General features: G+C 69.3%; 44 protein-coding genes and 2 pseudogenes (1 of these 46 running past the window's edge). 24 read left to right on the forward strand and 22 right to left on the reverse strand.

Annotated features, from left to right (window positions below):
- The first annotated feature begins 375 nt into the window (after nt 1-375).
- Nucleotides 376-1,482 (forward strand): AI-2E family transporter, encoded by a 1,107-nt coding sequence (locus ACFY3V_RS37545; RefSeq protein ID WP_389780050.1) that lies wholly within the window; start codon nt 376-378, stop codon nt 1,480-1,482.
- A gap of 4 nt (nt 1,483-1,486) precedes the next feature.
- Nucleotides 1,487-2,209, forward strand: a complete 723-nt coding sequence (locus ACFY3V_RS37550) for a DUF6597 domain-containing transcriptional factor (protein ID WP_389780052.1) — start codon at nt 1,487-1,489, stop codon at nt 2,207-2,209.
- A 54-nt stretch (nt 2,210-2,263) separates the two neighbouring features.
- Here the strand turns inward: ACFY3V_RS37550 and ACFY3V_RS37555 are convergent, their stop codons facing one another.
- The 6 genes from ACFY3V_RS37555 to ACFY3V_RS37580 form a co-directional block, all read right to left on the reverse strand.
- Entirely contained in the window at nt 2,264-3,115 is an 852-nt protein-coding gene (locus ACFY3V_RS37555; protein ID WP_389780054.1) for a PhzF family phenazine biosynthesis protein, read from the reverse strand.
- 96 nt (nt 3,116-3,211) lie between these two features.
- The gene (locus ACFY3V_RS37560; protein WP_389780056.1) at nt 3,212-4,603 is read right to left on the reverse strand and encodes a hypothetical protein; all 1,392 of its coding nucleotides are present in this window, start codon (nt 4,601-4,603) and stop codon (nt 3,212-3,214) included.
- Between the two features lie 202 nt (nt 4,604-4,805).
- Nucleotides 4,806-6,581 carry a chitinase gene (locus tag ACFY3V_RS37565; protein WP_389780058.1) on the reverse strand — a complete coding sequence of 592 codons (1,776 nt, stop codon included), beginning with the start codon at nt 6,579-6,581 and terminating at the stop codon, nt 4,806-4,808.
- 270 nt (nt 6,582-6,851) lie between these two features.
- The gene (locus ACFY3V_RS37570) at nt 6,852-8,411 is read right to left on the reverse strand and encodes a cellulose binding domain-containing protein (protein ID WP_389780060.1); all 1,560 of its coding nucleotides are present in this window, start codon (nt 8,409-8,411) and stop codon (nt 6,852-6,854) included.
- Between the two features lie 118 nt (nt 8,412-8,529).
- Nucleotides 8,530-10,368: a cellulose binding domain-containing protein gene (locus tag ACFY3V_RS37575; RefSeq protein WP_389780062.1), complete on the reverse strand. Its 1,839-nt coding sequence runs from the start codon at nt 10,366-10,368 to the stop codon at nt 8,530-8,532.
- 771 nt (nt 10,369-11,139) lie between these two features.
- Nucleotides 11,140-11,487 carry a luciferase family protein gene (locus ACFY3V_RS37580; RefSeq protein ID WP_389780064.1) on the reverse strand — a complete coding sequence of 116 codons (348 nt, stop codon included), beginning with the start codon at nt 11,485-11,487 and terminating at the stop codon, nt 11,140-11,142.
- Nucleotides 11,488-11,779: 292 nt separating this feature from the next.
- Here ACFY3V_RS37580 and ACFY3V_RS37585 point away from each other — a divergent pair, with 292 nt between their 5' ends.
- The gene (locus tag ACFY3V_RS37585) at nt 11,780-12,439 is read left to right on the forward strand and encodes a VC0807 family protein (RefSeq protein ID WP_389780066.1); all 660 of its coding nucleotides are present in this window, start codon (nt 11,780-11,782) and stop codon (nt 12,437-12,439) included.
- Nucleotides 12,440-12,520: 81 nt separating this feature from the next.
- Here ACFY3V_RS37585 and ACFY3V_RS37590 read toward each other — a convergent pair whose 3' ends face one another.
- Both ACFY3V_RS37590 and ACFY3V_RS37595 read right to left on the reverse strand, forming a co-directional pair.
- Nucleotides 12,521-14,914 carry an FtsX-like permease family protein gene (locus ACFY3V_RS37590; protein ID WP_389780068.1) on the reverse strand — a complete coding sequence of 798 codons (2,394 nt, stop codon included), beginning with the start codon at nt 14,912-14,914 and terminating at the stop codon, nt 12,521-12,523.
- Entirely contained in the window at nt 14,908-15,660 is a 753-nt protein-coding gene (locus ACFY3V_RS37595; RefSeq protein ID WP_389780070.1) for an ABC transporter ATP-binding protein, read from the reverse strand. Before ACFY3V_RS37595 ends, ACFY3V_RS37590 begins: the two co-directional genes overlap by 7 nt.
- Before the next feature lie 111 nt (nt 15,661-15,771).
- Between ACFY3V_RS37595 and ACFY3V_RS37600 the strand changes: the two genes are divergently transcribed.
- The 8 genes from ACFY3V_RS37600 (at nt 15,772) to ACFY3V_RS37635 (ending at nt 23,510) form a co-directional block, all read left to right on the forward strand.
- Nucleotides 15,772-16,980, forward strand: a complete 1,209-nt coding sequence (locus tag ACFY3V_RS37600; RefSeq protein WP_389780072.1) for a sensor histidine kinase — start codon at nt 15,772-15,774, stop codon at nt 16,978-16,980.
- A complete protein-coding gene (locus ACFY3V_RS37605; protein WP_362905509.1) occupies nt 16,962-17,660 on the forward strand; it encodes a response regulator transcription factor in 699 nt (232 codons plus the stop codon). Before ACFY3V_RS37600 ends, ACFY3V_RS37605 begins: the two co-directional genes overlap by 19 nt.
- Nucleotides 17,661-17,857: 197 nt before the next feature.
- Complete coding sequence (locus ACFY3V_RS37610; protein ID WP_350948620.1) at nt 17,858-18,331, forward strand: TspO/MBR family protein; 474 nt, start codon at nt 17,858-17,860, stop codon at nt 18,329-18,331.
- 185 nt (nt 18,332-18,516) lie between these two features.
- A complete protein-coding gene (locus ACFY3V_RS37615; RefSeq protein WP_362905514.1) occupies nt 18,517-19,236 on the forward strand; it encodes a DedA family protein in 720 nt (239 codons plus the stop codon).
- 316 nt (nt 19,237-19,552) lie between these two features.
- The gene (locus ACFY3V_RS37620; protein WP_389780075.1) at nt 19,553-20,371 is read left to right on the forward strand and encodes a DMT family transporter; all 819 of its coding nucleotides are present in this window, start codon (nt 19,553-19,555) and stop codon (nt 20,369-20,371) included.
- A 22-nt stretch (nt 20,372-20,393) separates the two neighbouring features.
- Nucleotides 20,394-21,614 (forward strand): glycosyltransferase, encoded by a 1,221-nt coding sequence (locus ACFY3V_RS37625; RefSeq protein ID WP_389780077.1) that lies wholly within the window; start codon nt 20,394-20,396, stop codon nt 21,612-21,614.
- Nucleotides 21,615-21,732: 118 nt separating this feature from the next.
- A complete protein-coding gene (locus ACFY3V_RS37630; RefSeq protein WP_389780079.1) occupies nt 21,733-22,455 on the forward strand; it encodes a DUF998 domain-containing protein in 723 nt (240 codons plus the stop codon).
- 122 nt (nt 22,456-22,577) lie between these two features.
- Entirely contained in the window at nt 22,578-23,510 is a 933-nt protein-coding gene (locus ACFY3V_RS37635) for an acyl-ACP desaturase (RefSeq protein WP_362905522.1), read from the forward strand.
- Nucleotides 23,511-24,034: 524 nt separating this feature from the next.
- Here the strand turns inward: ACFY3V_RS37635 and ACFY3V_RS37640 are convergent.
- On the reverse strand, nt 24,035-25,252 hold the full coding sequence (locus ACFY3V_RS37640) for an MFS transporter (protein WP_389780081.1): 1,218 nt from the start codon (nt 25,250-25,252) through the stop codon (nt 24,035-24,037).
- 201 nt (nt 25,253-25,453) lie between these two features.
- On the reverse strand, nt 25,454-26,299 hold the full coding sequence (locus tag ACFY3V_RS37645; protein ID WP_362905526.1) for a helix-turn-helix transcriptional regulator: 846 nt from the start codon (nt 26,297-26,299) through the stop codon (nt 25,454-25,456).
- A 190-nt stretch (nt 26,300-26,489) separates the two neighbouring features.
- On the opposite strand from ACFY3V_RS37645, the gene ACFY3V_RS37650 reads away from it, so the two are divergent.
- Nucleotides 26,490-26,756, forward strand: coding sequence for an Atu4866 domain-containing protein (locus tag ACFY3V_RS37650; protein WP_350948629.1), 267 nt, complete (start codon nt 26,490-26,492; stop codon nt 26,754-26,756).
- Entirely contained in the window at nt 26,753-27,487 is a 735-nt protein-coding gene (locus ACFY3V_RS37655) for an SDR family oxidoreductase (RefSeq protein WP_362905528.1), read from the forward strand. The genes ACFY3V_RS37650 and ACFY3V_RS37655 overlap by 4 nt, the downstream gene beginning before the upstream one ends.
- 311 nt (nt 27,488-27,798) lie before the next feature.
- On the opposite strand, the gene ACFY3V_RS37660 is transcribed toward ACFY3V_RS37655, so the two are convergent.
- Nucleotides 27,799-29,169, reverse strand: coding sequence for an MFS transporter (locus ACFY3V_RS37660; RefSeq protein WP_389780084.1), 1,371 nt, complete (start codon nt 29,167-29,169; stop codon nt 27,799-27,801).
- A 54-nt stretch (nt 29,170-29,223) separates the two neighbouring features.
- On the opposite strand from ACFY3V_RS37660, the gene ACFY3V_RS37665 reads away from it, so the two are divergent.
- The 4 genes and pseudogenes from ACFY3V_RS37665 (at nt 29,224) to ACFY3V_RS37680 (ending at nt 33,091) form a co-directional block, all read left to right on the forward strand.
- The gene (locus ACFY3V_RS37665) at nt 29,224-30,435 is read left to right on the forward strand and encodes a LacI family DNA-binding transcriptional regulator (RefSeq protein ID WP_389780086.1); all 1,212 of its coding nucleotides are present in this window, start codon (nt 29,224-29,226) and stop codon (nt 30,433-30,435) included.
- A gap of 260 nt (nt 30,436-30,695) precedes the next feature.
- Nucleotides 30,696-30,959 (forward strand): annotated as a pseudogene (locus tag ACFY3V_RS37670) (transposase domain-containing protein); the annotation flags it as partial.
- Nucleotides 30,960-31,028: 69 nt separating this feature from the next.
- Nucleotides 31,029-31,697, forward strand: a pseudogene (locus tag ACFY3V_RS37675) (integrase core domain-containing protein); the annotation flags it as partial.
- A 404-nt stretch (nt 31,698-32,101) separates the two neighbouring features.
- Nucleotides 32,102-33,091, forward strand: a complete 990-nt coding sequence (locus ACFY3V_RS37680; RefSeq protein ID WP_389780088.1) for an AraC family transcriptional regulator — start codon at nt 32,102-32,104, stop codon at nt 33,089-33,091.
- Nucleotides 33,092-33,160: 69 nt separating this feature from the next.
- On the opposite strand, the gene ACFY3V_RS37685 is transcribed toward ACFY3V_RS37680, so the two are convergent.
- From ACFY3V_RS37685 to ACFY3V_RS37715, 7 genes are all read right to left on the reverse strand, one after another.
- The gene (locus tag ACFY3V_RS37685; protein WP_389780090.1) at nt 33,161-35,356 is read right to left on the reverse strand and encodes a BTAD domain-containing putative transcriptional regulator; all 2,196 of its coding nucleotides are present in this window, start codon (nt 35,354-35,356) and stop codon (nt 33,161-33,163) included.
- Between the two features lie 821 nt (nt 35,357-36,177).
- A complete protein-coding gene (locus tag ACFY3V_RS37690; RefSeq protein ID WP_362905538.1) occupies nt 36,178-37,332 on the reverse strand; it encodes an acyl-CoA dehydrogenase family protein in 1,155 nt (384 codons plus the stop codon).
- A gap of 191 nt (nt 37,333-37,523) precedes the next feature.
- Nucleotides 37,524-38,624, reverse strand: a complete 1,101-nt coding sequence (locus ACFY3V_RS37695) for a lantibiotic dehydratase C-terminal domain-containing protein (protein ID WP_389780092.1) — start codon at nt 38,622-38,624, stop codon at nt 37,524-37,526.
- 19 nt (nt 38,625-38,643) lie between these two features.
- Entirely contained in the window at nt 38,644-41,400 is a 2,757-nt protein-coding gene (locus tag ACFY3V_RS37700) for a lantibiotic dehydratase (RefSeq protein WP_389780094.1), read from the reverse strand.
- A gap of 27 nt (nt 41,401-41,427) precedes the next feature.
- Nucleotides 41,428-43,047 carry a SagB/ThcOx family dehydrogenase gene (locus ACFY3V_RS37705; RefSeq protein WP_389780097.1) on the reverse strand — a complete coding sequence of 540 codons (1,620 nt, stop codon included), beginning with the start codon at nt 43,045-43,047 and terminating at the stop codon, nt 41,428-41,430.
- A gap of 39 nt (nt 43,048-43,086) precedes the next feature.
- Complete coding sequence (locus ACFY3V_RS37710) at nt 43,087-45,030, reverse strand: TOMM precursor leader peptide-binding protein (protein ID WP_389780099.1); 1,944 nt, start codon at nt 45,028-45,030, stop codon at nt 43,087-43,089.
- Entirely contained in the window at nt 45,023-47,206 is a 2,184-nt protein-coding gene (locus ACFY3V_RS37715; protein ID WP_362905549.1) for a TOMM precursor leader peptide-binding protein, read from the reverse strand. The genes ACFY3V_RS37710 and ACFY3V_RS37715 overlap by 8 nt, the downstream gene beginning before the upstream one ends.
- 267 nt (nt 47,207-47,473) lie before the next feature.
- On the opposite strand from ACFY3V_RS37715, the gene ACFY3V_RS37720 reads away from it, so the two are divergent.
- The 3 genes from ACFY3V_RS37720 to ACFY3V_RS37730 all read left to right on the forward strand — a co-directional run bounded on the left by ACFY3V_RS37720 (nt 47,474) and on the right by ACFY3V_RS37730 (nt 49,943).
- The gene (locus tag ACFY3V_RS37720; protein WP_350948642.1) at nt 47,474-47,671 is read left to right on the forward strand and encodes a thiazolylpeptide-type bacteriocin; all 198 of its coding nucleotides are present in this window, start codon (nt 47,474-47,476) and stop codon (nt 47,669-47,671) included.
- A gap of 191 nt (nt 47,672-47,862) precedes the next feature.
- Complete coding sequence (locus ACFY3V_RS37725) at nt 47,863-49,785, forward strand: TOMM precursor leader peptide-binding protein (protein ID WP_362905552.1); 1,923 nt, start codon at nt 47,863-47,865, stop codon at nt 49,783-49,785.
- Nucleotides 49,786-49,805: 20 nt separating this feature from the next.
- Nucleotides 49,806-49,943, forward strand: a complete 138-nt coding sequence (locus ACFY3V_RS37730) for a hypothetical protein (protein ID WP_362905554.1) — start codon at nt 49,806-49,808, stop codon at nt 49,941-49,943.
- 42 nt (nt 49,944-49,985) lie between these two features.
- Here ACFY3V_RS37730 and ACFY3V_RS37735 read toward each other — a convergent pair whose 3' ends face one another.
- A complete protein-coding gene (locus ACFY3V_RS37735) occupies nt 49,986-50,753 on the reverse strand; it encodes an antibiotic biosynthesis monooxygenase (RefSeq protein ID WP_362905556.1) in 768 nt (255 codons plus the stop codon).
- Nucleotides 50,754-50,936: 183 nt separating this feature from the next.
- Here ACFY3V_RS37735 and ACFY3V_RS37740 point away from each other — a divergent pair, with 183 nt between their 5' ends.
- Both ACFY3V_RS37740 and ACFY3V_RS37745 read left to right on the forward strand, forming a co-directional pair.
- Entirely contained in the window at nt 50,937-51,842 is a 906-nt protein-coding gene (locus tag ACFY3V_RS37740; RefSeq protein WP_389780103.1) for a hypothetical protein, read from the forward strand.
- Nucleotides 51,843-51,916: 74 nt separating this feature from the next.
- A complete protein-coding gene (locus tag ACFY3V_RS37745) occupies nt 51,917-52,615 on the forward strand; it encodes an alpha/beta hydrolase (RefSeq protein WP_362905578.1) in 699 nt (232 codons plus the stop codon).
- Nucleotides 52,616-52,624: 9 nt separating this feature from the next.
- Here ACFY3V_RS37745 and ACFY3V_RS37750 read toward each other — a convergent pair whose 3' ends face one another.
- Together ACFY3V_RS37750 and ACFY3V_RS37755 are read right to left on the reverse strand one after the other, a co-directional pair.
- Nucleotides 52,625-53,884 (reverse strand): hypothetical protein, encoded by a 1,260-nt coding sequence (locus ACFY3V_RS37750; RefSeq protein WP_389780105.1) that lies wholly within the window; start codon nt 53,882-53,884, stop codon nt 52,625-52,627.
- A 172-nt stretch (nt 53,885-54,056) separates the two neighbouring features.
- A complete protein-coding gene (locus ACFY3V_RS37755) occupies nt 54,057-55,133 on the reverse strand; it encodes a hypothetical protein (protein ID WP_362905582.1) in 1,077 nt (358 codons plus the stop codon).
- A gap of 146 nt (nt 55,134-55,279) precedes the next feature.
- Here ACFY3V_RS37755 and ACFY3V_RS37760 point away from each other — a divergent pair, with 146 nt between their 5' ends.
- Nucleotides 55,280-55,912: a hypothetical protein gene (locus ACFY3V_RS37760; RefSeq protein ID WP_362905584.1), complete on the forward strand. Its 633-nt coding sequence runs from the start codon at nt 55,280-55,282 to the stop codon at nt 55,910-55,912.
- A 162-nt stretch (nt 55,913-56,074) separates the two neighbouring features.
- Here ACFY3V_RS37760 and ACFY3V_RS37765 read toward each other — a convergent pair whose 3' ends face one another.
- Entirely contained in the window at nt 56,075-56,776 is a 702-nt protein-coding gene (locus ACFY3V_RS37765) for an ATP-binding protein (protein WP_389780108.1), read from the reverse strand.
- Nucleotides 56,777-57,101: 325 nt separating this feature from the next.
- Between ACFY3V_RS37765 and ACFY3V_RS37770 the strand changes: the two genes are divergently transcribed.
- Nucleotides 57,102-57,671: the beginning of a hypothetical protein gene (locus ACFY3V_RS37770; RefSeq protein WP_362905588.1), read on the forward strand. 1,041 nt of this gene lie beyond the right edge of the window; only the first 570 of its 1,611 coding nucleotides appear in the window; it begins with the start codon at nt 57,102-57,104; its stop codon lies off the right edge, out of view.

A 57,671-nucleotide genomic window follows, 5' to 3' on the forward strand; every position in this document is an offset into this window, starting at 1 on the left:
GACCAACCGGTCCGGCAGAACTCCGGGGCGTTCCATTTCGTATCACTATCTTATCGGGAGTGTCGGTTTCGTGTCAAACTGTCGGATTTTCCGACTCTCGACTCGAACCCGCCGAACCCGCTAGGATTGCGACCACCCCGTTTCCAGGGCAACCCCTCTAACTTACTCCAACATCCGGTCGTTGTCCAACCGGATCTCGGCGTGACGCACGCGCCCCGACGAAGGGAGATGATCAGAAGGAGGGTCCCGAGGCTCTGGCGATCTCCACCAACCCCCTCGGGCCTGTGAACTCTATGTACGTCGCCGGACTCCGTCAAATCGAAGTGCGCGCCCTGCCCAGGACGTGTTTCCCGGCTGCTGGGTAGGGGATCCGTTATGACGGACCAAAGAGTGTTGCCCAGGGCGCTCGTCGTACTCCTCTGCACCGCGGGTGCCGTGGTCACCCTGGCGGGCATCAAGGAGATCGGGTCGATCGTCGGACCGGTACTGCTCGCCCTGGTCCTGGTCCTCGCGGTCTCCCCGGTCAGGACCTGGCTTCGCGAGCGCGGAGCTCCCGGGTGGACGCTGGTGGCGATCCCCCTGGTGATCGTGCTGCTCGTGCTCCTGGGCATGGTGGCGATCCTGACCGTGGCGATAGCGCAGATGGCGGCACTCGCCCCCACCTACGACGCGCAGTTCAAACAGCTCGTCGCGGAGGCGCAGGAGCAGGTGGCCAGGCTCGGCTTCGGCACCCAGCAGATGAACGAGGCGATCAATTCCTTCGACCCCGGAAAGATCTTCGAGCTCGCGCAGGGATTCATCTCGGGACTGCTGGGCGTCTTCTCCGGCCTGGTTCTCGTCATCGTCCTGCTCCTGGCCATGTGCCTGGACGCTCAGGCCTTCTCCAGGATCCTCGCCATGGGGGCGGAGCGCAGGCCCCTCCTCATCGGGGCACTCAACAACTTCGCCCACAAGACCCGCCGTTACCTCCTGGTCTCGACGGGGTTCGGGCTGATCTGCTCCGCGCTGGACGTGGCCGCGCTCTGGATTCTCGGTGTGCCACTCCCCCTCCTCTGGGGCGTGCTGGCGCTGATCACGAACTACATCCCCAACATCGGCTTCGTCCTGGGGTTGATCCCGCCCGCTCTGCTCGGCCTCCTGGAGGGCGGGCCCAAAACCATGATCCTCGTGATCGTCTCCTACATACTGATCAACTTCGTGGTGCAGTCGCTGATCCAGCCGAAGTTCCTCGGTGACGCCGTCGGCCTGTCCACCACCGTCACCTTCCTCTCGCTCATCCTGTGGACATTCGTCCTCGGCCCGCTGGGCGCACTGCTCGCCATCCCGCTCAGCCTGCTGACCCGCGCGCTGCTGCTCGACAGCGACCCCGACGGCAAGTGGGCCGTCGCTCTCGTCTCCGGGGAGGTTCCCGAGGAGGAGAGGCCCGCGCCGAAGAGGAAACCGGGCGGAGACGAGGCGAAGTCCTCACCGCCCGTACCCTGAGGCCATGTATCGCGAGTGGGCGCCGGCTCCCGGCCTCGCCGGGCGGGTGGCCTGCCTGTGGGTCAACGAGTCGTCCTCGGCCGCGACGCAGCTGGTCGTGCCCGACGGCTGCGTGGACCTGATCTGGGGTCCTGGAGGAGCGCAGGTCGCGGGACCCGACACGGGGCCGAAACCCGTCCGGATGGTGCCGGGTGACCGATACGCCGGGGTCCGGTTCAGGCCCGGCGCGGTGGGCGAACTGTTCGGTGTGCCGCTCGACAGCCTGCGCGACCTGCGGGTGCCGCTGTCCGACCTCGAATCCCTCTCGGAACTGTCCGATCTGGAGCCCCTCGCGGGACTCCGGCCGTCGGAGCCGCTCTTCGACGGCGTACAGCGGGCTCTGGTCGTACGGCTGCGCGCGACGCCCGGGCCCGACCCCTCGGCGCCCGCGATCGCCGAGGCACTGCGGGCCGGGCGGAGCGTGCGGGAGGTGGCCTGGGAGCTGGGACTCGGTGAGCGACAGCTTCTGCGCCGGTCCGTACGGGCCTTCGGCTACGGGCCGAAGGTGCTGCAGCGGGTGGTCAGGTTTCAGCGGGCGCTTGGCCTGGCCAGGCGCGGGGTCACGGCGGCCGAGGTCGCCGTGCTCAGCGGCTACGCCGACCAGGCCCACATGGCGAACGAGGTACGACGGCTGGCGGGTGTGCCCCTGAAGCGGCTGCTCGATCGGTCCGCTGGCGAGAGCACCTGACCGGGTCCGCGCGGGCCGTCACCCCGGCCCGCGCGCGGTGCCCGCGGCTCGGGGTCAGGCGGTCTCCATCGCGACCGCTCCGCCGCTCACCCGGCTTCGGCCGTCCACGGAGGCGATCGAGACCTTCAGCGTGCTGGGCCGTCCCATGTCCACCCCCTGGATGACCGTGAACTCCGAGGAGCCGGTCCCGAGGACTCGCAGGTAGCCGCCGAACGCGGCGGCCGCGGCCCCGGTGGCGGGGTCCTCCACGACGCCCCCGACCGGGAACGGGTTGCGGGCGTGGAACCGCTCGTCGCTCTCCCGCCAGAACAGGTTCGCCGTCGTCCAGCCTTCGCGGGTCATGACCGCTTTCAGCCGCTCGTAGTCGTAGTCGAGGTCGGCCAGGCGTTCACGAGAGGCCGCGGCGATCATGAGGTGATCGACGCCGCCGAACGCGACGTGCGGCGGGAAGGCCGGATCGAGTTCGTCGCGGGACCATCCGAGGGCGGCGAGCGCCTCCTCCAGCGCGTCCTCCGCGACGGGCCTGGAGTATGTGGGAACGCTGGTGAGCGTGGCGCGGAGCGCGTCGTCGACGATCTCGGTGTCGACGACGATCTCACCCGCCTTGGTGTCGAAGGCCAGACGCCCGATCCCGAGGCGTTCGGCGAGCGCCACCGAGGTGGCGATCGTGGCGTGCCCGCAGAACGCCACCTCCGCCGAGGGGGCGAAATACCGGACCGTGAAGGCACGCCGCTCGTCGTCGCGGGCGGTCACGAAAGCCGTCTCGGAGTATCCGACCTCGGCGGCGACGGCCAGCATCTCCGAGTCGGAGAGGTCGGCCGCGTCGAGGACGATCCCGGCGGGGTTTCCTCCTTCGGGATCGTGGGTGAAAGCGGTGTATCGCAGGATCTCCACGGTGCTCGTCACAGGACCGGAACCTATCAGCCAGGCCAGGGTCTGCCGGGGCCCCGCCACGCGGCTGTGACGGGGACGCGGACACGGGAGCCGAGCGGACGTGGGAGCTCAGGTGGAGGCGGAGACGGGTGTCGACGGCGGTGGCCCCTCGGAGGAGGGGGTGGCGGGTGCGCGGAAGACCCGGCGCTCCCAGGGCATGGCGAGCGCCAGGATCGGCAGCAGCACGATGGACGCCTGCGACCAGACGACGTGGAGACTTCGCCAGGTGGCGGAGTCGAACTGGGTCATGTAGAGGTAGCCGTACCCCGCCCAGAGTGAGGCTCCGATGATCGCGGGCCACGCGAAGCGGGTGGGGCGGGCGATCAGGAACGGCATGAACCACAGGAGATACTGCGCGCCGAGCCTGGGGGTGGTGACCATGAAGGCGAGCAGCAGCGCCGTGGTGAGGTCGATCGGGTCGGCGCGGCGCCACAGGAAGGCCGTGATCAGCATGGTGACGTAGATCAGGCGGGTGCCGAAGGTGGCGATCCCCTGGTTGAGGTCGTTGACGCCGTTCATGAGGATGGCGCTGTAGCCCCACTGGCCGACGATCGGACGGATCTCCTGGATCACCCGGATGACCTCGGGGATCTGGCTCAGCGAGGTACCGGCGAAGATCGGCAGGGTGACGAGGAAGAAGATCGGCGCGATGCCCGTGGCCACGAACGCCACGGCGCGGGCGCGGAAGGTGGGCAGCAGCAGAAGCAGGCCGGGGATGAGCCAGATCGGCCAACTCTTGGCGCACAGCGCGAGCCCCATCAGCAGTCCCGCGAACAGGGCCCGGCGCAGCGACTGCCGGTCGCCCTCGCGCGGGGTGAGCGCCGCTCGAAGCACCCCGTCCGGGCCGAAGGCGTGCCGTACGGCGCCGGCGAGGCCGTGGAGGGCGACGCTCTGCCGCACCAGCGCGACCGGGTTGGTGGTCATGCCCGGCCGGTGGGGGTCGCCGGGGCCTCGGGCGACGACGAAGGCGGCGACGCCGAAGACCAGGGCGACCGGCTCGACCTGGCCGTGGACGGAGGCGACGAGGATGGCGAGCGGGTTGCAGGCGTACTGGAAGGCGCGCAGCGAGGCGTTGGGCCCCCCGGCGAGCTTGCCGACCAGCGGGATCAGCACGATGTCCGCGACCACGGTGACCAGGCGCCCGCCAACCTCCCAGGGGATGCCCAGCCAGAGCAGGAGACCGTAGACGTAGGGGATGGTCGGCAGGAAGTGCCAGCCTCCCGAGCTGCCCAGAACGGGATCCTCACGGTTCAGGACCGCCTCGCCGGCGGGCTTGAAGCTGTTGATGAAGTCGACCGGTTGCCAGGTGTCCACCGCCGATGTGGCCATGATGAGCACTCTGAAGGCGATTCCCACACCCAGTACGACCAGGAGGGAGGGTCTCCAGCCTTTCCATTGCGCTACCAGGGCGAGCACGACACCGGTGACGAGGACGAACCCCGTGAGAATTGCGTAGTCCATGACGGCCCCTAGCCTGCCCGACCTGGCGACCAGCCAGCCACCCGCATTCCCAAAACGAGACCACTCTGCCAGTTTTACGGCTTTCTGGATCAAGGCCGTCACGACGAGTGACCGTCTCCGGGCGCGCGCCGGAGAACCCGCGGGGCACACCGGGGTGGAACCTCGCCGCCGGAGGTCCGTCTCCTCCGGCGGCGAGGGGTTATCAGCCCAGGCCGTCGAGATAGGCCCGGTGGTTGCGGGAGAACTCGAAGGCGTTGTACCTGTCCCAGTTGATCGACCAGGTCATCAGGCCCCGGAGGTTCGGGTAGACCCCTCTGGGCCGGTACGTCCCGCAGTTCGTCCCCTTGGCCAGGCAGTCGAAGGCCTTCTGGACCTCGGCGACCGTGGTGAAACCGTTACCCGCGAACGGGGCGGCGGGCAGGCCGATCGCGACCTGGTCCTGGCGCAGGGCGGGGAAGACGTTGTTCGGGTTGCCCGCGATGGGGAAGCCCGCGAGCAGCATGTCGGTCATGGCGACGTGGAAGTCGTGGCCGCCCATGGTGTGGTACTGGTTGTCCAGCCCCATGATCGGCCCGGAGTTGTAGTCCTGGACGTGCAGCAGGGTCAGGTCGTTGCGCATCGCGTGGATGACGGGGAGGTACGACGCGGCCCGCCGGTCGGCGGAGCCGTTCGGGCCGGGACCGTAGAACTGGTAGCCCAGCTGGACGAAGAACGTCTCGGGGGCCATGGTCAGCACGAACCGCGTGCCGTACCTGGCCTTGAGGGTCTTGAGCGCGGAGATCAGGTTGACGATGACCGGTGTGGTGGGGGCGGACAGGTTGGTGTCGCCGTTGTCGAGATAGAGGGAGTGGCCCTCGAAGTCGATGTCCAGCCCGTCGAGGCCGTACCTGTCGATGATGGCGCTCACCGACTGGACGAACCTGTCGCGTGCGGCGGTGGTGCTCAGCTGGACCTGGCCGTTCTGGCCGCCGATCGAGATCAGCACCTTCTTGCCGAGTGCCTGCTTGGCCCGGATTCCGGCGATGAACTCGGCCTCGGACTCGACGTTGGGGCATTCCGCGACCGGGCACTGGGTGAAGCGGATGTCTCCCGAGGTCACCGAGGTGGGTTCGCCGAAGGAGAGGTTGATGACGTCCCAGGCGTTGGGTACGTCCGCCATCCGCGTGTAGCCGGAGCCGTTGGCGAAGGAGGCGTGCAGGTAGCCGACCAGCACCCGTTTGGGCAGGGTGCCGGGGGGTGTGCCGGTGACGGTCGCGGAGACCGCGCCGGACCTCGCGGACTCGCCCGAGGCGTTGGTCGCACTCACCTGGTAGCTGTGCGTCCCCGCACCGGGGCTGTCGGTGTAGGTGGTCCCGGTGGGGGCGCCGACCTTCGTCCCGTTGCGGTAGACGTTGTAGCCGGTCGCGCCCGAGGAGGCGCTCCAGCTCAGCGAGGCGGTGGTGGCGTTTCCGGTGCCGGTGAGCCCGGCGGGCGCCGCGGGAGGCTGTCCCTGCCCCGCTGCTCCGTCGAGGACGACGTCGTCGGCCTGGTAGACGCCCTGGCCGTACCAGCCGTTGACGTAGATCGTGACCGAGGTGGTCGAGGCGCCGGTGGTGAACGAGGTCGACAGCTGGACGTAGGACGACGGTGAGGACGCCCACGTGCTGGGGTCGGTGCCGCCGGTTCCGGTCGCGCCGAGGAAGACGTAGCCGCCCCTCACCCAGGCCGACAGGGTGTAGGCCGAGGACGGTCTGACGCTGATCGTCTGCTGACAGCGGGCGGTGTCGTTCCCCGCCGGTGTGGCCTGCAGTGCCCTGGTGCCGCTGTGGACCGGCGTGGACACCGCCGTGGCTCCGGAGGACGCCGTGCAGGTCCAGCCGGTCAGCCCGCTCTCGAAGCCGGGGTTGACCGCGATGTTGGCGGCGTGGGCGGGTGACGCGGCGAGCGTCGTCCCGCCCAGCGCCAGTACGGCGATCGCCGCGAGTTTCCTGAGGTACATCCGATTTACCCCGCAAAGATCTTTAGGAGGGTGTTCGTGGGGCACGGCCCGCCCCCGGGCGGGGTGCGGGCCGTGCCGGACGGGTCGTGCGGGAAGCGCGGAGCGTTTCCGTTCCGTGCCCGAGCCGGGCGTCTGGTGGGACCGCTCGGGCCTGACATGGCACGCGGTTCCGTTCCGCGCACGCGCCGGGCGTCTTCGCCCGGCGCGTGCTCCGCGTCGGGCGGGCCCGCGCCGGACGTTCTCGTCCTGGGCGGGCCCGCTCCGCGCGGGTCAGAAGCCGGCGGTGACGCGGGTGAAGTCCCAGTCGCTCTGGGCGATCCCGCTGCAGTTGGAGGTCACGCCGCCGCCCGGGCAGGGACGGTCGCGGTTGACCGACCAGTAGGCGAAGCGGGTCAGCCCCTTGGACTTGGCCCAGTCGCGGATCTGGGTCCAGGTCGCGACCGTGGTCAGTTCCTGCTGGTCGGACAGGCCGTTCATGCCGGAGATGCCCATGCGGGCGTACGCCTGCGCGTCGGTCCAGCCGTTGGCGGCCTTGAGCGCGTTCTTCAGGCCCTCCGAGGCGTTGACGGTGGCGGTGTAGATGTTCGAGGCGCCGAAGTCGAACGGCATGATCGTGTAGTTGTCGATCGGTACGGCGAGCGCCTTGGCCTGGTTGATCAGGCGGATGCCGTGGGAGGTCGGGCCGGTGGTCGAGGTGCCGAAGGTGACGACGATCTTGACGTTCGGGTTGTTCTGCTTGACGATCTTCAGGCCGTTGAGGATGCGGTCCTGGACGGTGTAGTTCTCGAACTCGTCGGTGTTCTCGATGTCGAAGTCGACGACCGCGGGACCGACGGCGTTGATCACCTGCTGCACCGCTCCGGCGAACGCGGCCGGGGTGGAGCAGTTCGGGCCGAGCTTGTTGCCCGACCATCCGCCGAAGGAGATCTGCACGCTGCCGCCCGCGGCCTTGATCTGGTTGATCGCGGCCTGGTCGGCACCGCCGGTCAGCGGCCTCGCGCCGTCCCAGGCGGGGTTGCAGCCGCCGCTGGACAGGATGAACGCCATGGTGAAGGACTTCACGCCGGTCGCGTTCATGACGGTCACCGGGTTGGGCGGGTTGCCCCAGCCCATGTAGAGGTAGGGGGCTCCGGCCATCTTGCCTCCCGGGTCGGGGTTGGTGCAGCCGGTGGTGGTGGCGCTCACCGCGCCGCTCGCGGCCGACTCACCCTGCGCGTTGTACGCCCTGACCGTGTAGGTGTGCGAGGTGCACGTCCCCAGCGAACCGATCGTGGCACTCGTACCACTCACCTGCGCCCGCTGCGTCGACCCCTCGTACACCCGATAACCCGTCACGGTGCCGCTGGAGGCACCCCACGACAGCGAGATCGACGAGTTCGTCGTCCCCGTCACCGACGGAGTACCGGGTGTGCCCGGCGTTCCCGGGACGCTGCCGCCGCCGCAGGCGGCGCCGTTGAGCGTGCAGTTCGACGGCGTAACCCCGCCCGGGCTGCCGTTGAAACCGAAACTCGCCGTCGCCCCCGGAGCGATCGTCGCGTTCCAGCCGACGTTGGTGAAGGTGAAACGCTGCCCGCTACGACTCATCGCCGCGTCCCAGAAGGACCCGATGTTCGCCCCCGAGGGCAGATCGAAGGCGACCGACCAGCCGTTGATCGCCGTCGTACCACCATTCGTGATCGTGTACTTGCCCTCGAAACCGGTCCCCCAGTCCGAGGTTTTGGTGAAGACGGCGGTGGTGGGTGCCGCGAACGCGGGGGTCGCGACCGTTGACAGGCCGATTGACATGCCGAGCGCGGCGAGGACCGCGGTCAGCGTTCGTCGAAATCTCATGGCACTTCCTCGGTTGGGGGGAGGAGATCGAAGGTGCGAGGTCGGGGGTCCCTGGCCCGCCCGGGCGCGTCGTGGACGGTGAGGTGCCGGGCGGGTCCGGGGTCGTGAGGTGCGAGGGCTAGGGCAGGGTCGCGAGGTGCGGTTTGACGGTCCTGGAGAAGTTCCAGTTGTTGCTGGCGTCCCAGTTGATCGACCAGGTCATCGCGCCGCGGATCCCGGGGTAGGCGCGCGGCGGCACGAAGCTGCCGCAGTTGGTCCTGGTGGCGAGGCAGGTGAGGGCCTGGTTCACCAGGGCGGGGGCGACGATCCCGCCGCCCGCCGCGCCGGGTCCCGCGGGCAGTCCGAGCGCCACCTGGTCGGGACGCAGCCCGTTCTCCAACTGGATGCAGGCGAGCGCGGTCATGAAGTTGACCGACCCCTGCGAGTAGGCGAACGTCTGGTCGCAGCCGAGCATGGAGCCCGAGTTGTAGAACTGGGTGTGGACGACGGTGAGGATGTCCTTGATGTTCAGCGCCAGCTTGAAGTACTCGGCGCCGGTGGACTGCATGTCGATGGTCTGCGGCGCCATCGTGATGATCAGGTTCGCGCCCGCCTTCGCCCGCAGCGACCGGAGCGCCTGGCCCATGTAGGTGGAGTTGAGCCCGTTCTCCAGGTCGATGTCGACGCCGTCGAAGCCGTAGCTCTGCATCAGGGCGTAGACGGTGTCGGCGAACTTGGTCGCGGCGGCGGCGCTCGCCACCTGCACGCGGCCCGCCTCGCCGCCGACCGAGAGGATGACCTTCTTGCCACGGGAGTGGAGGGTCTGCACGTCGGCCCTGAACTGGGCGTCGGTGTAGCCGCCGAGGGAGGCGGACAGGCCCGGGTCCACGGCGAAGACGACCTCACCGGGGGTGGCGGTGGCCTCTCCGAAGGAGACCGCGACCAGGTCGTACTCGTTGGGTACCGCGGACAGCCGCAGTTCGACGGCCGGGTTGTCGAAGTTGTGCCAGTAGCCGGTGAGGAAGTGCTTTGGCAGCTGGCCTCCGCCGGTGCAGCCGGCCGTGGTCGCGCTCGCCGGGTCGCTCTTGGGGCCCTCGCCCGCGGAGTTGTACGCCGCCACCGTGTAGGTGTGCGCCTCGCACACACCCAGCCCGGACACCGTCGTGCTCGTCCCGGTCACGGTCGCCCGCACCGTCGACCCCTCGTACACCCGGTAGCCGGTCACCGTTCCCGAGGACGCGCCCCATGACAGCGCCACGCTGTTCGCGCCGCCCGTCGCGGCCACCGCGCCCGGCTTTCCGGGGACGCCGCCGGTGCAGCCGGTGGTGGTGGCGCTCACCGCGCCGCTCGCGGCCGACTCACCCTGCGCGTTGTACGCCCTGACCGTGTAGGTGTGCGAGGTGCACGTCCCCAGCGAACCGATCGTGGCACTCGTACCACTCACCTGCGCCCGCTGCGTCGACCCCTCGTACACCCGATAACCCGTCACGGTGCCGCTGGAGGCACCCCACGACAGCGAGATCGACGAGTTCGTCGTCCCCGTCACCGACGGGGTGCCCGGCGTACCCGGGGTGGTGGGGGTACCGCCGCCGCAGGCCGCGCCGTTGAGCGTGCAGTTCGACGGCGTAACCCCGCCCGGGCTGCCGTTGAAACCGAAACTCGCCGTCGCCCCCGGAGCGATCGTCGCGTTCCAGCCGACGTTGGTGAAGGTGAAACGCTGCCCGCTACGACTCATCGCCGCGTCCCAGAAAGACCCGATGTTCGCCCCCGAGGGCAGATCGAAGGCGACCGACCAGCCGTTGATCGCCGTCGTACCACCATTCGTGATCGTGTACTTGCCCTCGAAACCGGTCCCCCAGTCCGAGGTTTTGGTGAAGACGGCGGTGTTCGAGGCGGCCTGGGCGGGGAGCGCGACCGTCATCGACAGGAGCAGTGCCGCCAGTGCGACGAGAGAACGAGCGATGGCGTGTGGTTTCACGTTGACCTCATGCGTTTCGTGGGGTGACCGTACGGCCCGCGCCGCGCGAGGGGGATGCGCGGATGTGGCGCGGGCCGTACGGCGGGGTGGGCTCGGTCTCGCCCAGGGACGGGGACCGTTCCGTTGATCGGCGCGGGGCGCCGGGGACCGCCGGGATCGGCGGGGCGTCACCGGCTCGTGGCTCCCGGACGGCGGTGCTCGGCCGTGGCTCGCGGGCGCCGGCCTGAGTCCTCGAGGCGGGCGACGGCGGCGCCGATGAGCGCCGCGGGGACGCCCGCATCGATGGCGGGCGTGGCGGTGGCCTGAACGGCGAGGAGGGGGACGGCCGTGCCGCCGGGCGTGGGCAGGCCTCGGCGAGGGCTTGCAGCCGCAGTCAGGACGGGTGGGGAAAGGGCGCGCCGCATGATCGCTCCGATGGACGTGGAACCTGGGGGGTGAGGCGTCCGGACGGTCGGACCTTCGGTGGCGACGGCTTCCGCCGTCGGGTTGTCGCAGCTAGGGGTCGAGGGGAGGGGACGCGCGAGCCATGGGCACCCCCGGTCGGCACTTCTTTTAGGAAAGTTTCCTAAGAGTTGTCGTGATCGTAGCCTTGACACACCCCTGACACAAGGCCCAAAAAAACGTCGGACGCTCACGCCGTCCGGGAAATACGGGGGAAGGAAGGGCGTCGGCCGCCGACGGGCGCGGGGGCGCCGTTCGTCGACTTCGGCTATCGCGGACTCCGGGTCGCGACGGCGACACCGACGAGCGAGAGGAGTGGCCCGAGATCGGCTATCGCGAGGTCTGGTTCGCCTTGATCGCGACGCTGACGAGCGAGAGGAACAGTTCGGCGTCGGCCCGGCCCTCGATGGACATGGCCACCCACCCGTCGTCGGCTCCGGGGGTGACCCGGCGACAGTCGGCGAGCACCCGTGCCCACCGGTCGATCACGGGTTTGGTGAGGAGCAGCTCCGCGGTGTGGTCGCCGGACATCCTGACGATCTCCCGGCCATCGGCCCGGAACCCGAGCCCTTTTCTGGTGCGCTTCAGCGCCAGGGCCGGCCAGCGGAGGAGCTGGGCGGCCACATTCTCGACACCCTCGGTGGAACGGCGGGACGCGTGCGTGCGCAGCACTGCCATGTCTCTCATCGTCGCGGACCGGACACGATCGGGAAAGCTACCGTTTCTTAACCGTTACCGGCGCAGTGATCCTTCTGGCGAATCGTAATGATCCTCACCGTTCTCAACCGTTATTGCAGTGTTATTGAGTTGTTTTCGCGAGGACACGAACCGGCGTCGGGTACGGTGAGTTCCCGGTCAAGACCGGAGGTAGCCCTCTCCAGCACCCCCTGCGACGGCTGACATGTTCGTGTCACGCCGGGGTAGGCGTGAGCGTCCAGCGTCTGCCGTCGCCCCAGCCCGTGGAGCGTCAATGAGCCACCAGCCCATCGTCCTCCCCCGTCTCGCCGCTCTCGCCAGGCAGGCCGCGCCGAGACTGCTGGAGGGCGTCGTCGCCCCCCTCGCCGTCTTCTACGCCGCCCTCGCCCTCCTCGGCCTCAAGGGCGCGCTGATCGCGGCGGTCGCCTGGGTGTACGCGGGGGTGGGGTGGCGGCTGGTCCGGCGGGTCCCCGTGCCCGGGACGATGATCCTCGCCACCGTCGCGATCACCGTGCGGGCGCTGCTGGGGTTCTGGACCGGGAGCGCGGTGATCTACTTCCTGCAGCCGGAGCTCGGGACGATCTGCATCAGCGTGCTCTTCCTCGCCTCGGTGCGCCTCAACCGCCCGCTGGTGCAGAGGCTCACCCTCGACTACATCCACCTGCCCTCCGCGGTGCTGAGACACGAGCGGGTCCGCCGCTTCTTCGCCCGCATCACCCTGCTGTGGGCCTTCGTGCTGCTCGCCAACTCCGCGGTGAGCATCTGGCTCCTGCTGCACGAGTCGATCGGCACCTACCTGCTGGTCCGCACCACCGCCGTGGCCGTGATCAGCGGCCTGGCGGTGGCCTTCTCCCTGTACGCCTTCCGCCGGATGCTGAGCCGCCTGCACCACGACCCCGTCGCCACCCTGGCCATCGCCGCCCCGCCCGCCTAGCGCCCGGACTCCCGCCCGTCCCGGCCACCTGAGCGCTCCGGTGCCCACCCCGATCACCCGGTGTCCGGGCGTCCGGAGCGGTCAGCGCCTCGCCGGGAGCCGTACGGCGGGGCGGGCGGCGAGTACGGCGGCGCAGACGGCGAGGGCCAGGCAGGCGGCGATCACCCCCAGGATGAGCGGCCACGGCACCACGAGGGGGACGTCCGCGCGCATCGCCGTGGCGAGGGCGCCTCGCATGCCCATCAGCGCGGGCAACGCCACCACGAGCCCCAGCCCCGCGCCGAGCAGCACCACGAGCGCCGACTCGGCGGCCACCGTCCCGAGCACCTGCCGTCCCGTCGCGCCCGACAGGCGCAGCACCGCGAGGTCGCGGACGCGCCCGGCCGCCGACATCACCATCGTGTTCACGATCGCCACGCCCGCGTAGGCCGTGGACACCACGACGAGGAGCACGGTCGCGATCCACACGAGCCGGTCCTCCTCGGCGTCCGCCTCCGCCGAGTAGGTGCGGACGTCCACCGCGCGTGCCCCCGGACCCGGCGGTGCCGGGGCGCCGGCGACGTACGCCTCCTTGGCGAGGGTCGTCGCGTCGTGCCCTCTGAACAGTTCGCGGGACAGCAGGACATCGGCGTCCGCCCCCCGGACCACGCCCGCCACCGTCGGTGACGCCGAGGTGCCGTCCTCGAACGACACCGGCAGCGGCGAGCCCGGCCGCAGCCCCCGGTCCTCGGCCAGCCAGTCCGCCACGAGCACCCGGTCGGCGTCCCTGAGCGCGTCGAGCGAGCCGGAGACCACCTGGACGTCACCCGCCGACTCCAGGAGTTCCGGGGTGGCGCCGATGGCGCTCAAAACACCGCCGTCCGGCTCGAACAGGGCGCCGAACAGGGACGACCGTGCGCCTGAGGCCGACGCCGCCGTGTCCGTGAGCCCCGGCGTACCGTCCGGCACGATCACCGCGTCCGCCCGGATCGTGGTGGCGCGCACCTCGGCGAACGCCGCGGCCGTCGTCCGCACCATTCCCGTGATCAGGATCGCGCAGCCCACCGTGACCAGTACCGGGGTGGCCGTGGCCGCGGTGCGGCGGACCGCGGTCAGCGCGTTCTCCCTGACAAGCGTCCCGGTCGCGCCCCGGCCCCGGGCGAGCGGCCACGACACCAGCCGCGCCACCGGCGGCACGATCGCGGGCGAGAGCAACGCCACCCCCGCGATCACCCCCATCGCCGCGACCAGGCCCGACAGCGCGAACGCCTCCGAACCGTCCGAGCCCCACGCGTCGACCGCGGCCACCAGTCCCAGCGCGCAGCACACCGCCCCGGCGATCCACCGCGCGCGCGGCATCGGCCGGTCGTCCACCTCGGCCTCGCGCAACGCCTCCAGCGGACGCACGCGCGCGGCCCGCCCGGACGCCGACCACACCCCCGCCAGCGTGACGACCACCCCCATCGCGAACGAGCCCGCGAGCGGCGGCACCGACAATCGCACCGCGAAGCCCGGCGGTTCGAACCCGGCCGTGACCAGCACGTCCCCCAGCACGGGAGCGAGCGACGCTCCGGCCGCCACCCCCGCCGCCGTCGCGATCACACCGACCAGCAGCGCCTCGCCGTACACCATCCGCCGCACCTGGCGCGGCGTCGCGCCGACGGCGCGCAGCAGGCCGAACTCGCGACGCCGCTGCGCCACCCCCACCGCGAACGTCGAGCCCACGACCAGGATCGACACGAACACCGACAGCGTGGCCATCCCGGTGAGGACCTGCAGGCCGATCCAGCGGGTCCGCTCGTGTTCCCGCGTCTCCAGGACGTCGCGCCCCTCCCCCGTGCGCACCACGCCGGACGCGCCGGCCACCGTCCGTGCGGCCGCGGCGACCGCGGCGTCGTCCGCCCCCGGCTCGGTGACCAGGCCGATCGCGCGCACCCCCGCCGGTACGCGGGCCGCCTCGGTGTCACTCAGGTACACCCCGGGCCCGTTCACCGTGCCGGACACCGTGTACGTCACCGGCCCGTGCACGGTCAGCACCCGCACCCGCGCCCCCGGCGCGAGCCCCAGCGTCCGGTCCAGCGCCACCTCGCCCTCCCGCGGCGCGGCGCCCGCCGTCAGTGTGTACGGCGCCAGCGCCGCCGCCGACCACGCGTACCCCCGGTCGCCCGCCACCGGCCTGCCGTCGACGACCGGCTGGGCGTAGAACATCCGATCCGGTATGGCGTGTGCCACCCCGGGAATCGCGCCCAGCCGTTCCCGCAGCGACGCGACCGTCTCCGGCGACCAGGGACGATCCGGGGCGAAGTTACCGTCGCCCCGCTCGATCGCCGGCACCGAGACGAACACGGGCGTCCCCGCCAGCCGGTCGGGCACCCTCGCCCCGGCCGAGGTGAGGGCGAGGACGCTCATCGACACCATCGTCATGCCGAGAAAGAGGACGACGAACCCCCCGGCGAAGGAGTGCCACCGCTCCCGCAATGTCGCGAAGGTCAGCACGGCACGACCTCCAGTGCGGCCATCCGGGCGGCGACGATCTCGGCGGTGACGGTCCCGGTGTACTCGTCCACCACGCGCCCGTCGGCGAGGAAGAGCACCCGGTCGGCGTAGGAGGCCGTCACCGGGTCGTGCGTCACCATGATCATCGTTTGTCCGTGGTCGTCGACGAGCCCGCGCAGCATGCCGAGGACCTGGTGCGACACCCTGGTGTCGAGCTGGCCGGTCGGCTCGTCGGCGAACACCACGGCGGGCCTGGTGATCAGCGCTCGCGCGATGGCCACGCGCTGCTGCTCGCCGCCGGACAGGCCGCTGGGCCGGTGCCCCGCCCGGTCCGCGAGGCCGACCTCCGCCAGCGCCGCCCGGATCAGGCCGGCCGGGGCCGCGCGGCCGGCCAGGCGCAGCGGCAACGCGACGTTCTGCTCGGCGGTGAGCGCGGACACCAGGTTGAACGCCTGGAAGACGAACCCCACCCGCTCGCGGCGCAACAGGGTGAGGCCGTTCTCGCTCAGCGAGCCGAGGTCGGTGTCCTCGATGGCGACCGTACCGTCGGTCGGCCGGTCCAGGCCCGCCGCGCAGTGCAGCAGGGTGGACTTCCCTGATCCGGAAGGCCCCATGATCGCCGTCAGCGTGCCCGCACGGAAGCTCGCCGTCACCCCGTCGAGGGCCTTCACCGGGTGGGCGGCCGTGCCGTACAGCCGGCGCACCGCCCGCAGCCGCACGGTCTCCCTGTGATCTGTCGAGTGCATGCCGTTCAGCAAAGCCGCCCGTGCCGTGCCGGCGCATTGGCGCAGGGGCGAGAGGTGAGGGTAGACCTGGCACTACCGCGCCCGCGCCCCCGGATCGGTTAACGTCGGAGGGTGTTCGCCCGTACTGCCTTGGCGGCGATGACCCGCAGGCCGTCGGTGTTCCTCCGCTCCTCATGGCCCTGGCGTTCGCTCGCCTACCTGCTGTGCAGCGCGATCCACGCGGTGGCCGCGTGCGTGATGATCTACGCGGCCTACGCCTACGGCGTCGGGTTCGCGACCGTGGCCGGGCTGTTCGCCGTGATCGTGCTCACCCTGCCGTCGGGGGCGTTCGAACGATGGCGGCTCCGGTTGGTGGACGGCGCGCCCGTGCCCGATCCGCACCTGAGGCCACCGCGCCCGGGTCCGTGGGCCTGGCTCACCACCCGCCTGCGCGAGCAGGCGACCTGGCGGGAACTCGGGTTCACGGTCGTCGCGGTGTCCGTGATGTGGCTGATGGACCTGGGACTGGTCTCGTCGGCGCTCTGGCTGCCGCTGCTGTTGATCTCCGGGCCTTTCCAGCCGGGCATGGACCCGTTGGACGGCGTGCCGCTGTTCGTCGCCGGGCTGCTGCTGTTCCCGCTCTTCGCCTACATGACGGCCGCGTGGGCGGGCACCCGGGCCTTGATCGCGCGGGCCATCCTCGCGCCGGGCCACACGGAGATCATCCGCTCCCGCGCCCGGCTCGTCGACGCGTTCGAGGCCGAACGCCGCCGGATCGAGCGCGACCTGCACGACGGCGCCCAGCAACGACTGGTGTCCCTCAGCATGAGGCTCGGTCTCGCCCGGCTCGACCTGCCGCCGGGGTCGCCCGCCGAGGCGCAGATCGTCGAGGCGCACGAGGAGGCCAAACGCGCCCTCGCCGAGCTGCGCGAGCTGATCCGGGGCGTCCACCCCCAGGTGCTCACCGACCGAGGGCTGGGCGCGGCGGTACGCGATGTGGCGGGCCGCTCTCCCCTCCCCGTCCACGTCGACGTCTCGCTGCCCTGCCGGTTGCCGTCCCCGATCGAGGTGACCGCCTACTACGTCGTGTCGGAGGCGCTCGCCAACATCGCCAAGCACAGCCTGGCCCGGCGCGGTTTCGTGCACGGCCGGCTCCTCGACGGCACGCTGGTGCTGGAGATCGGCGACGACGGGGTGGGAGGCGCCGACCCGGCGGCCGGGTCGGGGCTCACCGGGCTCGCCGACCGGGTCGCCGTGACCGACGGCGTGATGACCCTGTCCAGCCCGCCCGGCGGGCCGACGTCGCTACGTGTGGAGATCCCGTGTCCCGTCTCCGGATAGCCCTCGCCGAGGACGGCGTGCTGCTCCGCGAAGGGCTCGCCGGGCTCCTCGACCGTTTCGGCCACGAGGTGGTCGCCTCGGTCGGCGACGGCGAGGCGCTGATCGCCGCCGTGGCCGGGCACGAACCCGACATCGTCGTCGTCGACGTGCGCATGCCGCCCGGCTTCACCGACGAGGGACTGCGCGCCGCGCTCGCGCTGCGCGCCTCCCACCCCGGGCTCGCCGTCCTGGTGCTCAGCCAGTACGTCGAGCAGACCTACGCGGCCGAGCTGCTCGACTCCGACGGCGGCGCGGGGATCGGCTACCTGCTGAAGGACAGGATCGGCGAGGTACGGGAGTTCGTGGACGCGGTGGAGCGGGTCGCCGGGGGGCACACGGTCGTGGACCCCGAGGTGGTGCGGCAACTGCTCGGCCTCCGGCGCGGGCCGCTGTCCCGGCTCACCCCACGCGAGCGGGAGGTCCTCGGCCTGGTCGCGGAGGGCCGCTCCAACGCCGCCATCGCCCGCGCGCTGGTGGTCACCGAGGCGGCGGTGTCCAAGCACATCGCCGGCATCCTCACCAAGCTCGACCTGCCCGTCGCGCAGGACGACCACCGCCGTGTCCTCGCCGTCCTCGCCTATCTCCGGGGCCGGCCGGGCGGCCCGGAGGCGGAGCGACCGCGGCGACCGCTCCGGCGTTGATCACGCCTCCTCGATCCGGCCGGCGCGGGGAGTTCCGGTGCTGATCGCGCCTCCTCGATCCGGCCGGTGAGCTCGGGGAGAGACAGCTCCCCGGAAGGCGCTTCCCATCCCTCGTGCCCCACGCCGATCGAACCCCGTTCCCCCGGACGGGAAACCGCCGCGCGGTAGTTCCACGAAGAAGGGGGCAGGGGGGTTCTATGGTCATCACACAGCAACCGAAACGCTGGGCCGGCCTGCCGGTGTTCGTCGTCGCGCTCGTGCTGGTGGCGGTGGTGGGGTCGCTGGCGGCCGGGAACGCCGGCGGTGAGTACCTGTCGCTGGAACGACCGCCGTGGGCACCGCCGCAGTGGCTGTTCGGCCCGGCCTGGACGTTCCTCTACATCCTGATCGCCCTGTCCGGCTGGCTCGCCTGGTCGGCGGGCGGCCTCACCCCGGCGCTCGGCGTCTACGCGGTCCAACTGGTCCTCAACGCGGCCTGGACGCCGCTGTTCTTCGGCGCCGGGCAGTACGGTCTGGCGTTCGCGGAGATCGTCGTCCTCTGGCTCGCGATCGCGCTCAACATCGTGATGTTCCGGCGGATCAGCCGCCCGGCCGCCTGGCTGCTCGTGCCCTACCTGCTCTGGGTGACGTACGCGGCCTCGCTGAACTTCGCCGTCTGGCAGCTCAACTGAGCCCTCTTCCCGAGGGGCGCCGTGAGCCGGTGGGGACGCGATCGTCCTCGTGCGATGTGACCGGCTCTGTCCGGTTTCCAAGGTCGGCTTCCCGAGGGCTTTCCCGGACGGTTTCTCAGGGGCGGGGAGACAGGACCCTGGTGCTCTTCAGGGACGTGTCATGAGGAACACCGGGGTGCTCCCCGATGTCCGGAAAGTACCGGGCCGTCAGCCTGCTGGGTGAGACATCCGCGACCCCCCGGCTGGAGCCCGACGTGACACAGGCCATCCTCGACGCCCTGCACGATGTGATGACATCTCCCTGGATCTACCTGGCGCTGTTCGCGCTGGCGATGCTCGACGGGTTCTTTCCCGTGGTCCCGGCGGAGACGTCCGTCATCACCGCCGGGGTGTTCGCCGCCGCCACCGGGGCTCCCGACCTGCTCCTGGTGATCGTGGTGGCCGCGCTGGGCGCGTTCGTGGGCGACCACGTCTCGTACGCCATCGGGCGTACCACCAACGACCGGCTGCGCAACGGCAGGCGCAGCCGCCGGGCGTTCGCCTGGGCGGAGAGTGCGCTGGCCGAGCGGGGCGGGCTCGTCCTCGTGGTGGCCCGCTACATCCCCGGCGGCCGGACCGCCTGCACGCTGACCATGGGCGCGGTCGCCTATCCCCGGCGCTCGTTCGCCCTCTTCGACGCCCTCGCCGCGGTGAGCTGGGCGATCTACTCGGGACTGATCGGCTACGTGGGCGGCGCGGCCTTCGAGAACGACCCGATCAAGGGTCTGCTCCTCGGTCTCGGCATCGCCCTGACGATCACCGTCGTGGTCGAGACCGTCCGCCACCTCCGCCACCGCCGTACCGCGCCGCGCGTGGAGAGCGCGCCGGTCACCTCGGGTGAGCGACGCGGCGGCGCGACCGCCTGACACGGAGGCGTCCGGACACGAGGACGCCGTCGGCGACGTCGGCCTCGGTCTCGGGTCCTCGGCCTCAGGTTCGGGTTCGGGTTCGGGGTGAGGGAGGCGTTCCCCTCCTGGTCGAGCCCGCTCAGGAGCGGCCCGCGAGGCGAAGGCCCCGACGCGAATCTCGGGGAATCCCCTGCGAAGTCAGGGAGAACCCCTATGGCTCCGCCGCCCGCCCGCGCGGGACGCTTCGACTGTTCACCACAAGCCCCTGAACGGACGCCTCCACGAGGTGATCCGGTCATCTCGCCATGGCTTCATCTGCTTGGGAGGAGTGCGCATGACTGTGCTGGCGGTCGGCCTGGCGTTGCTGGGATCCCTGTTCTTCGCACTCGGTGCCGCGCTGCAGCAGTTCGAGGCGGCGGGCACGCCCCACGCCGGCCTCGGCCGTCTCGCCCGGCGCCCCCGATGGCTGCTCGGCGGCCTGGCCATCGCGGGCGGCACGGCCCTGCACATCGTCGCGCTGAAATACGGCCCGCTCACGCTGGTGCAGCCGCTGGGCGTGGCCAGCCTCCTGTTCGCCCTGCCCTGCGCCGCGGCCCTGCGACACCGCAGGCCACGGCCCGGCGAGCTGGCCTCGGCCGCGGTGATCGCCGTCGGGCTGATCGGCCTGGTGATGGTCGTGCCCGAGCACGCGGGCAAACCCCACCTCAGCACCGGGGAGGCGGTGGCCCTGCTCGCGGGGGCGGCCACCGCCGCCCTGATGCTGTGGGCCCTCGCCAGGCGGGTCTCCCCCGCCGCGCGGGCCTGCCTGCTCGCCGTGGGGGCGGGCGTGCTGTACGGCGCGACCGCCACGCTCACCCGCGTCCTGGTCGACGGTGACTGGGAGTTCTGGTTCCTGCTCGCCGTCCCGATGCCCGCCCTGATCGCGCTGGTACTGCTCCAGCGCGCCTACGCCGTCGGCCACTTCGGCGTGGCGTTCGCCGCCCTGCAGGTGGCCGACCCCCTCACCGCCGTCGCCTTCGGTGCCCTCCTGCTCGGCGAACCCCTGCCGACGGGTGCGGCGAGCGCGCTCACCGCACTGATGGCCGCCGCCCTCGTCGCGGGCGGAACCGTCGCGCTGGCCCGTACCACCCCGATGTCCCCCCACATGACGTGACAGCACGACGAACGGAGCCTTGATGGCCATGTCAGCCACCACCCTGCAGCCCTCGGTAGCGGGTCCCACCCTCCTGCCCACCCGGCCCCGCCGGGTGCTGATCGGGGCCGACACCTACCCGCCGGACGTGAACGGTGCCGCCTACTTCGCCCACCGGCTCGCCCAGGGACTGGCCGAGCGGGGGAACGAGGTCCACGTGGTGTGCGCCTCGGACGAGGGACCGGCCAGGACCGATCACCTGGACGGGGTGACCGTGCACCGGCTGCGCTCGGCGCCGGTGCTGGTCCACCCGACCATGCGGGTCACGGTGCCGACCCGGCTGGACCGGCTGATCGACAGGATCGCCCCCGACGTCGTCCACGTGCAGGCGCACTTCGTCGTCGGCCGCGCGGCCATCTCCGCCTCCCGGCGCGCGGGCGTCCCCGTCGTGGCGACCAACCACTTCATGCCGGACAACCTCTTCCAGTTCGCGCACATCCCCGGCCGCCTCCGCGAGGGGGCGGGAGCGCTGGCCTGGAGGGACTTCAACCGCGTCTACTCCAGGGCCGACCGCGTCACCACGCCCACCCGGATCGCGGCCGGGCTGCTCACGGCCAAGGGTTTCGGCCCGCCGGTGGAGCCCATCTCCTGCGGCATCGACCTGGCGAGGTTCCAGCCGCGCCCCGAGCCGAAGGCGTGGTCCCGCGGGGCCTTCGGCCTGCCCGACCGGGACACGATCGTGTTCGTCGGCCGGCTGGACGAGGAGAAGCGGCTGGACGAGCTCATCCGCGCCCTGCCGCACGTGCTCAACAACGTCGACGCGCAGATCGCGCTCGCGGGCACCGGAGGGCAGCGGGCCGCGCTCGCCAGACTCGCCGACCGGATCGGGGTCGGGGACCGGGTGTCCTTCCTCGGGTTCGTACCCGACGAGACGCTGCCCCAGGTGTACGCCGCCGGCGACGTCTTCGCCATGCCGGGCGTCGCGGAACTGCAGAGCATCGCCACGCTGGAGGCGATGGCCAGTGGCCTGCCGGTCGTCGCCGCGGACGCGATGGCCCTGCCGCACCTGGTACGGCCCGGCGAGAACGGTCACCTGTTCCAGCCCGGCGACGTCCAGGAGCTGGCCAGGCACCTGACCGCCCTGCTCGTCTCGCCCCGGGAGCGGGCCACGATGGGCGCCGCGAGCCGTTCCATCGCGCTGACCCACGACCACCAGGCATCCCTCGCCCGGTTCGAGAGGATCTACCAGGAGGTGGCGCGATGAGGTCCGGGGCGATCGCGTTCGGAGACGGTCCGCGAGGAGACGCCGCGACGAACTCCACGTCCGGATTTCAGGAAGGCCGCGTGACGGACTCCGAGACGACCGGCCGGGGGGTGCGGCGGTGAACGAGCGCCCGCCGTCCGCCTGGCCGGGGGTGGCCGGGCCGCTGGTCGCCCTGGCGGCGATGGGCTACGCGCACCTGGTCGCGGCGGACACGGTGAACCCGATGGGTGGCCTGATCAGTGACTACGCGCTGCGTGACGGCAGCGCCTGGGCGATGGTGGTCGGCACGATCGCCCTGGCCATGGGCTGTCTGTGGGTCGCGTACCTGCTCGTCCGGGTGGAGCCGGTGCGCGGCGCGGCGGCGCGGGCGCTATTCGTCGCCTCGGCGCTGGGACTCCTGCTCACCGCCGCGTTCCCCACCGACGCGGCGCCCGGCGTCGTCTCGGTCGCCGGGGAGATCCACCGCTGGTCGGCGGCCGTGGTCCTCACCGCGCTGCCCTGCGCGGGCTGGATGCTCGGCCGCCGGTCGGGGAACGGCCCCCTGGCGGCGGTCTCCGTCTTCTCGACGGGGCTGCTCGTCTGGTTCCTCGCCGCCCACCCGGGCTCGCTCGTCTCGGAGCTGATCGAGGGCGCCGACCACTACGGCCTGGCGCAACGCCTGCTGGTGCTCTCCCAGATGACGCTGATCCTGATGGCCGCCCTCTGGGCGGGTCACCGCGACGACGCGTCCGCTCACCGGTCGGCCGTACGGGCGCGTGACCTGGCGATTCCCGCCCAGCTCAGCCCTGGCGACAGCCCTGACGACACCCGCCATCCTCGCCAGCCGATCGGTCTCGGCTGACGGCGAAGCGGCTCCCTTGAATCGCTCATGGTCGAGTAAACGAGACATGTGGCACGTACCGATCGCGGCCTTACCTACGCTAACGTAGGTTACGGTTCCGTAGTCTTCGAGGGAGAAACCTGATGCGAGAGTTCAGTGAGACCGAGCTGCTGCTCGAACTTGAGCCTGTCGTCGCGGGGGAGCTGGACCGGCACCACAAGGTGGCCAAGGAGTGGTTCCCGCACGAGTACGTTCCCTGGTCGGAGGGGCGCAACTACGACGGCCTCTACGGCGGGGACGCCTGGGTCGAGACCGACACCAAGATCCCCGAGGAAGCCCGCATCTCCCTCATCGTCAACCTGCTGACCGAGGACAACCTCCCCAGCTACCACCACGAGATCGCCACCACCCTGGGCCGCGACGCGGCGTGGGGCACCTGGGTGCACCGCTGGACCGCCGAGGAAGGCCGCCACGGCACCGCGATCCGCGACTACCTCACGGTCACCCGCGCGGTCGACCCGGTCGCGCTGGAGCGCGCCCGGATGGTGCACATGAGCGAGGGCTTCACCAACTCCTACGACGGTGTGCTCGCCTCGGTGGCGTACGTCTCCTTCCAGGAGCTGGCCACCCGCATCTCGCACCGCAACACCGGCAAGGCCTCCGAGGACCCGAACTGCGAGCGGCTGCTCGCCAGGATCGCCGCCGACGAGAACCTGCACATGCTCTTCTACCGCAACCTGCTCAACGCGGCCTTCCAGCTCACCCCCGACCAGACCATGCGCGCGGTGACCGACGTCGTCACCACCTTCCAGATGCCGGGGACCGGCATCGAGGGCTTCACCCGCAAGGCCATGACCATCGCCAACGCCGGCATCTACGACCTGCGCCTGCACATCGACGACGTCCTGCAGCCGGTCCTGCGCCAGTGGGACGTGGCCAACATGAAGGGCCTCGGCGCCGAGGGTGAGAAGGCCCGCGAGGAGCTCTACGACTTCCTCGCCCGGCTGGAGACCACCGCCTCCCGCTTCGTCGAGCGCCGCGAGGCCCGCCGCGCCCGCCAGGCCGCCGACGCCTGAGGCGCCTTTTCTCCGGAGGGGCCGCCGCGGCGCGGTCCCTCCCCACGACTCACCTCAGGCCCGCAGTCGCCAGAGCGCACTGACCGGCAACGCCTTCAGCATCTCGTCGATGACGAGATGATCTGAATGCTCCCCGAAGGTGTCGGACCCTCCCGTGCGGCAGCCAGGGTCTCCGGACGGTCCGGACTTCGAATGATCGAGTTCTCTCTGGACCCTGCGATGAGAGCGGTCAGCGTGCTCTTTCCCGACTGCCGTGCCCCGTTGATCAGCGCCACTCGGGTGTCGGCGAGCGCCTCACGAATCAGACGCCCAGCATTACGGCCGACCACGCCTTCCAAGTGGTGTGACCAGCTCAGACATGCTCCCATCATGGGACCACATGACTGATCAGACGAGCACTCCGTGTCCGAACAGCCGCATGATCCGTGTCCCGCTGGACGTACCTACCGTGTCCGTTTGGACGTGTCTTCTCTGGCGCCGCTCAGCGGTGATCGCCGCTCGTCGCCGACCCTCGCAGGTATGCCTCAGGCGGCCGAGGCCAGTTCGCGCGGTCGCGAGTGCTGGACGGCGGGCCTCAGGACCCTAAGGAAGGTCAACACCAGCACGGCCGCCAGACCGGTCGTGACCGGGGGGACGAGGAAGGCGAACGTCGCGCCGAAGCGGTCCACGAGCTGGCCCGCGACGGCCGCTCCCGCCGCGATGCCCATGCCCACCGAACCGTTGAGCCAGGTGAACGCCTCGGTCCTCACCTCGGCGGGGACGAGGCCCTCGACCAGGGTGTAGCCGGTGATGATGGCCGGGGCGATGACGAACCCGGCCACGGCGGCTCCGGCGTACAGCGGCGGGAGCGATCCGGCGAACGTCAGGGCGACGGTGGCCGCGGAGAGCAGCCCGAGGGCGGCGGCCAGCCTGGCAGGGGCGCCGATCCGCCAGCGGACCACGCCGTAGAGGAGGCCGCCGACGAAACTCGCGCCGGAGAAGCACGCGTACACCGGTCCTGCGGCACCGGCCTGGCCGAGCGCCGCGGTGTAGGAGGTGACGCCCACCTGGAGGCTGCCGAAGACGGTGCCGAGGGCGACGAAGGCCCCCGCGAGCACGGCCACCCCGCGCAGCCGCAGCACCCCGCGCCGGGAACGGACCCGGACCGGCATCGGCTCCGGCGCTCCGCCGCGCACCCCCGCGAACACGAGCGTCCCCACCACGACCATGACCAGCGACCCCGACAGCGCCCACACCGGAGAGAACCCGGTCGAGATCGCGACGAGCAGCACCGGGGCGAGGGTGAAGGTCAGCTCGTCGGTGATGGATTCGAGGGCGAAGGCGGTGTCCAGCCTGCCCGACCTGCCGAGCACGTACGCCCAGCGGGCGCGGACCATCGAGCCGACCTGCGGCATCGTCGCCCCGGCCAGCGCCGAGACGACCACCAGCGAGACCGCCGAAGCGTGCGCCGAGGCGAGCACCAGCAGCGCGCCCAGCGCGCCCGCGTGCACGACGACCTGCGGGACCAGCACCCTCGCCTGGCCGTACCTGTCGGCGAGCCGCCCGGTCCGCGGGCCGACCAGCGCGGGCGCCACCGCGGCCACCGCGGCGGCCACCCCGGCCACGCCGTAGGAGCCGGTGGACCAGTGCACGAGCAGCAGCACGCCGAGCTGGAGCATCGCGTTCGGCAGGCGCGCGGCGAAGGCGGGGAGGAGGAACCGCCAGGCTCCGGGCGTACTGAGCACGGCGAGGTACGACTTCAACGGATCTCCGTCCAACATCCAGACGGAGGCTCCGCCCGGCTCGGGAGCCCACCGGGGGTGGTGGGCTTCGACCGGGGTGATACCGCTCTCGCGGCCGCCGAGCGGTCATCGCTCGCGTCCCTGTGGAACGCGACAGCCATTTACCTTACGTCACGAACCGCCGTCTTCCGCAGCCGGCCTCTCTCCGGCCGAGGTCGCGGGTCAACCGGCCGAACGGCCCAGTGACTGTCGCCGGGAGGCACCGATGCTGCCGAGCAGGGTGAGTGCCTGGGCGCTGGGACCACCGGGTTCGGCGTGGTAGATGATCAGTTGCCGGCCGGGCGCGTCGCGCACGTCGAAGGCCTGGTAGGTAAGGATCAAAGGGCCGACGTCCGGATGCATGAGGTGTTTCGCGTCCCGGGTCTTGCCCCGCACCTCGTGCGCGCTCCACAGGGCCGCGAACTCGCCGCTCCGCTCGGTCAGGGTCCGTACGAGCTCGCGGAGCCGGGGATCCTCGGGATCGAAGCCGGCCGCCTGCCGCAGGTTGGCCACGGTGGCCTGGGCGGTCCAGTTCCAGCGGGTGTAGAAGTGCCGCCCGGCGGGGTCGAGGAAGGCCATCCGTGCCAGGTTGTCGGCGGGCTCGAAGGGCGAGAACAGAGCGTCGGCCAGCGCGTTGGCGGCGAGGATGTCCAGGGTGCGGTTGATGACAAACGCGGGAGTGTTCGGGTAGCCGTCCATCAGCTGGCGCAGTGCGGGACTGACCGTGTCCGGGATCCGGCCCGGCCGCTCGTCCGGCGCGGCGCCCGCCAGCCGGTACAGGTGCGCGCGGGCGTCGGCGTCCAGGTGCAGGGCACGGCTGAGCGCGTCGAGCACCTGGGGGGAGGGACGGCGTTCGCGCCCCTGTTCCAGGCGGGTGTAGTAGTCGGCGTTCATACCGGCCAGAACGGCGACCTCCTCACGCCGCAGTCCGGCGACCCTGCGGACCCCGTAGGTCACCATGCCGACGTCTTCCGGCCGCAGGCCCGAACGACGTGCGCGCAGAAAGTCTCCCAGCTCGTTGTTGGCCATGTCCCCAGGCTAGGCGGGCGGACGGCGGCCTGCCCGGGTGTGTCACACCCAGGATCTGCCCGGGTGTGCCGCAACGAGGGCGCTCGCCGCCTGGGTGCGGCGCACCCGGGCGGTGAGCGTCCTGGTTGACGGCCCGCACCCGGCCCAGACTCGATGCCGAAGGGCAGATCACCACGTACGGGAGAAGAGCATGACGAGAACCACCGATGACGGGAAGGTGGACGTGGTCGGCATGTGGGTGACCGCGGACGGCCACATCCGCCAGGAACTGCGAGCGGACGGCCGGTACGACGAGGCACGCGGCGGTCGGCGCAGCGCGTACACCGGCCGGTACACGGTGACCGGCGGCCATCTGGACTACGTCGACGACACCGGGTTCACCGCCACGGGTGACATCCGCGACGGTGTGCTCTACCACGAGCACCTCGTGCTGTACCGGGAGAAGGAGCGGGCATGAGGGCATCGGCCAAGGTCATCGCGGTCACCGGGGCGAGCAGCGGGATCGGCGAGGCGACCGCGCTCCGCCTGGCCGCCGACGGCCATCACCTCCTCCTCGGCGCGCGGCGTACGGACCGGCTGGAACAGTTGACAGCGAAGATCACCACCGACGGCGGCAGCGCCTCGTTCCGGCGGCTGGACGTCACCGACGCCGCCGACGTGCGGGCCTTCGTGTCCACCGCGCGGGAGCGGTACGGGCGACTGGACGTGATGGTCAACAACGCCGGCGTGATGCCGCTGTCACCGCTCGCGGAACTGAAGGTCGACGAGTGGGACCGGATGATCGACGTGAACGTCCGCGGGGTACTGCACGGCATCGCCGCCGCCCTGCCGGTCATGCGGGAGCGGGGCGGCGGGCACTTCGTGAACATCGCCTCCGTCGGCGCCTACGAGGTGTCGCCGACCGCCGCGGTGTACTGCGCCACCAAGTTCGCGGTGCGCGCGATCTCCGAGGGGCTGCGCCAGGAGTCCGCGGGCGACATCCGGGTGAGCGTCGTCTCCCCCGGCGTCACCGAGTCCGAGCTCGCCGACTCCATCTCGGACCCGATGGCCCGCGAGGCGATGAAGACCTACCGGTCGGTGGCCATCCCGGCAGAGGCGATCGCGGACGCCATCGCCTTCGCGATCAGCCGGCCCGCCGAGGTCGACGTCAACGAGATCGTGATACGCCCGGCCGCCGGCGCCCAGTGACGACGCCACGCCGGAGCCTGATCCGGAAACGGGTGACCGGGCTCCGGCGGGCGGACGACCGGACGGGATGGGGCGCACGACAGCACCGGGGCAGAACTCCCGAGCGCCGTCCGGTCGCCTCGAAATCTCGGCAGATCGAAAGGCAGGCGCTCGGCAGATCGAAAGCCACCCCTTCGGCAGATCGAAAGCATCCGCTTCGGCAGATTGAAAGTGATGACCGGCAGTAAACGATCTTTTCCATCGAGCGCTCGCGTGCCAGGAAAACCTTGTACGCAGGCCGCGAGGGCGAACCGGCAGGGGCCAGACGGGCGTCATGGGGTTCGAGCGCTGATCTTCTCCGCGTGGTGAAGGTCACCGTGGTCCCACGGGGAGCCGGTGCGGACGGCCGATCTCAGTGCGGGCCAGGACAGCGCCGCGAGGGCGGCGGCGAGGGCGGCGACGGCCACCATCGCCCCTGACAGGTCAGTCGTCTCGGCCCAGCGCCCGACGTAGACGGGACCGGCGAGGAAGCCGAGGTAGGCCACGGTGGCCACCACGGATGTCGCCCTCCCCCTGGCGACCTCGCCGACCTGGGCGGCGACGACGCCCATCAGCGTGGGGAAGAGCACCGCCGTACCGGCCGCGGCCAGGGCCAGCCCGAGCAGGACCACGGGAACGGACCGCGCGCCGGACACCAGCAGGGTTCCGGCCGCGGCCGTCACCGCGCCGGAGATCAGCACGACCGTGGCGTACCGGGAGCCGAGCGCGCCGGCGGCGAAGCGGGTGAGGGCGACGACGGCGGCGAAGACCGCCGGACCGGCCGAGGCGAGCGCGGGACCGGCGCCGGCCACGTCGGCGAGGTAGACCGCACCCCAGCTCTGGTGGGCGTTCTCCACCGCGAAGGCGAGCGCGCCCAGGCCACCGACCACGAGCAACGGGAACAGGCGCACGACATGCCGCCCCCGGGCGGCCCCCGCCGCGCCCAGGACGACATTCTCGGCATCCTCGGCGGCCGAAGCGGCCCCCGCCGGAACCGGTGCGGTTTTCTCGTCGACCGGAGAGGCTTTCACCGTGTCCGGAGCGGCACTCCCGCCGACGGAGGGAATTCCCGCCGCCTCCCGGACGGCTCCCTCGGCGCCCGAGGCGGTTCGCCGGTCGGCCGCGACGCCGAGTGCCGCACCGGCCGAGGCCGCCGCGACCAGCAGGAACGGTACGACGACCGGCACCCCCAGGCCGCCGAGCAGCAGCCCTGCGGAGAGGCTGCCGACCACCACCATCGCGGAGAAGGTGCCGTGCGCTCGGGTGATGACCGGCCTGCCCGACGCCCGCTCCGCCGAGGCCGCCGCCGCGTTGATCGCGACGTCCGCCGCTCCCGAGGAGGCACCGAGCAGCGCCAGCCCCGCCGACAGGCTCCAGAAGTCACGGCCCGCCACGGCCACCAGCGTCCCCACCACGCCGAGCATCACCAGCAGGAACGCGGCCACCCGAAGCCCCCAGCGATCGACCGCCCTTCCGGTGACGAGCATCGCGGGCAGTGCTCCCGCCCCCACGAACAGCAGCGCCGTACCCAACTGCCCGTCGCCGAGCTCCGCCTGGGCGCGGATCGCGGGCACCGAGGCACCCCACACCCCCCAGAAAGCACCGAACGCGGCGAACCCCATATAAGCGGTACGCGCCCGAACTCTGCCCTTTCCTCCTGCCATATGTGTAACGATACACACATCAGTTGTGTATCGATACACAGATACCCTCGGACCATGAGCGGACGGACGACGCGACGCAGGGTGACCATGGCCGAGGTCGCCCGTGCGGCGGGAGTGTCGGTGATGACCGTCTCGTACGCCTACGGCCAGCCGGGCCGGGTCTCCGACGAGGCGCGGGCCAAGGTCCGCGAGGCCGCCGAGCGCCTCGGCTACCCCGGCCCGCACCCCGGCGCGCGCTCACTGCGCAGCGGCAGGACCGGCAACCTGGGCGTCGTCCTCGGCGAGCACCTCACCTACGCCTTCGACGACCCGCAGGCCACCCGTTTCCTGTCCGGTGTCGCCCAGGTCTGCGCCGACCACGGCATGGCACTCACGCTCGTCCCTGTCACGGGAAGCCCTTCCGACGTCGACCGGGTCACCGAGGCCGCCGTCGACGCCTTCGTGGTCTGGACGACCGCCGACGACGACCCCGTCATCGACGCCATCACCGCCACCGGTCTGCCCGCCGTGGTCCACGGCGGTCCGCGCCGCGACGGCCTCTCCTTCGTCGCCGCCGACGACCGCGGCGCGGCGGCGGCCGTGGGCCGCGAGGTCTTCGCGGGAGCGCGTCACCCGGGAGTGCTGAGCTTTCCCCTCGACCGCGCGAGGGTCTCCCGCGTCGCCTTCGGCGTCCCCGGCAGTCGTGTGCTTCCGGAAGCGAGCGACGCTCCCGGAAGCGGGCCTCCCCAGAACACCGGCACCGCTTCAGGAACCGCCGACAGCACCCCGGGCGTCACCGACGCCGGCTCCCGAACCACCTCGGCCGACGCGCCCGCGGGCATCGACCCCGACACCTCGACCTTCCGGGTCACCCGCCAGCGCCTGCGCGGCTACCGCGACGCCTGGGCGGAGACCGGCGGCGACTGGTCACAGGTCCGCGTGGCGGTCTGCTCCACCAACAGCGCACGGGAGGCCGAGACACTCGCGGCCGAGTTGCTCACCGGCCCGAACGCCTGCGACGCGATCGCCGCGATGAGCGACGAACTGGCCCTCGGCGTCCTGCGCGCCGCCACCCACCTGGGCCTCACCGTGCCCGGTGACCTCACCCTCAGCGGCTGGGACGACTCCGACGCCGCCGCCCCGGCCGGGCTCACCACGATCGCCCAGTCCCTACGCGACCAGGGCGCCCGCTGCGCCCGCACCGCCCTCGGCCACCTCACCCCGGCCGACCGGGACACCGACGTCGCCTGGCACCTGATCAGCCGCACCTCCACCCGACGACCTTGAGTGGACTTTTTCTCCCCGGACGACCCAGGAAACATGGCTTCCCTGTAGGAGTGGTACGTAGGTGTCGTGTACGGATGGCCGTTTTTCTATTTTTCTTATTTCCTGACTTTTCCATCTCTTGCCCGCTACCATCGCAACCCGGAAACACCTAACAATTCCGATGATGGAGTGTCAACGTGGGCGAACACACTGCCAACCTAATGCCGTTTAAGTAGGGGTTTGTACTGGTAGCGTCCGCCGGGTGGCGGAGTGGATCAAGGGTGCTGGATCTGGTAGGCCTGGGGGCGTTGACGTCGCTGGTGCCGAGGCAGGTCTTGGACGAGGCGATCGACCTGCACGGATGCCGTGAGGAGCGGGTGCGGAAGCTCCCCGCGCATGTGATGCTCTACCTGCTGATGGCGTTGTGCCTGTTCGCGGACGACGACTATGAGGAGGTCGCGGAGAAGCCGACCGGCCTGCTCACGGCGGCGCCGGGAACGCGATGGGAGCCACCGACGCGTGGAGCGGTTACCCAGGCCCGGCAGAGGTTGGGGGCCGGGGTTGGGTCACCCCGAGCTGGTCGGAGGCTCCGATACCTGGAAGGGCGAGGAGTTATGGCACCACCGAGGAAATATGCCCCTGAACTGCTGGAACGCGCTGTCCGTATGGTTTTTGAGCTGCGTGCGGCCGGTGAGGGGGCGGGCGTGCCGGCCCGGGTCGCCGATCGGCTCGGGGTGCACCGTGAGGCGTTGCGGACCTGAGTGCGCCAGGCCGAGGTCGATGGCGGGAAACGTCCGGGGATCTCGACGTCCGACGCCCGGCGGATCACCGAACTCGAGAGCGCGAGAATCGCGAGTTGCGTCGGGCGAACGAGATCCTGAAAGCCGCCTCGGCGTATTTCGCCCGGGAACTCGATCCCAAACTGCCACGCCAGTCGAGTTCATCGACACCCATCGCGAGCGGTTCGGCGTGAAGGCGTCGTCGATGACCTTGTTCACCATTCCGGTAGGGGTGTTCAATACACTTCCATCCGCTATACGGAACGACTTGACAAGGTTGGTGCGGCTCGTTCTGTGGGCGGCAAGGGTGATTCGTATGGCAATGCCGTCGCGGAGTCGCTGAACAGTCTCTAAAAGAAGGAGCTCATCGAGTTTCATGGCGGCTGGAAAGGTGTCATGGATGCGACGATTGCCACCATGGAGTGGGTTGCCCGATATAATTCCGAAAGGCTACATTCTTACTGCGGAAACGTTCCTCCGACTGAGTGCGAGGGGACGTTCCACCGGTCAACCGTCAGCACCTTCCTGGCGATCGAAAACCAAGCGATCCAGCCTCCGACTTCGCCGGGGCGGCCCAGGTTCCAGGAGTTCCGCGAGTCGAGGGGAAAATTTATCCACAACCCACCAAGGCGCGATTTATTTAAAAAGCCTTATAAAGACCCTGATCCACATTTGCAATATCGTGGCCTGTCGCCGATCTGCTTCCCGCAGAGGGAAGAGTTCATGCTCCTTCCGCCGCGGAGATGGCACGGATACGCGCATTTCGGAATCCACGTCATCATGCCGCCGAACTCAGCCTCCCTGCCTCGTATCAACGATCAGATCGACGCAGTCTCCATACCGAGTATCAGGCGCGACCGCTCGCGCCGACGTGGCGGTCGGCAGAGCCTGCAGGGGAGATCAGCGCGATGAAGGATTTGAACTCACAGGGGTCGGGGTGCACCCCAGGCCCGTCGACAAACCATCCGGCTGTTACCGCAGGCACCGATCAGCTGCGAGAACTGCTGGAACAGCATTACCCGTCCTACTACCTTCAGATTGTCAAGTCACACCCGCACGGCGCTCGATACCAGCTTCTCCACAAAGGAAAGATCGCTCTGTACACCGCGTCGTACGGGGCAGAGATTCGTACCGGGACGTCGGAGTCGTTTAACTTCTACGCGATCATGCCGTTGCGAGGGGGCGGCGAGGTGACACTCAACGGAGGGGACGTCACCGCACCGATCTCCCTCATAGGCCCCCAGCAGAAGATCGACATGCATTGGAGCCTCGATCACGAAGTGACAGTGATGCAGATTCCTTCGGCACTCCTGCAGGAGACGCTTGAGACCTACCTGGGTGATCCTCCCAAAGAGCGACTGCGGTTCGAACCAGGGGTGAATACCACCAGCGCGCTCGGGCACACGTTCAGAATGCTGTCGTCGGCCGGTACCGGCGGTACGCTGCCCTTCGCGGCCTCGAAGCTGGCCGAGCATCACTTCGAACAGTTCCTGCTGCACACCTTGCTCTCCTCCCAGTCCCACAATTACTCCCACGAACTCGGCGAGATCCCCGCCTCGTGGATCCCTGCCGCTCTTCGGCGTGCGACCCGCTATTGCGAAGATCACGCCGGCGAACCGATCTGTCTTGGTGACATCGCCGCCGCGGCCAGGGTCAGCGTCCGCACCCTCCAGCTCGGCTTCCGCGAGCATCTGCAGTCCACCCCGATGGCCTATCTCCGTTCCGTACGGCTGGCTCACGCCCATGCCGATCTGGTCCGTGCCGCCGAGACGGACAGCCAGACAACCGTCACGGATGTGGCCCTCCGGTGGGGATTCACCCATCTCGGCCGTTTCGCGGCCCTGTACCGGCAGACCTACGGCCGACCGCCGTCCAGCACCCGGCAAGGACATCGGTGAGCGTGACAGCCGCTCCACCCGAGCAGGCCGGTCGGCCGGTGGTGACAGGGAACTCGGCGATCAGCGGCTTCATCCGCCGGGCACTTCGATCCGGTCGAGGCTGATCACCGTGCTGCCGGAAGCGGGTGCCTGGTTTGCTCGTTCGAGGTTGATCGTTACCGCTGCGATGGTTTGCCGCACCCTGATCATGGCCGCGATGTCGCCCAGTTGTTCGGCTGCTTTCAGAGCGAGCCGCTGGATGTCGGCTTTCGTGTGCCAGTCGCTCTGATGATCGCACCAAGGCGTCAACGCCGCCGCCAACTGGATGACATGGGAGGGGAAGTCGTTCGTCAGCGCCTGGCGCAGAACGGTGGACAGGACCGCGTGCTCGGCCCGAAACCAATCCAGCGCCTGCCGGCGGTGTACAAGACGCTCCGGCCGTACGCCTGGCGCCGGAGGGTTGGGAACGATCAGGAGCGCCTCCGGCGCCAGTAGCCGCGCGGCTCGGCATGCGGTGTGCAAGTAGTGCTCGATCACCCGCCGTGCCGCCTGCTGACGGATCTGGACGCCGGCCAGATCATGCGCGTAAGTGCGAAGCAGGTTGTGCAGCATGAACCTGCCGGGAACGGCCTCGGCCACCAGGTGCGCTTCCAGGAGAACATCCAGAAGCCGGTCGGCCTGCAACCGGTCGACGGCCGCCAGACTGGCCACAGCCGCTCGGGCGATGTCCGGCCCCGGATGGATCGCCAGCAACGAGAACAGGCGGGCCGCATCGGAGGGCAGGAGGTCGTAGGAGCGCGAGAACACGGTGCGCATGTCGGTGCGGGCATCCCGGGTGGCCAGCACACTGACATCGGTACGGACACGACGCAGATCGGCCGAGAGCGCCGCGAGCGGGACGGACGGCGTCGCGGTCGCGCGGCCCGCCGCAATGGCCAGGGGCAGGGGAAGCCGCCCGCACAAATCGATGATCTCATCGGTGGCGCGCGCGTCGGCCTCGATGCACTCACGGCCCAACCGGCGGGTGAGCAACTGCCGGGACTCGCGATAGGTGAGAACGTCCAGCGTGAGCAACGCAGCCGCGTGCTGGCTGACCAAGCTGCTGAGCCCCTGTCGGCTGGTGATCACAACCATGCATTCGGTACCCCCGGGCAGCAGCCACCGTACCTGCTCGACATCGCGGGCATTGTCGAGCAGCACCAGCGCGCGCCGGCCTGCCAGCAGTGTCCGATACAGCGCGATCATGGCCTGTGGATCCACCGGGATCTGGGGTTTGGGCACGCCCAAGGTCTGCAGAAAGCCGGACAGAGCCTCGTGCGGGTCCAGTGCGCTCTCGCCCGGCCCGAATCCCTGGAGATCGACGTACAGCTGGCCGCCCGGGAAGCGCTCAGTGGCCAGGTGTGCCCAGTGCACGGCCAGGCAGGTCTTGCCGACGCCGGCGGTGCCGGTGATGACGCAGACCCTGCTGCTCCCGCTGAGCAACCCGTCCAGCCGCTTCAGCTCCTCGTCCCGGCCGGTGAACTCGGCTACGTCCACCGGGAGCTGGCGTGGCGTGATCGGCACCCCCCACACCGCCCGATCCTGCAGCAGGTCGGCGTGAATACGCTGCAGCTCCGCGGATGGGGCGGTGCCCAGTTCCTCGCTCAGCCTGCGCCTGAGCCGCTCGTATGCCGACAGGGCTTCAGCTCGTCTGCCACAGCCGTCCAGCGTCAGGAGCAGGCGCCCCCACAACGGCTCGTGCAGTCGATGATGGGCTGCCAGCTTGCGGGCCTCGGGCACCAACGCGCTGTGGCGCCCCGCGGCCAGTCCCAAGTCGATCCACCGCTCCGCAGCCGACACATGAAGCTCCAGCAGGTGCGCGGCATCGGCCCCGTGCAGTGCCGGGGAGTCGATCCCTTCGAACGGCTGCCCCCGCCACAGGGCCAACGCCTGCTCCAGGGGCGCCAGCTCGGCTTCGGTGCCCCGCACCGGCGTCGCCTCGGCAAGCAGCCGGCGAAACAGCAGCGCGTCGACCTGATCATGGGCCACCTGCATCTGGTAGCCCAGTGACGTCGTCTTGATCACCTCGGCGCCGAGCGTGTTGCGCAGCCGGGCTATATAGGTATGGACGCTGCGCCGGACGTTGTCCGGCAGCCCCCCCGCCCATACCACCGAGGCCAGCCGGTCCACCGACACCGTCTCGCCTGCCGACAGTGCCAAGACGGCCAGCAGCGTCCGCAGGCGGTTCGAACCCAGTTCGACCTGGTCCGCCCCTATTCGCACTTCAAAGGGACCCAGTACGGCCACGTGCAGCCCCCTCCCAGCGCCCGTGTTCATGCGAACCGGCCTTTCGGAATTCGACGGCCCTCGGTCATTCGGTGGACGAGCATCCACTCATTGCGGCTCTTCGTCCCCAGGTGGTACGGGCGACTCTGTGGTCTTGACGGACGGTTACGGCCTCGCACGGGTGGCCGGCCTGCTGGAACTGCAGGACCGGAACCCGCGCCAGGCACGCGAGAGACAGAGCAGGGCGGCACCGTGTGAAGAAATCCTTCCGCGAAGTCCTCGTCATGGAACAGCACACCCGCGCGTTCCGAATCCGGTGGTGGCGGAACGGATGCGGTCCCGATCGCGCGGGCGGTGCACCTCCTGCGTCGATTTCCGCCTCATCGTATGAGATGCGCGGATAAGCCTAATTACACACAACCACGGGAAATATCCACGTCACGTCCTATCCACTGCGCGTTCGGGATAGCGGAAGCATCACCGGGGACGCTTTCAAGACGCACATGGTCACGCCGGTCCGCAGAGGTCGTCGCGCCATGTCACACGGAACCCGTCCCCCTGGCGACCCGGCAGCGGGCTCCTGCACGGGCACGGGTAGGAGAAGTCCTTTTCCTGGCGTTCGGATTCGCTTTGTGGATGGACGGATTCACGCCTTCAGCAGCCTGGTCGAAGCCGACGAGGGCGGAGGGGGAAAATCCAGGGTGCGGCAACGTCACGTTGCGCGGCCAGGAGGCGATCGCCGACACCGGCCGCACCGACCAGGGGGGTGATCGGTGGATCAGCGGATGTGTTCAGCCTGCCGATCCACCGATCCGGGCCGCGCCAAGACCGCACCGGGGCCGTCAGAAGACAGGCAGGGCGGGGGCCATGCCGAGGCGGACACGTCCGGCGGATTCGAAGAAGCCGGCGGAGTGGTTGTGGTGCTGGAGCGCCACCATCCCGTCGCGGAAGAGCCGCTCGACGGCGTTGCCCCGATAGATCGAGGTGGAGCCGCCGAGCTCGTACATGGCCGTCAGCACTTCACGGCTGACCTGCGCGGCGTGACTCATCGCGGCGCGCAGTGCGGCTCGTCGCTCGAGGGTGACGGGCTCGGCGTTCTCTCCGGCGAGGTCAAGGTCTCGCGCCGTGGACAGCAGCAGCAGCCGGGCTGCCCGCAGCGCGGCTTCGGACCGTGCGATGACCGCCTGGGTGTGTGCCGACTTGGCAAGCGTGCCGCCGGTCATCGTCCTTTTGGAGAGCGCGAGGGCCACCGTCTCCTCGATGGCGGTCTGGGCGACCCCGAGGACGACGGCAGAGCAGCCGGGGACGACGAGCGAGGGTATGTAGCCCTGGTAGCGGGGCCGTTGGATGCGGGCCGGCACGTCCACGCGCACGACCAGTTCGTCGGACACCATGGCGTCCTCGACCACGACATCGTGGCTTCCCGAGCCGAGCAGGCCGCCGGCATGCCAGGTGTCCTTGACGGACAGCTGCTCCCGGCGCAGCATGAAGAACCGTACGTCGAGCATGCCCTCCTCTGTCAGGAGCACGTCGTCGCCCTCTTTGATGTAGGCGGCCGCGGCGAACCAGTCGGCGTGACTGATACCGCTGACAAGCTTCCAGTAACCGGATAGCCGGTAACCCCCTTCGCACGGGACAGCGATCCCCAACATGCTCGATGCCGCGAAGACCGGCTCGGGACCCGGTCCCCAGATCCGGGCGTTACCCGGCTCGTCGAGCAGCGCGCCGATGAACCCCCAATTGGCATTCCACACGATCCACCCCGCGGAGGCGTCGAGCCGGCCGAACCCCTCGTACACCTTCAGTACGGTCTCCAGCGGGGCCTCGAAGCCGCCGAGCTCCCGCGGCGTGAGCAGGCGGAAGGCGCCGCTGTCCCGCAACTCCCGCACCAGCTTCTCGGGGAGGTCCCGCCCGGCTTCCATTTCGCCGGTGGCCGCGCTGATGGCGGGCTCCAGTTGCGCGGGAAGATCCAGCAGGTGGGCTGTCTGCATGGTCATGTGCTCACTTCATTCGTGGGGGACGAAGAACATCTTCTTGTTGACGAGAGAGCCGAATTCCAGGGAAAACAGCGGATAAGCGACAGCCTCGCCGCCGCACCAGAGCACCTGAGTCACACCGAATGCGCCTCGATCAGTTTTCGCGGGCGGCGGAACGGGGCGATCGGCCGCGTCACCGCCTTTTCACGACGTCAAGGCGCGGATCCCACGTTGTCCTGGAGGGTACGCGCCAGGATGTACGCCAGGTAGGCCTCGTCGGCTATCGGCAGGCCGAGCCGGTTGTTCGTCATGTGGATGTATGACGCAAGCAGGTGCGGCAGCAGGATCTCGGGATCGGAGATCACCTTGGGCGCTCTGGAGGTGCCTGCCTTGACGAAGGTGAGCTTGCCGGCGGTCCCGAGTTCCAGCACCTGTTCACGCAGGGTCTCCCAGTGTCGCGCCCACATCGCCCGGAAGCCGGTCAACCGGTCCGGCTCTCCTCGCTGGATGCTGTTGTGCGTGTCCATGAACCGCGTCGTGAGCACGTCCTTCATCGAGTCGTAACACACGCGGTAGCTGGCGGTACTGTCTTCGACGATGCGGGTCGTCGAGCTCCAGTAGTCGAGGCCGAACGACGAGTTCCAGTAGTCGTGATAACGCTCCAGGAAGCGCGCCATCTGACGGGTGTCCCGCATGAAAGTGGAAACACTGATCATCATGAGCTGGGCGGCCAGGCCCAGCAGCACCGGCCGGACATGCACGTTGGCCGTCTGCAGCAGTTTGATCACCAGGTCGCTCGAGAATTCGAAGTGCCGCTCCGCGAGAGGTATTCCGACAGGCCCGCCGTAGCGATCGTATTCCGGATGATAGGGGCGGTAGTGGAATGTGTTGTTGCCCTGGACGGGTATCCGGCCGTCCGGGTACATCCGACGTCGCTCATTCTCGTCGGGATATTCCATGATGAACAGATCTTCCTGCGCTTTCAGCATGTCCTGGTCGAACTCGTAAAGCGCCGGCCGGCTCGACAGGAACTCCTGTACGGCGGCCTCGGCCGCCGCGCGGACCGCGGGTGTGGCCGCCTCCGTGGCCGGCTTCAGCCGCAGCCGGACGTGCGGGCCCTCCATCCAGTAATTGATGAAGAAGTACCTCTCCAGCAGTCCGCGATCACGAAGGTCACGCACCAGCGGTGCGACGCAGTCGGTGAGAATCGGCTGGGAATTGGCGCTGTAGAAGATGTGCAGCGCCTGCCACTCACCCGGCGAACGGGCAGGTCGCGCCCGAGGATCGTCGACGATGTACGGCTCTGATGTCATCCGTGTCTCCCCTGTCTGCTCAATGACCGCGCAGCGGCCGGTTCGTGCCGGTGATCTCGATCGTCTGCTCGGCCACGTACCGTCCTTCAGCCGATTTCAGCCAGATCTGCTCGATGTCCGGCAGCATCTCTTCGAGGACGATCAGGCGATTGCCTTCACGCGCCAATCGGTCCAGCAAATGGAGTGAGAGAACGCTGCCGAAGTCGATGTACTGGGGTTTGAACGTCGGCATGGCGTTGCTCGCGTCGGGCCTGAGCGGCACTGCGCCGAGTGAGGCGAAAACCCGCTGCGGCAGGCCGTGGTCCCGCCGCCAGCGCCGCCAGGCGAGGAACGACTCCGCGTCGCCGTCCGCGGTGGTGCGTGCGGGGAGGAAATCAGGGTGTACGGTCCACCTGCGTCTTGACACGATCAGGTCGCCGAAGCGGACTCTCGGCTGGCTCCTGATCGTCTTGATCCGCTCGTGCGCACGCGTGCCGCCCCACATGTCGATCGTGGCGAATATGGTCCGGGAGAACAGCAGCATCGCCCGCTGCACTTCGGGCAGTGCCGGTGGAATGATGAAGCCCAGGTAGACCGGGATGACCTCGCGGCCCAGGCGCCAGGAGTACAGCCGCAGCCTGCCGGTCTCCTCGTCGTGGAGCACGCTGAGCTCGTCCACCATGATCTGTTCGGACTCGCTCCGGAAACTCACATCGCCGGGACAGACCAGTTCGTACGGTGTGATCGCTGGATGCAGGTTCAGGTTCGTGGTGTCGTACCCGCCCGTGACCTCGGCGAACACCGCGTCGGCCGGTTGCAGCTTGGCGAGTTCGTCACGCAGTTCAGCGGCCAGTCCACCGCGTTCGACGTCGTCGAAGCAGTGCACGAAGCGAGAGAACAACAGGGTCAGACCGCTGTATGTCTGGTTCACCACGGCGAACGGTTCACCGTCGTCGTCGCCGAGCTGAACGAAAAAACTCCTCGGCTCCAGGTCAAGCAGATGATCGGGCACCAGGCCGGAGACCTCGTCGACGAACTCATCGTCGAGCATCACGTCGGTGTCGGATGCCGCTGCCAGTTTCATGCGGCGTATCAGTTCTTCCCGTGCTTCGGCCATCGCCTCCACCTCGGGCAATCGCAACCAGTTCGGGTCGGGGACGAACGCACCGTCCTCGTCGAAACTCGGTCGCGAGGTGACCTTCAGGTAGTAGGTGTAGTAGTCCTGGTGGAATTCGTGCACGAAGCGCAGCACGTCATCACAACGTCCACCGACTCCGTAGCGAGCGGTGAAGAATCCGTGCAGGCTCAGCCGTTGCGGCACCGTGGAGTCGAACAGCGGCAACAACCGCGCTACCTGGCAAAGGGAGGGAGTCAACGACCGCCGCCACGCCTCCGGGTCGGCCACCGCGCCGGTGCCGGGGACGCACACGTCCTCGTACACCAGGTTGCTCGGCATGCTGGGCTTCACCGCGCCGAGCTCGCGTTGCGCCTCCTCCAAGATCGACCGGATCGTGCCGATCAGCTTTCTGCGGGCCTCGTGATCGGCTGACGGGTACTGCTTCACCAACTCCGAGATGTCGCCGAGCCTGTCGGCGACCGCGTGCGCCCATGGCGTTTCCAGCCGTACCAGGCCATGCCGGAACGATTCCACCGGGTCGGTGCTGTGGACGTCCAAATGCACGGTCGGCGCCACGAGCAGGCCGAGCTGGAGCAGGCGCCTCAGATACTCGCGCACGTCCTCAGGGGAACGGTTCGGCCGATCGGCCGCGCTGAGCAGCTCGGCCAGATGCCCGAAGGACACCTCTGCCCGCTCACCCAGGATGCGCATGACCTCCTGCAGCAGGTTGCCCTGAGGGAGGTAGAAGAGGTTCTCGCGCATGCTGTCCACGCCCATCGGGGTGTCGTCGTCACCGACCACCCGGACCCGCCGCACATAGCGCACCCGCTCCGTATCCGCCCGCGAGCCCGACGTCAGGCGCACCGGAAGTTCCGGACGTAGGGCGAGCTGGTCGACGATGACGTCTATCAAGCGCGCCAGCGCCGCGACGTTGAGGCGGGCGTGGCTACGCCAGACGACATCGAGGTCGATCTCCGGGAAGAGGGACCCGCTGCCGGGCACGAACCGCCCGAGCGCGACCGCGGTGAACGTGCTGAAAGGGCTCGTCTTGCAGGCGGTGCGATACACGTACTCCAGCAGCGACCGCTCGATACGGCGCGCACGTTTGTTCAGCGGGCCGGCCCCGGCGTCGAGATAGGCCGGCAGGTAGCGGTCCAGCGAAGGAGACGCCAGCAACACGCCATTGCGCAGTCTCGGATCGCGTGCGAGTTCACGCAAGTGAGCGCGCGCCAGTTCGGTTTCCTCGGCCAGAACGGCGGTGCCTTGCCGGAGTTCCTCGTCATAGGCGGCGCGCTGATCCAGCCAGCCGAGCAAGGCGGCGCGCCCCTGATCGCCGAGATGCTCGGCGAGCGCCCTGGCCGATGCCATGTTCTTGGGGAGCCGTCGGTTGAAGACATCGCGCCTCAGCGTAAGGAGCTGACGACGCTGATGCTCGTCGTCGTTGTCCGCAATGGACTCCTGCAGTGCGTCAGCGATCACCTGCTTCGCCGTGTCCATGGCGGTCTCGGCCGCCAGCACGGCGTCGGCCCATCGCACCCCCCGCGGGTTGCCCAAAGGGGCCACGGCATCGATGGGCATCCCGGCCACCCGCAGCATGAACTGCGGTGTGACTATCCACTGCCTGCCGTTCTCCTGGCCCACCGGGGCACCAATGCCAAGCCTGAAATCACGGTCTATCACCGGCATCACCTCTTCGGGTCGGCGAGATCAACTGAGGCGGAAGTGGAAGTCGGGAGCTTTCCGGCGCTCGTGCCCCAGCATCACGATCAGCAACGGCCACTCCTGGCCATCGTCATCGCGGCTCAGGTCTCGCTGCCTGTCCATGTGCTCGACATACGACACGTTGTCGAAGCCCAGCGCGGCCCCGCAGCCGATGTTCGCCGCGGCCGCGGCCAGATACATGGCTTGGGCGGCGGCGCCGACCTCCGCGTTGAGGAACCGATAACCTCGCTGGCCGGTGGCGTCGATCACCGCGTGCGGCCGTGCCAGCACCGTGACGACGGCGGCGACCTGTTCCATGTTGTAGTTGTTCAAGAAGTAGTTGCGCTGCAGGAACGATGTGCTCACCCCGACGCCGAGGGGGAGCAGCGTGTTGGTGGCGACGTCGTAGTCGTATGCGTCCGCGGGGACACCGTCGACGTGGTTGACGAGAACGGCCAGCCTGGTCAGCTCCGGTGTGCCGTCTGAATGTTTGACATCCGACACGAGCCGGGCTCCGAGTGTGCCCGCACGCAACACCGCACCCAACTCGGCCTGCCCAAGACCGTATTGCGCGCTGAATCTGCCGAAGCTGCTCCGACGACCGCGCAGGGCTTCCCGTACGGTGGCGTCGAGCGGGAGCGGATCGGCCAGCTTGACTCCGTCGCCCCTGCCAGCGTCGTGGCCTGGCCTCGCCGCCTTCAACCGCTCAGCCGGTGAATCACCGGGCGACCGGGTGGTGACGGTCGAGGCGTGTACCCGCTCGACCGCGGGATGCCGGACGACGGTGCGTGACCTCTCCCTGGGGACGGCGGTGACTCGAAGTTCGTGCCGGCCCTCCGAAGAGGAGCCTTCGCCGCAGGGCAGCGGCACCACGGCGAACACGCTTTCCTCGTGCGTCCGCACGCCCAGCAACCGGTTGAGTGCTTCCTCATCGAAATCGAGCAGCGGGCGCAGCGGAATTCCCGCCGCCCGTGACCACAACTGCCAGGTCCCCAGCGCCGTGCCCACGTCCATGGTGACCGCGTGGTAGCTGAAGGTCCGGTATTTGAAAGCGTTCTTCCAGAACTTGACGGTCACGAGCAGGAACTGGTCGCCCGCGGCCTCCGCCGGCGCGATCGCCCGACGCACCTGACTCGTCACGTCACCGATCAGCAGTCTCTGGACACCGTGCTGTGCCGGCGAGTAGTTGTAGACGCCCGGCAACATCGGTCCGCCAGGGCCACAGACCCAGTAGATCTCGAGCGGATACAGGCCGCCGCCGGACGCCGTGCCGCGAGACCAGACCGCACGCGCGTAATGCGGCAGAGCCACTGTGTCGTCGTTGACCGTCACCGCCAGTCGCCGCCCGCCGTACGCGTAGGAGTCCCGCAGCATCTCGTAGAGCATCGGCATGGTGAACGCGCCGCCGTTCTCGGGCACCTGCCCGGCCAGGCTCCCTTCGAGAGAGGCGAGCGCGACCTTCGCGGCCGGTAACGGGATGGGGGTGACGCCGGGATAGACGTTGTGCATTCGTGGCTGGTCAGCCCAATCGGGTTTGAGGCCCCAGTCCTCCGTCGGCGATCGATTGCGGCGCATGATCGCGGCGACATAGTCGCTCGCCGTTTCGATGGCTTGCTCCGTGTCCATACATGACTCCTCAAGTCCGCGCCATACCGGCGAGCCGGTTCATTGGAATGGATGCGGAGCCCTGTTGAGCTCCGAGGTTTCGAGATCGCTGTCGCGGAGTCCGACCCGGCGCAGGACAGTGCGGGTCCGCTTCATGTGCAAGGCGCGCTGGCGGCTCCACCCGAAGTCGATCGGCAATATGCCGGGGATCACCACGCTCGCCGTGCGAAGGGGGATTTCCGCTTGCTCCGGTGATGTCTGGTCCACCACGATCACGTCGAAGCCGGCCTCGACCACGGACCGAATGCAGAGCCTGAGGTCGTCGAGCAGATCGAGGGTGCGCGGCCGGTCGTGCTGCCAGCCCCGGAACACCGCCTCCACCGAGGGCAGATCGGCGGGACGGCCGTTGTCTCCGAGCAGATGCGCGGCATACCGGGCCATGTCGGGCAGCCCGTAGAGCGGGGCGTGATCGGACAGCGAAAGAACCCTGTCGAAGTCGGCCGCCTTCGTGGTGAGCTCTTCGGCGCGCAGCTTCGTGTAGTCGGCGAAATCCGGAATCGCGGACGCGACCTCGTACAGGCCGGAGGCGATCGCCTCCTCGGGATCAAAACTGGCCCCGGCACCGAAGAGCAGCCTGCCCATGCCGCTGTCTCTGCGTTGGGCGACAGCGACCACGACCGGTATCGGAAATTCGATTCTGGCGTCGAACAGCCGGATGTCGTACCCGTACATCGAGATTCGGTCCATCATCAGACGGCTGCGGACCGTCGCGCTGCTGTACGGGTCGATCTCGCGCAGCCGCAGCTTGGTGTACCAGGCGATCAGGAACGCGTCACGCTCGATCAGTTCGAGGATGGCGTGGAGGATCGCCTCTTCCAGGCAGCTACCGGATGCGCACCCGTTTGAGCATTCCTGGACGAATCTGCCGATTTGGTCGATCAGGTGGTAATAGGTGATCGCCGCGGGGACCAAAAGGGGACGCTCATCGCGCAGCGAGAAGCCCCACACCCACGGAATCGCCAGATCAGGATGGTAGGGCGTGTAATGCCGGGTACTGGCGTAAAACTCTGCGGGGTACAGGCCACATTCGGCGGGATCCAGTGCTGAGCCCTGCAGGTTCCGGTACGTGTCGACCACCGGCTTCGAAAATCGTCGAGGCTGTGTGCCGGCGATCCGCTCGTGGGCTTCCAGTATTCCCAGGATCGTGCTGCGGGCGTAGCTGTCGGAGTGACCGGCCCAGAACGTTTCATGGACGTACTCGCCACCTGGAATGTCGATACGGCCTTTCACATTCGCCGTCGTCGTGCTCGTCATGCTCAGGTCCGCGCCGGTGCCGGCCATCCCGCAGACAGGGTTCGCGTACGCGTCCGGTTCCAGGTCGTAGTCAGCGGCCGGGTTGATCCGGAAGTCATTGATCGATCGTTTTGGTCGGCTGCGCAGAACGATGCGAGCGGCGTCGGCACTGTCTTCGGCCGGAACGCCGCATCGAGGGCACTGCGAGTCCGCGACGATCGAATGACGTCGCACTGTCAGGTCTTTCAGCCGTAGCTCGTGCACGAACGGATGGCCATGCCGGTCGGTAGGTTTTTGCCCTGGCGACACCTGGACGATCCGCTGGACGGTCTGCCAGATCGCCTCCAACGCGAACCGTGCGAGGAACGGGGACGCGTGGTGCGCGACGACCGATCGTCCGCTCCCCAGCGCATCGCGTTCCACTCCGGTCCGCACCTGTTGCCACCGTCTTGCCAAGCAGTGGAAACAGGGGCGCTCGCTGTCGAACGGGCCGAGCAGTACGGCACCGCCGTGCAGATGGACAGGCAGTAAGCCTGCCGTGTCCGTATCCGGTGCGTCGAGCTGCCGCAGCATGTCCTGTGCGCCGAGGAGCGCCACGCGGATCGTCACGGGACGGTCGAGTTGCCCGGCGGTCCGGGTCAATCGGTCGTGAAGGTAGTCGGCGACCAGTCGTTGACCGTGCGCGAGCACCTGTGGGACCCGGTCATTCACTCTTGCATCGCCCCAGGAGGACCCGGCAGGTCACCACAGCCGCCTGAGACCTGAGCTCTGGGGGCGTGGTGTCGACGACGAGAACGTCGCGGCCCTCGTCGGTGAGTTCGCCGACGAGGGCGGCGACGTCGCCGGGTGGGTTGTCCGTCGTGGCCGGCAGCGGATCCTCGGATGCGTGCACGGCCCGGGCGTCGAATCCGGGCAACAGCGGCTCACCGAGGTCGACTTCATCTATCTTCGCCAGATGACGCATCTGAACCAGTCCGGCAAGATCTCTCAGGGCTCCGACGAGCGCGGCCCGCTGGGACAACGCGGCTTGTACGGTCCACAGGGGCCTGTCCGCAGAGTCCGGGGTTCGAGCGAGGACGACGCCGGCGTTCCGCCAGCGGGAGATCTCAAGCACCTCCGGCCAGACGTTCAGGTTGCCGAAGGTTCTCAGCAAGAACTCCAGCTCAGAACCGGTTTCAGGATCCCCGCAGTGGATCGGACGGGGTTCACCCCGTCCCGAAACGGCCTCACGCAGAGCCTCGAACGCGATCGCTGACAACAGGCCCGTCCGGACGGCCTCACCGATGCTCGCTCCGGCTCCATCACCCGCCCCGCTTCGTTCGAACAACGAGTCGGCGTTGAGCGCCGACATCGGATGAACCGCTGCGGCGGGCACCAGCCGCTGCTCCCCGGTCACCAGAGAGGTCGCGGGAAGCCACGGGAGCGTCTCGCGTCCCTCGACCGCGAGCCCCGTGAAGGTGGACAGGCCGGCAGGGGCAAGCGTGTGCTGCGTCTCCATCGAACCGGTGACCGCATGCCGGACGTTCGCCACCTGGCCGACATAAGCGAGCAGCGCGGCGCGCAGCGCGCTTCGGCGCGCGACGGGCACATAGTGCAGATCGAACGCCGTGATCAGCCGGGGGCGCACGTCGGATCCGGCCTGGGCTCCGAGGCGGACCCTGCCGACCTTGAGCGGCGACTGGTCCAGTGCCACATCGTCGAACGACGACAGCACACCTGTGTAGAGGCCGACCAGTTCATCGGCCTCTTTCAGCAGTGTTCTGAGCCGCTCCTTGTCATCGTGATCGCCACCGAACGATCGCGGCGCCTCCTCGTGGACGACGGCCGGCGTGACGGGCGTGGCGGCGCCGATGTCCTGATGCTCCGCGCAGGAGGGGCAGAGCGGATGGGGCCACAGCCGCTCGCGCCTGGCCTCCAGCGTTGAGATGTCCTGGATCAGGACGCCATGGTCCGTCTCCGCGTCGAAGCAACCGGTGATCAGCCGGAACAGGTCGAAGGCGAGCATGTTGCCCACCATCGCCGCGAGCTGCGGATTGAGCCTTGGAGCTTCTGGACCGAAAACTCCGCACGCGATGCCGCGCCACAGGGCGGCCGCATCGCGCGGCTCGGCGTTGGCTCCGTAGCGGAGCATGGAGCACATCCAACATCCTGCGGTCGCCGGGCGGGTGACCGGACCGATGACCACCTTCGAACCGATCGAGGTGGCGGGCAGCACCACTGGACCGCCGTTCACTCCGGCGTCGACCAGTCGCCGCAGCGCGGCCATACCGATGTCGTCGCCGGACGCGACCACGAAGTCGTATCCGATCAGGGCGTGCGGCGCGAGGGCGTCGTCCAGGGTGAGGTCCGACAGCCGAACCTGCGGGGGACAGCCGGCCTCGGTCAAGTCCGCGACGCACTCGGCCAGTCCCGCCATGGCCACGGCGGTGTCCCCGGCCGCGCTCTTCGGCGAAGACGCGACCAGGCTCAGTGAACCGAGTCCGTTGCGCAGCAGACTCTCGGCCGCCGCCCGGTTCACGCGGCCGGTACCCAGCATCAGCACCTTTGCCGTACGGAAGCGCAGAAACCGCGCCTTGGCCTCGTCGACATAGTGCTCCACATAGTTCAGCTGCGAGGCGAACACCTGCTCGACGGTGGGGTCCATATCGACGTCGCCCGCCCGGCGTACGTTTCGCGCGAAACCGCTGTCGATCAGCGAACGCACGAGTGAGACGACCATTTCCTGCCGTTCAGGCGCAAGGTCCGCGCACAGATCGGCGACCGTGTATTCGCCTGTCAAATACGGCGCGAGCGAGCACATGAAACGGTACGCCGACTGTCCTTTGACGACGTACACCTTCTCGGTGTTGCGCACCACGACTTTGTCGCCGACGTCGTAGAAAAGCACGTCATGGCCCAGCCTGGGCCGGACGGAGAAATCATCGGCCCTCGAAGGATTCCCCTGTCCCCCTCCTGGCCCGAGCTCGGTAGCAGTCATCGTCGAGATCACTTCCTTGGCATTTGATGTCGGGCGCCGTACGTCCCGCATCAGAAGTATGGCCGCAGGTCCTTTCACTTCCCTTTCCGCTGTCTCCGCGGGTGACAGCGGCGTGAAAGCAGCCGTTGTAATACTTTGCCTGTTCAGCCCAACCGTGCGAACGAAAGGAAGTCCACAGTGCGGACCATCGTCGAGAAGCCACTATCGGACTTGTTCCAGGAGCTGGAACAGCTGGGGTCGGAGACCTTCGAGGTTTCGGACTACACCGACGTCGACATTCACCTGTCCCCTGTCGCAGCCGCCACGAGCTGTTGCGGGTCCACCAGCACCACGAGCACGAGCTGCAGCAGCGGGACCCAGAGCGGAGAGTGCTAGTAATCTCTAGCAGGGCTGCCTGCGACACGGAATCAGTGCGACGTCGCAGATCTCGTCTCTGCCCGTTGAATTCTCACTGATTCCCGTCGGCTACCTGTGGACTCCACAGGTAGCCGACTCTGCTCAATCATGGCGCCGGTGGCGGCGTACGCCGGAAGAGCTCGTTTTTTCTCGTGTGAAAGGCGGAGCAGGTGGCATTATCGGCGGAGCACGACAATGAGGCCTGCGAATCGGCGCCGGGCAGGCTTCTACGCTATCTGAATTCGCGGCCGAGAAAGGGAGCGCTGCCCGACGTGGCGGTACTCGGTCTGCGCGACGCGACTCACCCGTACCTACCGGAAGCGGAAAAGGGTCCCGGCCTCGTTCCGATCTATTTCGCTGCGGGGTCGGCGATCCTCGGACCGGTGGTCGCCGGACGTAGCCGCTCAGCCCCGTGCGGGCAATGTCTGGCCCTGCGATGGCAGCGCCTGCGCGCCGCACCGGAACGTGATGCGATCGAGCGTGGGCGGCAGTCGCGGTCGATGGCTTCCTCGCCATACCTGACGCCGTTCGCACTTGAATCGATCTGGCAATTGTGGAACCTTTTGCAGACGCGCACCGTGGAAAGCCGAAGTCAGCGCCCGGGGATCGCCCCTGTCTACGAGCTGAATCTGCGGACCCTGCGAGTGTCTCGATTCGACCTGCTGATGGACGCCGCATGTTCCGTATGTCTACCGCGTGAACCGGATACTGCGACTCGCGCCGTCCTCGACCTGCGCTCGATATCGAAACCGGCTCCGGACCGCTACCGGGAACATCGCCTACGGGACTACGACCTGCCGATCTCGGCACTGACAAATCCAGTCTGCGGCGCGGTCGGCCGCTACGCGCACCGCGACGACCTGTCTCCTACCATGTCGCCGAGTTTCGGCATGTTCCGATTTCACGATGGTAACGGCCTGCAGGAGATCCAATGGAGCGGCCAGACCAGTTCGTTCGAGACCAGCGAGATCAGCGGGCTGTTCGAAGCACTTGAACGTTATGCCGGACTTGAGCAACGGCGTTGGACCGCAGTCACGGTGAACACCTTTCACGAATTGTCCGCGGAAGCGCTCGACCCCCGAGAGTGCGGGGTCTACGCGGACAAGGTCTACGAATCGGGCGCGTACTCGAGGTTCGACCCCGATCAGCCGATTCCATGGGTCTGGGGCTACTCGCTGCGTGACCAGCGGGCGGTTCTGGTGCCGCAGCGCACCGTCTACTACGGCGGGGCGGAGAGCACCCACAACTTCGTGATGGAGTGCTCCAGCGGCTGCGCGAGCGGTGCGAGTGTCGAGGAGGCGATTCTGCACGGGATGCTTGAGCTGATCGAGCGCGATTCTTTCATGCTCACGTGGTACGGCAGAGCATCGCTGCCCGAAATCGATCCGGCCACGTGTCACGGAGAGTCCCTCTTCATGATCGACCGTCTGCGGCTCTGCGGCTACGACGTGCGCCTGTTCGACATGAGAATCGACCTGTCGGTGCCTGCCGTGCTCGCGGTGGCGGTTCGCCGAGATGGCGGTCCCGGTACGCTGACCTTCGCGTCCGGCGCGTCCCTGGATCCGGAGCAGGCTGTCGCATCCGCGCTGTCAGAGGTCGCCTCTTTCGCACCGACCATGCCTGATCAGTTCACCACACGTGCTGACGAGGTCCGGGCGATGACCGAGGACTTCGGCAAGGTCCGCACGCTGATCGACCATCCGGCACTCTTCGCGTCGCCGAGGATGGCGCACCATGCCGGCTTCCTGTTGTCGAACAGACACCTGACCCCCATGGCCGAGTTGTACCGGGAGTGGGAACAGACTCGGCCTGGGGGCACGGACCTGCTGACGGACCTGCTGTACTGCCGCGACCGGTTGGTCGATGCCGGGCTGGACGTACTTGTCGTCGACCAGACGGCACCGGAACAGGAACTGCTGGGCCTGCGGACAGTGCGCGTGATCGCGCCGGGACTACTGCCCATGGACTTCGGCTGGTCGCGGCAGCGCGCCCTGCACATGCCCCGAACCCGTAGCGCGTTCCGCCGCGCCGGATGGCGAACCACCGACCTGGATGATTCGGAGCTGCATCAGGTGCCACACCCGTTCGCCTAGCGTGAGCTTTCCCGGGCTCGATGGTCGTCGGAGGTCTGGCGGGAGGCTCGGTGGTCGTGGCCACCTCCGAACCCCACGCCGGGACCGCGCTCGGCGCCATCCGCGAGCTCATCGATGCCCGCCACACCGTCCCCGCCGAACCGAGCGGGATCACCTGACTCCCCCGGCCGGTCCGGCGTGCCGGGCGGACGAGGTGAGGTTTATCCGCCGTGGTAAGGCGGGGCGACTCCCCAGCCCCAGCGGGGGACCGGTGCCTGGAGAGGCGGGGTGGCACCCGGCTGGGAGTTCTCCACCGCGAGGCGGGTGCCCCACTCGACGTATCCGGCGAACGCCGCCCGGAACTCGGGGTCGGCCGGAAGCCCCACCTCGTCGGCCGCGTCCATCAGCAGGCTCACCCACCTGCGGCGCTGTCGCTCGGTGAGGTGCTTGCCGAGATGCTGGGAGAGCATGTGCGGATAGCCTCCGCGTTCGCGGGTGTAGCGGTCGGGTCCGCCGAAGACCTCCGCCAGCCACAGCGCGACGTACCGGGGATGGTCCGGGTCCATGTGCGCGAACAGCGGGCCGATCACCTCGTCCTCGCGGACGTGGCCGTAGAACGTCTCGGTCAGCCGCTCGAACGCCGACGCGCCGCCCGCCCAGTCGAACAGCGTCGGCTCGGTCTTCGTGAGCACCGGCTCGGTCTTTCCGATCACCGGTTCGTAGTGCCGCATCTCCTCGATGTCCGCCACGTACGGCTTTATCTCGGCGAAGAACTTCGTGAAGTGCTCGCTGCCCCGGAAGCCCTCCAGGTGACCCTGCGCCGAGGTCCAGACGATGCGCAGGATGTAGACGCCCGGCTCGTCGGCGCACTTCGACAGCTCGTAGTCCAGGCACTGGGGCGCCCTGCCCAGCGGCACCACCGCGCGGCGGTAGGCGGCCTCGAACTCGTCGGGGCGGGGGACGCGGTACCGGACATACTCAACGATCATCGTCTCCGCCTTCGAGTGATCAAGTAAGTATGTAATCATACGCGTCGATGATCGATCGGTGGAGAGCCGACATCCAGTTCAATCCGGAACCTACCTTCCTACCGCGTTCTCTCACCCGCGCCGTTTCCGAGCGGTTATGGTGCGCCGTACCCGATTTGATCTAGGTCACAGGAGCGCGCGCCGGTGAACGTGAGTGAGCCCGACTGGGCGTACGTGACCAGGTCTCTCGTCAAGGTCTTGGCCGTCGCCTCGGCGCTGTTCCTAACCCTCGTCGTCGCCGATCGAGTGCTGTGGGTGTTCGTCGGCTTCGACAACGAGCGGACGGCTCTGGTGTACGGCACCGCGGCCCGCGTCACGAATCCGGACAAGCGCCTGACCTACGGTTACAGCGATCGCAGAGGACTGCTGGAGACGACCTACACGCTGCGGGGCGAGCCGCGCCGCGCCGGTCCCAGCGAGGACCGGAAGGAGTACGAGATCACGGAGGACCTGTTCGGCGCCGTCCGGGCCCCCTCCTTCGACGGACCGTCCGGCAACCTCGCCGACACGGTCGATTCGGTGGAATGGGAAGAACTCGGCGCCGACAAGCAGCTGACGGAAGAGGCCAGGAAGGCCATCGACGCGCTCCCCCAGACGCTTCGGGCCGTCGCGGTCCTGGAGTTCACGCACTCGATGACCACCGAGCAACTCGTCGCCTTCAACCGGAGGCACGAACTCTGCGGAGGAGGGGACGTCTCCTACATCTACTCCCCGTACTACTACGACGACTCCAGCGGCGATCCCCCGTTGAGCGCGGTCGTCTGGAACCGGGGCATGAACAAGGAGTACTGGGAGGACTTCACCTACGAGTGCGAGACCGAGCCCGAGGCGGCGCTGGCGGAGTTCCGCAGGTGGGTCGGGCTGCTCAGGGCGGGGGACGACCTCGAGGAGTTCGGGCTGAGCCACGGTTCGCTCACCGGAACGGCCAAGGAGGGCGTCGTGTACGGGCTCGTCATCGACGGCTGGACACTCGCCGACCTGCGCAAGCTGCTCGACGACCCGGAGGTGCGGACGGTCAACCTCACCGACGTCGCCTTCGACCTCGGCTGACGGAGGGAACGACCAGTCTAGTGAGTCCCGTCTAACGAGTCCCGACACGATGAGATGACAGGCGGTCGCCGGCTATGAGTACCTTCGTTTTGATCCATGGCGCGGGAGACGTCGGCTGGTACTGGCACCTGGTGGAGGCCGAGTTACGGGCCCGTGGGCACGACGTGGTCGCTCCGGACCTTCCCTGCGACGACGACTCGGCAGGGCTGAACGAGTACGCCGACGCGGTGATCGAGGCTGTCGGTGACCGCGAGGACCTCGTCGTGGTCGGTCAGTCGTTCGGAGGGTTCACCGCTCCCCTGGTCGCCGCTCGGCTTCCGGTCGATGTGCTGGTCCTGGTGGCCGCGATGATTCCGGCGCCCGGCGAGTCGCCGGTGGAGTGGTGGGAGAACACCGGCTTCCAGGACGCGAAACGGGAGCAGGCACGAAGTGACGGTGAAAGCACCGGCGGCACCGGGGATCCGTACGCCGACTTCTATCACGACGTGCCGCGTGAGCTGGCCGAGGAGGCCATGCGCAGGGAGCGCCCGCAGGCGGAGGCCCGGATGGGTGAGCCCTGGCCCCTCGACGCGTGGCCGGACGTGCCGACGAGATTCGTGCTGTGCGACCAGGATCGTTCCTTCCCGCCTGACTTCTTCCGCCGCCTGGCGGCCGAACGCCTGAACATCACCCCTGACGAGATCGCCGCCGGGCACTGCGTCGCGCTCAGCCGGCCGAAGGAACTGGCGGAAATCCTGGAAGGCTATGCTGCGGCTCGTCGAGCCGGCGGATGACGCCAAAGGTCACGCCTCGCCCGTCACCTCCTCCGGTACGGGACGGGCACGCCGGTTTCGGTGACGCCGCACCAGGGCGGGCGTCCAAGGGGCGAGACCGATGACGAGCAGCAACGCCAGCAGCGGTGTGCGCCACCAGGGCGAGATGGTCGCCGGGGGCGGTGAGGGGGGTGGCGTCACCCAGGGGCGAGCGGTCTTTGACCAGGCCAGGAAGGCGTCGCCGATCGGGAGGAGGCCGAAGGCGTACCTCTTGGTCCAGGGGGTGTCGATCGGCAGGCCGGCCAGCTCGCCGTAGTTCGCCAGGGCCTCGGCGAGCGGGGCGTCGCCGTGGATCTGGGCGGTGCCGAGGGCCACCGCGGTCGCCGACAGGCTCACGCCGAGCGGGAGCGGACCGGAGTCGACGTCACTCGGGCCGTCCATGCCCACGGGGTACTCGCGCACGGCCGGTCCGAGGCCGAGCGGGGAGACGACGTAGAGGTCGCGAAAGCGCCGGTACTGCTCGGCGGCGAAGGCCGGGTCGATCTCGACGAGGAAGCGCTGGCCGAGGCTCTGCGAGCTGCCTCTGGCCACCTCGGCGGGGGCGCCGGTGCCGGGGTCGGCGCGGTGCGGGAGCAGGCCGGTGCGGGGGTCGAGCCGCCGGCGTACCGCCTGGAGCCATCGGTCGGCGGTACCGGCGAACCGGGGTGGCAGCAGCGTGTCGTGCAGCCGCAGCGACGCCATGGCCACGATCGAGTCGACCGGCCACGCCTGCCCGGGATAGGCCTCCAGGTAGGGCGACTCCGAGGCGCCGAACGCCTCGCCGAGCGCGGCGGAGTCGTCGGCGAACCGGCGCAGCTCGGCCGGGTCGCGCCGCTCGGACGGTTGCAGGGCGAGCGTCCCGCCGCGCAGCCAGTTGGTCCAGCCCCGGTAGAAGACGCCGTGCGGCGGGGTGAGGTCCGTGCTGAACGGGGCGCGGCCGGACGGGGACTCCAGCCGGGCCAGCGCCCAGCGCGCCTCCCGCAGCGCCGCCGACCGCTCGCCGGCCGGTTCGCGCATGCCGAGCTCGACCCAGCTCAGGCCGTACAGCACGTGCAGGAAGACGTAGCCCTCGGGGAACAGGTTCTGCGCCTGGTCTCCGGCGCCGCCGTCGAGTGCCGCACGCAGGAACGTCAGCTGCCGCCGGACCCCGGGCGGCTCGTCGGCCGTACCCGCCGTGGCGGGCACGACGAGCCGCACCGCGCCCAGCAGCGCGCAGAGACCGACCGCGACGGCGATCACTCGTCGCAGCACCCGGCGCACCGGTGCACGCGTTCTCTGAGGCGGTGTCACCTGCGCTGCGGAGGGCGGCCTGAGCATTCGATGATCTTAGTTCGGCGCGGGGCGGAATGTCCGTCCAAGCGAACGTCCCGCCGAGGGTGACCGCCCGCGTTACGAAACGTCCTTCAGGAGACTGTTCGGGGCGTCATCCGAAGTCCCCGAACGCGGGGTAGCCCGGCAGCGGGGGGACGTCCCAGCCACCGGCCACGTCCCGGAGCAGCAGCCGCATCGTCTCCGCGAAGGCCGGGAACTCCTCCAGGGTGCTCGCCGTCTCCCAGCGGTGCCTCAGCAACTGCCGCAGCGTCGGGACCGGACGCCGGGTCCTGTGGATCGGCTCGTCCTTCGCCATGCGCGGGATCAGGTTGGCCGTCATATACACCGTCCAGAGCGCGACCGCCCGCCGGATCCCTGGCTGCCAGATCTCGTCCTCGACCAGCTGCGGGTACACCGTGACGACCTCCGCGCGGTAGGTCTCCTCGATCTTCTCCGCCAGACCGGCGGGCAGCGTGAAGACGCACCAGCAGGTGGCGAAGGGCATCCGGCAGTACGCGGCCGTCATGAAGACCGGCAGGTAGCAGGCCGACTCGAAGTCGATGAGTCGCAGGCCGTCCGGGGTGAGCAGGTTGTTGTCCGGGCAGGTGTCGCCGGGGGTGAAGGCGAGATACTCGTCCGCGCCCGTCGCCGCGATCCGTTCCAGCTCCCCGGCCAGCTCCGGCGGCGCCTCGACGCCGATCCCGGCGAGCGCCGCGGGGAATTCGGCCGCGTACCGGAGGAGCCACGGCTCCTCGTCCCAGGACGGCACGCCCATGCCGTACCCGGCGGACAGGGCGGCCAGGTCGGCGCGCCGGTGAACCGACGCGGCGGCCAGTCGCCCGAGCCCGCGTGCCCAGGCCGACAGGCCGTCCAGGGCGGCCTGCGGATCGTCGCCGAGCAGCACGTCCGCCAGTGTCGGCGCGAACCCGAGGTCCTCCATCACCAGCAGCGGGATCGAGTCGTCCACGCCCAGCAGCTCGGGACCGGCCAGCCGCAACGAGAGCCCGGCCGCCTCGGCGGTGAACGCGCGCAGGTCATCGGGCTCCGTGCCGTACTTCTTGACGACGACACTGCCGCCGGAAGCCGTCCGGCAGCGCAGGACGACAGTGCGCGGGCTGCCGCCGAGGTCCACCGGGTCGGACAGCTCGGTTCCCATCACGTCACCGGCGGCGCGCAGGATCGCATCCATCCCGACATCCTGCATCATCCGTCTCCGGACCGGTCTCATCGCGGCGGTCGAGGTCGCCGGTGTGAGCGGGGCAGGTGTCAGCCCCTCCCTGGGGTGTGGCGCTCCGGTCTTCGGGCCGGCCTCATCGCGGCGGTAAGGTCGCCGGTATGAGCGGTGTACGGGTGGTGCTGCTCGGGGGAACGTCGAACGTCGGGAAGTCGACCATCGGCCGGGCGGTGGCCGACCGGCTCGGTTTCGAGTGCCTGTCGACGGACAAGCTCGCGCGGCACCCCGGACGGCCCTGGCGGACCCCGGAGTGGGAGGTGCCGGCGCACGTCGCCGAGCACTACAGAACGCTCACGGTCGACGAGCTGATCGCGTCCGTGCTCGGCCACTACGAACGGCTGTGGCCTCGCATCGAGGAGCTGATCACGGCCCGTTCGTCCGGCACCGGCACGGGCCTGGTCCTGGAGGGGTCGGCGCTCTGGCCCACCCGTGTCGCGGAGCTGAACGTCTCGCACACGGCCGCCGTGTGGCTCACCGCGGACGACGCCGTCGTGCGTGCTCGGGTGCGCGCGGCCGGCCGCTACGAGGTGGCGACCGGCGACGAACGACACTTGATGGACAGTTTCCTTGCCCGCACGGAGCGTTATCAGTCGCTCATGCTGGAGGTCGTCGACAGGCTGGGGCTGGATCGCATCGACACGGGTGGTGGCCGGTCCGTCGCGGAGCTGGTCGACTCGGTGCTCTCGGTGGTCAGCGTCCAGAACGCCGTGGGGCGATCGTCCTCTGAACGCTGACCATGCCGGCGCGGTGAGCCGATCGCCCCGCCGGACGGTCACGGTGGACCGCTCGCCCCGCGGGACGGCGACCGCGCCGACGCGGTTCTCCGCGTGGACGCGGGGCAGGGCGGGGCGTGGACATGGGACGGAGCGGCTGTTGACCAGGTGTGCCGAGAGGGGTCACCCCCGCGTCACACGGGTCCGGGAGTAGGCGTACGGCCGCGAGGGCGGCGTGGCCGGGATGCGCCGAGCGGGTGGCAGGTCCCAGCGGGCGAAGACCACCTTTCCACCGCCCGGTGAGGGGTGGTGGCCCCATTCGTCGGCGCACATGCCGACGAGCAGCAGGCCCCGGCCGCTCTCGTCGTCCTCCCCCGCCTCGGTGACCTCGGGCGAGTCGTCGGAGCTGTCCCACACCTCCACGCGCAGGCCCTCGGTGGTGAGGTGGAGCCGCAGGAGGATCGGGTACGGGCCGGCGGTTCGCGGGTGGCCGCTGCCGGGCGGTCGGTCGGAGGTGTGCGGGTGGCCGGGCACGGGTGAGTGGCCGGAGGCGTGCGGGTGGCCTGGAGCCGGTGGGTGGGTGTAGCCGTACGGGACCGGCGGGGTCGCGGTGGCCTTGATGGCGTTGGTGGTCATCTCGGAGACGACCAGGACGCAGAGCTCGGACAGCTCCTCCAGGCCCCATGTCCGCAGTTGCGCGCGGGTGAAGTCGCGTGCCTGGGAGGCCGCGACCGGCTGCGCCACCAGCCGCAACTCGTTCGTGTCCAGAGTGTCCAGGGAGTCCGGGGAGCCTTGGGAGTCCGGGGACAGGTGGTCGGCGGCGTCCGGATCAGGGTGAAACGGTGAGTGCATCGGTCCCAGCCGTTCGACGGGGAGCACGGTCATTGCTGGCTCCAGGGAGGTTCAACGGAGATTCGGTCGCGCGTCCCCGGCGCAGGAAGGGACGCCCCCGCCCGAGCGGTGAGACCACATGGATCCGACGGCTCCGGCGTTGTCTCAAGCCTGCTGCACGGAGTGTGCAGGAAACAGGCGACGGCAGCGAGTCTGTTCGTCACCCTGAGGGGCCATCTCGTCTCGTAGAGCGACGACGCGGCAAGTAGCGGCGATCTGGTCGCCGGTTTCTGTACTCGGTAGTCACCGAACGTGATTGACCAGTAACGTTCAGCCCGAAGAATTGCCGCCGGAGAACCCGCCGGGAGGGGCTGAGACGATGCCACGTGCACCGCGCAGCGTCAAGCAGCAGATGGACGCCTTCAGCGCTGAGCTTCGCGAACGTGGTTGCACGTGGGCCGAGGTCGCCGCTGAGTTCAAGCTACGTTGGCGCCTGAACTCCCGCCAGGGCTTCCGTGAGGCGCATCGCCTGACACAAGCCAAGGTCTGCCATCTATGGAACGAATACTGGCCGAACGAGCCACTGACGACCCGGAAACTCGGGTCGTGGGAAGCGTGGCCCGGCCCCACCGGCAACGAGCCGCCGATCGCCGGGCTCAACCGGCTGGCACGCATCTACCAGTGCCGCACCGCCGACCTGGTCGACGGTGAAGATCACCGCGATGCCGACGAGCACAACGCGGCGGCCGTCCGGTCCCGGGGGCGGGCGCTGGTGGCGGCCGGGGCGGCGGGCAGCCTCGATCCCGAGGACATCCAGGGGGTGCTGGCGGCCCTGCCCACCCTGTCCATGGGACCCGTGCCGTTCGGGACGCCGCGCGACGAGGAGTACGACGCCCTGGTGCAGGCGCTCGCCCGGTGGGCGGCGGCGATGAAACGACGCGACGTCCTG

The organism is Streptosporangium sp. NPDC000095 (assembly GCF_042899335.1).
Taxonomy (GTDB): Bacteria; Actinomycetota; Actinomycetes; order Streptosporangiales; family Streptosporangiaceae; genus Streptosporangium.

Excerpts from the sequence above, each read along its gene's own strand:
- ACFY3V_RS37545 (WP_389780050.1), top strand. The coding sequence starts at position 376 with ATGACGGACCAAAGAGTGTTGCCCAGGGCGCTCGTCGTACTCCTCTGC.
- ACFY3V_RS37550 (WP_389780052.1), top strand. The coding sequence starts at position 1,487 with ATGTATCGCGAGTGGGCGCCGGCTCCCGGCCTCGCCGGGCGGGTGGCC.
- ACFY3V_RS37560 (WP_389780056.1), bottom strand. The coding sequence starts at position 4,603 with ATGGACTACGCAATTCTCACGGGGTTCGTCCTCGTCACCGGTGTCGTG.
- ACFY3V_RS37565 (WP_389780058.1), bottom strand. The coding sequence starts at position 6,581 with ATGTACCTCAGGAAACTCGCGGCGATCGCCGTACTGGCGCTGGGCGGG.
- ACFY3V_RS37570 (WP_389780060.1), bottom strand. The coding sequence starts at position 8,411 with ATGAGATTTCGACGAACGCTGACCGCGGTCCTCGCCGCGCTCGGCATG.
- ACFY3V_RS37580 (WP_389780064.1), bottom strand. The coding sequence starts at position 11,487 with ATGGCAGTGCTGCGCACGCACGCGTCCCGCCGTTCCACCGAGGGTGTC.
- ACFY3V_RS37585 (WP_389780066.1), top strand. The coding sequence starts at position 11,780 with ATGAGCCACCAGCCCATCGTCCTCCCCCGTCTCGCCGCTCTCGCCAGG.
- ACFY3V_RS37595 (WP_389780070.1), bottom strand. The coding sequence starts at position 15,660 with ATGCACTCGACAGATCACAGGGAGACCGTGCGGCTGCGGGCGGTGCGC.
- ACFY3V_RS37610 (WP_350948620.1), top strand. The coding sequence starts at position 17,858 with ATGGTCATCACACAGCAACCGAAACGCTGGGCCGGCCTGCCGGTGTTC.
- ACFY3V_RS37615 (WP_362905514.1), top strand. The coding sequence starts at position 18,517 with ATGTCCGGAAAGTACCGGGCCGTCAGCCTGCTGGGTGAGACATCCGCG.
- ACFY3V_RS37620 (WP_389780075.1), top strand. The coding sequence starts at position 19,553 with ATGACTGTGCTGGCGGTCGGCCTGGCGTTGCTGGGATCCCTGTTCTTC.
- ACFY3V_RS37625 (WP_389780077.1), top strand. The coding sequence starts at position 20,394 with ATGGCCATGTCAGCCACCACCCTGCAGCCCTCGGTAGCGGGTCCCACC.
- ACFY3V_RS37635 (WP_362905522.1), top strand. The coding sequence starts at position 22,578 with ATGCGAGAGTTCAGTGAGACCGAGCTGCTGCTCGAACTTGAGCCTGTC.
- ACFY3V_RS37645 (WP_362905526.1), bottom strand. The coding sequence starts at position 26,299 with ATGGCCAACAACGAGCTGGGAGACTTTCTGCGCGCACGTCGTTCGGGC.
- ACFY3V_RS37650 (WP_350948629.1), top strand. The coding sequence starts at position 26,490 with ATGACGAGAACCACCGATGACGGGAAGGTGGACGTGGTCGGCATGTGG.
- ACFY3V_RS37655 (WP_362905528.1), top strand. The coding sequence starts at position 26,753 with ATGAGGGCATCGGCCAAGGTCATCGCGGTCACCGGGGCGAGCAGCGGG.
- ACFY3V_RS37660 (WP_389780084.1), bottom strand. The coding sequence starts at position 29,169 with ATGGCAGGAGGAAAGGGCAGAGTTCGGGCGCGTACCGCTTATATGGGG.
- ACFY3V_RS37665 (WP_389780086.1), top strand. The coding sequence starts at position 29,224 with ATGAGCGGACGGACGACGCGACGCAGGGTGACCATGGCCGAGGTCGCC.
- ACFY3V_RS37680 (WP_389780088.1), top strand. The coding sequence starts at position 32,102 with ATGAAGGATTTGAACTCACAGGGGTCGGGGTGCACCCCAGGCCCGTCG.
- ACFY3V_RS37690 (WP_362905538.1), bottom strand. The coding sequence starts at position 37,332 with ATGACCATGCAGACAGCCCACCTGCTGGATCTTCCCGCGCAACTGGAG.
- ACFY3V_RS37695 (WP_389780092.1), bottom strand. The coding sequence starts at position 38,624 with ATGACATCAGAGCCGTACATCGTCGACGATCCTCGGGCGCGACCTGCC.
- ACFY3V_RS37705 (WP_389780097.1), bottom strand. The coding sequence starts at position 43,047 with ATGGACACGGAGCAAGCCATCGAAACGGCGAGCGACTATGTCGCCGCG.
- ACFY3V_RS37730 (WP_362905554.1), top strand. The coding sequence starts at position 49,806 with ATGGTCGTCGGAGGTCTGGCGGGAGGCTCGGTGGTCGTGGCCACCTCC.
- ACFY3V_RS37735 (WP_362905556.1), bottom strand. The coding sequence starts at position 50,753 with ATGATCGTTGAGTATGTCCGGTACCGCGTCCCCCGCCCCGACGAGTTC.
- ACFY3V_RS37745 (WP_362905578.1), top strand. The coding sequence starts at position 51,917 with ATGAGTACCTTCGTTTTGATCCATGGCGCGGGAGACGTCGGCTGGTAC.
- ACFY3V_RS37755 (WP_362905582.1), bottom strand. The coding sequence starts at position 55,133 with ATGGATGCGATCCTGCGCGCCGCCGGTGACGTGATGGGAACCGAGCTG.
- ACFY3V_RS37760 (WP_362905584.1), top strand. The coding sequence starts at position 55,280 with ATGAGCGGTGTACGGGTGGTGCTGCTCGGGGGAACGTCGAACGTCGGG.
- ACFY3V_RS37765 (WP_389780108.1), bottom strand. The coding sequence starts at position 56,776 with ATGACCGTGCTCCCCGTCGAACGGCTGGGACCGATGCACTCACCGTTT.